This is a genomic window from Pelagimonas sp. KU-00592-HH (genome assembly GCF_040369695.1).
Taxonomy (GTDB): Bacteria; Pseudomonadota; Alphaproteobacteria; order Rhodobacterales; family Rhodobacteraceae; genus Shimia.
In genome coordinates this window covers 511,883-565,628 of the sequence record NZ_BAABWM010000002.1, presented here as the reverse complement: position 1 = coordinate 565,628, position 53,746 = coordinate 511,883, and the positions used below count along the sequence as shown (strand labels likewise).

At 61.5% G+C, this 53,746-nt stretch carries 58 protein-coding genes (2 of these 58 cut by a window edge); 35 read left to right on the top strand and 23 right to left on the bottom strand.

All coding sequences use genetic code 11. The features are described from left to right. A protein-coding gene (locus tag ABWV42_RS09830; RefSeq protein WP_255103545.1) for a VOC family protein crosses the window boundary here: on the top strand, nucleotides 1-369 show its 3' portion. The gene continues 9 nt to the left of window position 1, outside the view; 369 of the gene's 378 nt are visible here — the last part of the coding sequence; its start codon lies beyond the left edge, outside the window; its stop codon occupies nucleotides 367-369. 90 nt (nucleotides 370-459) lie between these two features. After that, entirely contained in the window at nucleotides 460-696 is a 237-nt protein-coding gene (locus ABWV42_RS09825; RefSeq protein WP_353339957.1) for a hypothetical protein, read from the top strand. A gap of 45 nt (nucleotides 697-741) precedes the next feature. Here ABWV42_RS09825 and ABWV42_RS09820 read toward each other — a convergent pair whose 3' ends face one another. Beyond that, on the bottom strand, nucleotides 742-1,314 hold the full coding sequence (locus ABWV42_RS09820) for a TlpA family protein disulfide reductase (protein WP_502930960.1): 573 nt from the start codon (nucleotides 1,312-1,314) through the stop codon (nucleotides 742-744). Between the two features lie 49 nt (nucleotides 1,315-1,363). Here ABWV42_RS09820 and argH point away from each other — a divergent pair, with 49 nt between their 5' ends. The 5 genes from argH (at nucleotide 1,364) to ABWV42_RS09795 (ending at nucleotide 7,128) form a co-directional block, all read left to right on the top strand. Next, the gene (gene argH, locus ABWV42_RS09815) at nucleotides 1,364-2,752 is read left to right on the top strand and encodes an argininosuccinate lyase (protein WP_353339956.1); all 1,389 of its coding nucleotides are present in this window, start codon (nucleotides 1,364-1,366) and stop codon (nucleotides 2,750-2,752) included. A 43-nt stretch (nucleotides 2,753-2,795) separates the two neighbouring features. Beyond that, nucleotides 2,796-2,951 carry a hypothetical protein gene (locus tag ABWV42_RS09810; protein WP_353339955.1) on the top strand — a complete coding sequence of 52 codons (156 nt, stop codon included), beginning with the start codon at nucleotides 2,796-2,798 and terminating at the stop codon, nucleotides 2,949-2,951. Nucleotides 2,952-2,984: 33 nt separating this feature from the next. Then, nucleotides 2,985-3,158, top strand: coding sequence for a hypothetical protein (locus ABWV42_RS09805; protein ID WP_353339954.1), 174 nt, complete (start codon nucleotides 2,985-2,987; stop codon nucleotides 3,156-3,158). Nucleotides 3,159-3,270: 112 nt separating this feature from the next. After that, nucleotides 3,271-4,536 carry a diaminopimelate decarboxylase gene (gene lysA, locus ABWV42_RS09800; RefSeq protein ID WP_353339953.1) on the top strand — a complete coding sequence of 422 codons (1,266 nt, stop codon included), beginning with the start codon at nucleotides 3,271-3,273 and terminating at the stop codon, nucleotides 4,534-4,536. Between the two features lie 33 nt (nucleotides 4,537-4,569). After that, nucleotides 4,570-7,128, top strand: coding sequence for a TIGR02302 family protein (locus ABWV42_RS09795; protein WP_353339952.1), 2,559 nt, complete (start codon nucleotides 4,570-4,572; stop codon nucleotides 7,126-7,128). Between the two features lie 59 nt (nucleotides 7,129-7,187). Here ABWV42_RS09795 and ABWV42_RS09790 read toward each other — a convergent pair whose 3' ends face one another. After that, the gene (locus ABWV42_RS09790) at nucleotides 7,188-8,270 is read right to left on the bottom strand and encodes a zinc-ribbon domain-containing protein (protein WP_353339951.1); all 1,083 of its coding nucleotides are present in this window, start codon (nucleotides 8,268-8,270) and stop codon (nucleotides 7,188-7,190) included. A 148-nt stretch (nucleotides 8,271-8,418) separates the two neighbouring features. Between ABWV42_RS09790 and ABWV42_RS09785 the strand changes: the two genes are divergently transcribed. Genes ABWV42_RS09785 through ABWV42_RS09775 form a run of 3 tightly spaced genes read left to right on the top strand, consistent with a single transcriptional unit; the run spans nucleotide 8,419 to nucleotide 10,750 of the window. Beyond that, nucleotides 8,419-9,099, top strand: a complete 681-nt coding sequence (locus tag ABWV42_RS09785; protein WP_255103534.1) for a cell division ATP-binding protein FtsE — start codon at nucleotides 8,419-8,421, stop codon at nucleotides 9,097-9,099. Beyond that, nucleotides 9,096-9,998, top strand: a complete 903-nt coding sequence (locus ABWV42_RS09780; protein ID WP_353339950.1) for a cell division protein FtsX — start codon at nucleotides 9,096-9,098, stop codon at nucleotides 9,996-9,998. Before ABWV42_RS09785 ends, ABWV42_RS09780 begins: the two co-directional genes overlap by 4 nt. Then, entirely contained in the window at nucleotides 9,998-10,750 is a 753-nt protein-coding gene (locus tag ABWV42_RS09775) for a lysophospholipid acyltransferase family protein (RefSeq protein ID WP_255103531.1), read from the top strand. Before ABWV42_RS09780 ends, ABWV42_RS09775 begins: the two co-directional genes overlap by 1 nt. 425 nt (nucleotides 10,751-11,175) lie before the next feature. On the opposite strand, the gene ABWV42_RS09770 is transcribed toward ABWV42_RS09775, so the two are convergent. Next, on the bottom strand, nucleotides 11,176-11,397 hold the full coding sequence (locus tag ABWV42_RS09770; protein WP_353339949.1) for a hypothetical protein: 222 nt from the start codon (nucleotides 11,395-11,397) through the stop codon (nucleotides 11,176-11,178). 305 nt (nucleotides 11,398-11,702) lie between these two features. On the opposite strand from ABWV42_RS09770, the gene ABWV42_RS09765 reads away from it, so the two are divergent. After that, complete coding sequence (locus ABWV42_RS09765) at nucleotides 11,703-13,097, top strand: pyridoxal phosphate-dependent decarboxylase family protein (RefSeq protein ID WP_353339948.1); 1,395 nt, start codon at nucleotides 11,703-11,705, stop codon at nucleotides 13,095-13,097. A gap of 47 nt (nucleotides 13,098-13,144) precedes the next feature. Here ABWV42_RS09765 and ABWV42_RS09760 read toward each other — a convergent pair whose 3' ends face one another. The 11 genes from ABWV42_RS09760 to mdh form a co-directional block, all read right to left on the bottom strand. Further along, nucleotides 13,145-13,663, bottom strand: coding sequence for a PaaI family thioesterase (locus ABWV42_RS09760; RefSeq protein ID WP_353339947.1), 519 nt, complete (start codon nucleotides 13,661-13,663; stop codon nucleotides 13,145-13,147). A 153-nt stretch (nucleotides 13,664-13,816) separates the two neighbouring features. After that, nucleotides 13,817-15,214, bottom strand: a complete 1,398-nt coding sequence (gene lpdA / locus ABWV42_RS09755; protein WP_255103522.1) for a dihydrolipoyl dehydrogenase — start codon at nucleotides 15,212-15,214, stop codon at nucleotides 13,817-13,819. A gap of 70 nt (nucleotides 15,215-15,284) precedes the next feature. Beyond that, nucleotides 15,285-16,151: a sulfotransferase family 2 domain-containing protein gene (locus tag ABWV42_RS09750; protein WP_353339946.1), complete on the bottom strand. Its 867-nt coding sequence runs from the start codon at nucleotides 16,149-16,151 to the stop codon at nucleotides 15,285-15,287. Between the two features lie 103 nt (nucleotides 16,152-16,254). Beyond that, nucleotides 16,255-16,524 (bottom strand): hypothetical protein, encoded by a 270-nt coding sequence (locus ABWV42_RS09745; RefSeq protein ID WP_353339945.1) that lies wholly within the window; start codon nucleotides 16,522-16,524, stop codon nucleotides 16,255-16,257. Between the two features lie 173 nt (nucleotides 16,525-16,697). Then, nucleotides 16,698-18,194 carry a 2-oxoglutarate dehydrogenase complex dihydrolipoyllysine-residue succinyltransferase gene (gene odhB / locus ABWV42_RS09740; RefSeq protein WP_353339944.1) on the bottom strand — a complete coding sequence of 499 codons (1,497 nt, stop codon included), beginning with the start codon at nucleotides 18,192-18,194 and terminating at the stop codon, nucleotides 16,698-16,700. 6 nt (nucleotides 18,195-18,200) lie between these two features. After that, complete coding sequence (locus ABWV42_RS09735; protein ID WP_255103514.1) at nucleotides 18,201-21,158, bottom strand: 2-oxoglutarate dehydrogenase E1 component; 2,958 nt, start codon at nucleotides 21,156-21,158, stop codon at nucleotides 18,201-18,203. Between the two features lie 92 nt (nucleotides 21,159-21,250). Further along, complete coding sequence (gene sucD / locus ABWV42_RS09730) at nucleotides 21,251-22,138, bottom strand: succinate--CoA ligase subunit alpha (RefSeq protein ID WP_353339943.1); 888 nt, start codon at nucleotides 22,136-22,138, stop codon at nucleotides 21,251-21,253. 25 nt (nucleotides 22,139-22,163) lie between these two features. Continuing rightward, the gene (locus ABWV42_RS09725) at nucleotides 22,164-23,198 is read right to left on the bottom strand and encodes a hypothetical protein (protein WP_353339942.1); all 1,035 of its coding nucleotides are present in this window, start codon (nucleotides 23,196-23,198) and stop codon (nucleotides 22,164-22,166) included. 64 nt (nucleotides 23,199-23,262) lie between these two features. Continuing rightward, nucleotides 23,263-24,456: an ADP-forming succinate--CoA ligase subunit beta gene (sucC, locus tag ABWV42_RS09720; RefSeq protein ID WP_255103506.1), complete on the bottom strand. Its 1,194-nt coding sequence runs from the start codon at nucleotides 24,454-24,456 to the stop codon at nucleotides 23,263-23,265. Nucleotides 24,457-24,770: 314 nt separating this feature from the next. Then, nucleotides 24,771-25,673, bottom strand: a complete 903-nt coding sequence (locus ABWV42_RS09715; RefSeq protein WP_353339941.1) for a putative nucleotide-diphospho-sugar transferase — start codon at nucleotides 25,671-25,673, stop codon at nucleotides 24,771-24,773. 113 nt (nucleotides 25,674-25,786) lie between these two features. Continuing rightward, nucleotides 25,787-26,749 carry a malate dehydrogenase gene (gene mdh, locus ABWV42_RS09710; protein WP_255103502.1) on the bottom strand — a complete coding sequence of 321 codons (963 nt, stop codon included), beginning with the start codon at nucleotides 26,747-26,749 and terminating at the stop codon, nucleotides 25,787-25,789. Between the two features lie 169 nt (nucleotides 26,750-26,918). Here mdh and ABWV42_RS09705 point away from each other — a divergent pair, with 169 nt between their 5' ends. Both ABWV42_RS09705 and ABWV42_RS09700 read left to right on the top strand, forming a co-directional pair. Further along, nucleotides 26,919-27,653 (top strand): sulfite exporter TauE/SafE family protein, encoded by a 735-nt coding sequence (locus ABWV42_RS09705; RefSeq protein ID WP_353339940.1) that lies wholly within the window; start codon nucleotides 26,919-26,921, stop codon nucleotides 27,651-27,653. A 110-nt stretch (nucleotides 27,654-27,763) separates the two neighbouring features. Next, complete coding sequence (locus ABWV42_RS09700) at nucleotides 27,764-27,949, top strand: hypothetical protein (RefSeq protein ID WP_255103498.1); 186 nt, start codon at nucleotides 27,764-27,766, stop codon at nucleotides 27,947-27,949. A 51-nt stretch (nucleotides 27,950-28,000) separates the two neighbouring features. Here the strand turns inward: ABWV42_RS09700 and ABWV42_RS09695 are convergent, their stop codons facing one another. Next, nucleotides 28,001-28,312, bottom strand: a complete 312-nt coding sequence (locus ABWV42_RS09695) for a hypothetical protein (RefSeq protein ID WP_353339939.1) — start codon at nucleotides 28,310-28,312, stop codon at nucleotides 28,001-28,003. Nucleotides 28,313-28,497: 185 nt separating this feature from the next. Here ABWV42_RS09695 and ABWV42_RS09690 point away from each other — a divergent pair, with 185 nt between their 5' ends. The 14 genes from ABWV42_RS09690 to ABWV42_RS09625 all read left to right on the top strand — a co-directional run bounded on the left by ABWV42_RS09690 (nucleotide 28,498) and on the right by ABWV42_RS09625 (nucleotide 38,555). Then, the gene (locus ABWV42_RS09690; RefSeq protein ID WP_353339938.1) at nucleotides 28,498-29,352 is read left to right on the top strand and encodes an HpcH/HpaI aldolase/citrate lyase family protein; all 855 of its coding nucleotides are present in this window, start codon (nucleotides 28,498-28,500) and stop codon (nucleotides 29,350-29,352) included. Nucleotides 29,353-29,389: 37 nt separating this feature from the next. Next, nucleotides 29,390-29,938, top strand: a complete 549-nt coding sequence (locus ABWV42_RS09685; protein ID WP_353339937.1) for an NnrU family protein — start codon at nucleotides 29,390-29,392, stop codon at nucleotides 29,936-29,938. Nucleotides 29,939-29,942: 4 nt separating this feature from the next. After that, nucleotides 29,943-30,146, top strand: a complete 204-nt coding sequence (locus tag ABWV42_RS09680; RefSeq protein WP_255103490.1) for a DUF1737 domain-containing protein — start codon at nucleotides 29,943-29,945, stop codon at nucleotides 30,144-30,146. After that, complete coding sequence (locus tag ABWV42_RS09675) at nucleotides 30,147-31,178, top strand: MaoC family dehydratase (protein WP_255103488.1); 1,032 nt, start codon at nucleotides 30,147-30,149, stop codon at nucleotides 31,176-31,178. 325 nt (nucleotides 31,179-31,503) lie between these two features. Then, complete coding sequence (gene sdhC / locus ABWV42_RS09670) at nucleotides 31,504-31,887, top strand: succinate dehydrogenase, cytochrome b556 subunit (RefSeq protein WP_353339936.1); 384 nt, start codon at nucleotides 31,504-31,506, stop codon at nucleotides 31,885-31,887. A 13-nt stretch (nucleotides 31,888-31,900) separates the two neighbouring features. Continuing rightward, entirely contained in the window at nucleotides 31,901-32,272 is a 372-nt protein-coding gene (sdhD, locus tag ABWV42_RS09665) for a succinate dehydrogenase, hydrophobic membrane anchor protein (RefSeq protein WP_255103484.1), read from the top strand. A 16-nt stretch (nucleotides 32,273-32,288) separates the two neighbouring features. After that, a complete protein-coding gene (gene sdhA / locus ABWV42_RS09660) occupies nucleotides 32,289-34,094 on the top strand; it encodes a succinate dehydrogenase flavoprotein subunit (RefSeq protein WP_255103482.1) in 1,806 nt (601 codons plus the stop codon). 26 nt (nucleotides 34,095-34,120) lie between these two features. After that, the gene (locus ABWV42_RS09655) at nucleotides 34,121-34,936 is read left to right on the top strand and encodes a hypothetical protein (RefSeq protein WP_353339935.1); all 816 of its coding nucleotides are present in this window, start codon (nucleotides 34,121-34,123) and stop codon (nucleotides 34,934-34,936) included. Between the two features lie 112 nt (nucleotides 34,937-35,048). Further along, on the top strand, nucleotides 35,049-35,195 hold the full coding sequence (locus ABWV42_RS09650; protein ID WP_353339934.1) for a hypothetical protein: 147 nt from the start codon (nucleotides 35,049-35,051) through the stop codon (nucleotides 35,193-35,195). Next, complete coding sequence (locus ABWV42_RS09645) at nucleotides 35,188-35,967, top strand: succinate dehydrogenase iron-sulfur subunit (protein WP_255103475.1); 780 nt, start codon at nucleotides 35,188-35,190, stop codon at nucleotides 35,965-35,967. The genes ABWV42_RS09650 and ABWV42_RS09645 overlap by 8 nt, the downstream gene beginning before the upstream one ends. 118 nt (nucleotides 35,968-36,085) lie before the next feature. After that, nucleotides 36,086-36,796, top strand: a complete 711-nt coding sequence (locus ABWV42_RS09640; protein ID WP_353339933.1) for a ZIP family metal transporter — start codon at nucleotides 36,086-36,088, stop codon at nucleotides 36,794-36,796. Between the two features lie 76 nt (nucleotides 36,797-36,872). Continuing rightward, on the top strand, nucleotides 36,873-37,085 hold the full coding sequence (locus ABWV42_RS09635; RefSeq protein WP_353339932.1) for a hypothetical protein: 213 nt from the start codon (nucleotides 36,873-36,875) through the stop codon (nucleotides 37,083-37,085). Nucleotides 37,086-37,226: 141 nt separating this feature from the next. Beyond that, nucleotides 37,227-37,661 carry a DUF4399 domain-containing protein gene (locus ABWV42_RS09630; protein ID WP_353339931.1) on the top strand — a complete coding sequence of 145 codons (435 nt, stop codon included), beginning with the start codon at nucleotides 37,227-37,229 and terminating at the stop codon, nucleotides 37,659-37,661. A 39-nt stretch (nucleotides 37,662-37,700) separates the two neighbouring features. Then, on the top strand, nucleotides 37,701-38,555 hold the full coding sequence (locus tag ABWV42_RS09625; protein WP_353339930.1) for an urea carboxylase-associated family protein: 855 nt from the start codon (nucleotides 37,701-37,703) through the stop codon (nucleotides 38,553-38,555). Between the two features lie 164 nt (nucleotides 38,556-38,719). Here the strand turns inward: ABWV42_RS09625 and glyA are convergent, their stop codons facing one another. Then, entirely contained in the window at nucleotides 38,720-40,042 is a 1,323-nt protein-coding gene (gene glyA / locus ABWV42_RS09620) for a serine hydroxymethyltransferase (RefSeq protein ID WP_353339929.1), read from the bottom strand. A 104-nt stretch (nucleotides 40,043-40,146) separates the two neighbouring features. On the opposite strand from glyA, the gene ABWV42_RS09615 reads away from it, so the two are divergent. Beyond that, a complete protein-coding gene (locus ABWV42_RS09615; protein ID WP_353339928.1) occupies nucleotides 40,147-41,013 on the top strand; it encodes a LysR family transcriptional regulator in 867 nt (288 codons plus the stop codon). Here ABWV42_RS09615 and deoD read toward each other — a convergent pair. From deoD to ABWV42_RS09595, 4 genes are all read right to left on the bottom strand, one after another. Further along, a complete protein-coding gene (gene deoD, locus ABWV42_RS09610; protein WP_255103465.1) occupies nucleotides 40,993-41,697 on the bottom strand; it encodes a purine-nucleoside phosphorylase in 705 nt (234 codons plus the stop codon). The genes ABWV42_RS09615 and deoD overlap by 21 nt on opposite strands. Before the next feature lie 98 nt (nucleotides 41,698-41,795). Beyond that, on the bottom strand, nucleotides 41,796-42,398 hold the full coding sequence (locus tag ABWV42_RS09605; protein WP_353339927.1) for an NAD(P)H-dependent oxidoreductase: 603 nt from the start codon (nucleotides 42,396-42,398) through the stop codon (nucleotides 41,796-41,798). Then, nucleotides 42,395-42,781, bottom strand: coding sequence for a nuclear transport factor 2 family protein (locus ABWV42_RS09600; RefSeq protein ID WP_353339926.1), 387 nt, complete (start codon nucleotides 42,779-42,781; stop codon nucleotides 42,395-42,397). The genes ABWV42_RS09605 and ABWV42_RS09600 overlap by 4 nt, the downstream gene beginning before the upstream one ends. A gap of 17 nt (nucleotides 42,782-42,798) precedes the next feature. Next, entirely contained in the window at nucleotides 42,799-43,293 is a 495-nt protein-coding gene (locus ABWV42_RS09595) for a nuclear transport factor 2 family protein (RefSeq protein ID WP_353339925.1), read from the bottom strand. A gap of 122 nt (nucleotides 43,294-43,415) precedes the next feature. Here ABWV42_RS09595 and ABWV42_RS09590 point away from each other — a divergent pair, with 122 nt between their 5' ends. Beyond that, the gene (locus ABWV42_RS09590; RefSeq protein ID WP_353339924.1) at nucleotides 43,416-44,324 is read left to right on the top strand and encodes a LysR family transcriptional regulator; all 909 of its coding nucleotides are present in this window, start codon (nucleotides 43,416-43,418) and stop codon (nucleotides 44,322-44,324) included. Here ABWV42_RS09590 and ABWV42_RS09585 read toward each other — a convergent pair. From ABWV42_RS09585 to ABWV42_RS09575, 3 genes are all read right to left on the bottom strand, one after another. Continuing rightward, complete coding sequence (locus tag ABWV42_RS09585) at nucleotides 44,311-44,586, bottom strand: acylphosphatase (protein WP_353339923.1); 276 nt, start codon at nucleotides 44,584-44,586, stop codon at nucleotides 44,311-44,313. The two genes, ABWV42_RS09590 and ABWV42_RS09585, sit on opposite strands and share 14 nt — an antisense overlap. 113 nt (nucleotides 44,587-44,699) lie before the next feature. Then, a complete protein-coding gene (locus ABWV42_RS09580) occupies nucleotides 44,700-46,667 on the bottom strand; it encodes an ethylmalonyl-CoA mutase (protein ID WP_255103459.1) in 1,968 nt (655 codons plus the stop codon). A gap of 96 nt (nucleotides 46,668-46,763) precedes the next feature. Further along, complete coding sequence (locus ABWV42_RS09575) at nucleotides 46,764-47,360, bottom strand: GNAT family N-acetyltransferase (protein ID WP_353339922.1); 597 nt, start codon at nucleotides 47,358-47,360, stop codon at nucleotides 46,764-46,766. Nucleotides 47,361-47,431: 71 nt separating this feature from the next. Between ABWV42_RS09575 and ABWV42_RS09570 the strand changes: the two genes are divergently transcribed. The 6 genes from ABWV42_RS09570 to ABWV42_RS09545 form a co-directional block, all read left to right on the top strand. Continuing rightward, on the top strand, nucleotides 47,432-48,790 hold the full coding sequence (locus ABWV42_RS09570) for a 1-acyl-sn-glycerol-3-phosphate acyltransferase (RefSeq protein WP_353339921.1): 1,359 nt from the start codon (nucleotides 47,432-47,434) through the stop codon (nucleotides 48,788-48,790). A 153-nt stretch (nucleotides 48,791-48,943) separates the two neighbouring features. Further along, nucleotides 48,944-50,233, top strand: coding sequence for a crotonyl-CoA carboxylase/reductase (gene ccrA, locus ABWV42_RS09565; protein WP_255103453.1), 1,290 nt, complete (start codon nucleotides 48,944-48,946; stop codon nucleotides 50,231-50,233). A 388-nt stretch (nucleotides 50,234-50,621) separates the two neighbouring features. Continuing rightward, nucleotides 50,622-51,341, top strand: a complete 720-nt coding sequence (locus tag ABWV42_RS09560) for a helix-turn-helix transcriptional regulator (RefSeq protein ID WP_255103451.1) — start codon at nucleotides 50,622-50,624, stop codon at nucleotides 51,339-51,341. Between the two features lie 77 nt (nucleotides 51,342-51,418). Further along, on the top strand, nucleotides 51,419-52,057 hold the full coding sequence (locus tag ABWV42_RS09555; RefSeq protein WP_353339920.1) for an acyl-homoserine-lactone synthase: 639 nt from the start codon (nucleotides 51,419-51,421) through the stop codon (nucleotides 52,055-52,057). 42 nt (nucleotides 52,058-52,099) lie between these two features. After that, entirely contained in the window at nucleotides 52,100-53,632 is a 1,533-nt protein-coding gene (locus tag ABWV42_RS09550) for an ATP-dependent DNA helicase (protein WP_353339919.1), read from the top strand. Next, a protein-coding gene (locus tag ABWV42_RS09545; protein WP_353339918.1) for an SDR family oxidoreductase crosses the window boundary here: on the top strand, nucleotides 53,629-53,746 show its beginning. The gene runs 593 nt beyond the window's last position; 118 of the gene's 711 nt are visible here — the first part of the coding sequence; it begins with the start codon at nucleotides 53,629-53,631; its stop codon lies beyond the right edge, outside the window. The genes ABWV42_RS09550 and ABWV42_RS09545 overlap by 4 nt, the downstream gene beginning before the upstream one ends.

Here is a 53,746-nt window from a genome sequence, read left to right as displayed (position 1 = left end):
ATTTCTTTGCAAGACACGATTACCATCGCCATGTCGGTGAAGGACCGCCATGCCAGCGCCAAGTGGTATGCCGACATGCTGGGGTTCGAGACGCTGTATCACGCGGATGAGGCGGGCTGGTCGGAGATTGCCACCCGCACGGCGGGGGTGACCATCGGCTTTGGTGAACAGATTGAACCTGCCCCGGGCAACTGTGTGCCGGTTTTCGGAATCGCCGACATCGACGCGGCGCGCAGCACGCTGGAAGGTGCGGGTGTGGGGTTTGACGGGCCGACCGAGGTGATTGAAGGCATGGTCAAGACAGCCACCTTCTATGACCCGGACGGCAACGCGCTGATGCTGGCGCAGGACCTGACCGACCAGTCGTGACGCCATCGTGACTTTCGGGGGCGGTCGGGTGAAGATGGCCCGTGATTTTCGAAATCATTTCATGTGATTTCAAAGTTTTGCCAAATTCTTGTGAAACCTAAGGTTGTGGTCGAGTGCCACGGTTCTACGGATGAGTTTGGTGTGATGCGGGTATTGTTCGGGGTTTTGTTGGCCGGTTTTCTGCTGGGCCTGTTCGCCGTTGGCTGGAGCGCTTTGAAGGTGCTGGAAAGGCGGATGGACGTGTCGGTTGAGGCTGGGGAGCAGGCCGAGCTGGCACGGGAGGATCGCAGGGGGCCTGTGAACCGGTTGCCGCAGGCGACGAACTGAGGCGGTTGCTGCGCCCCCAATAGAGGCGGCGCAGGGGGGGGTAGATTACTTGGAGGTTTCGATCACGCGGGCGAGGATGGCCTTGGCGTTGTCGCTGTTCCATTCGGCATCACCGATGAGGCGGCCTATTTCCTGACCGTCGCGGTTGAGCAGGACCGTCACTGGCAGGCCGTGGACAGCCATTTCACGGGCCAGGTTGGCCTTGGGGTCGCGGTGCATGGGTAGGTTGTCGACGTTGATGCTGTCGAAGAATTTCTTGATGGCGGGCAGGGGGCCGCGGCCGGTGGAGAGGGTCACGACCTCGAAGTCATCGCCGCCCAGTTCGCTTTGCAGTTCCGACAGCATCGGCATTTCGTGGCGGCAGGGGGCGCACCATGTGGCCCAGAAGTTCAAGAGCACGATTTTGCCCTGATAATCGGCAAGGGTCATGGCATTGCCATTGGCATCTTCGAAGGCCTTGGACGAGACCGGACGTGGTTCCTTGTGGACGATCAGCTTGCGCATGTCGCCCTCGCGCATCTCGGTGATTTCGCTCATGTCGGCGGCAGATGCGCCGGGAGCGGTATTCACGATGAAAACTAAGGCAATCGCCGCAATTGCACAGAGGGCCTTGCCCATGTAAACCAGCGCGGACTTCGACATTCCATTTCCCTCCGAAGGGCAGACCATGACCAAAGATACCTCGAACCAGATGTGGGGCGGCCGTTTCGCCGCCGGACCGGACGCAATCATGGAGGCGATCAACGCCTCGATCGGGTTCGACCAGCGGATGGCGGCGCAGGACATTGCAGGCTCGCGGGCCCATGCGGCGATGTTGGCCGCGACAGGCATCGTGACAGATAGCGACGCCGAGGCGATGAGGGAAGGGCTTCTCACGGTCTTGTCAGAGATCGAGACCGGCAAGTTCGAATTCTCGACCGCGCTGGAAGACATCCACATGAACGTGGAAGCGCGTCTGAAAGAGATCATCGGCGAGCCGGCGGGACGTCTGCACACCGGACGGTCGCGCAACGACCAGGTGGCGACCGACTTCAAACTGTGGGTGCGCGACCAGATCGACGCGGCGATTTCCGGTGTCGAGGCGCTGATCCGGGCACTTCTGGCGCAGGCCGAAGCCGGTGCGGACTGGGTCATGCCGGGCTTTACCCACCTGCAGACCGCGCAACCGGTGACCTGGGGACATCACATGATGGCCTATGTCGAGATGTTCGGCCGTGACAAGAGCCGCTTTGAAGACGCCCGCAAGCGGATGAACGAATCGCCCCTGGGTGCGGCGGCGCTGGCGGGGACGTCTTTCCCGATCGACCGTCACATGACTGCCGAGGCGCTGGGCTTTGACCGTCCGGCGGCGAACTCGCTGGATGCGGTATCGGACCGTGACTTTGCGCTGGAGTTCCTGGCGGCGGCGTCGATCTGTGCGATGCACCTGAGCCGGTTTGCCGAAGAACTGGTGATCTGGTCCTCGGCCCAGTTCCGTTTCGTGACCCTGTCGGACCGGTTCTCGACCGGATCGTCGATCATGCCGCAGAAGAAGAATCCCGATGCGGCCGAGTTGATCCGGGCCAAGATCGGTCGGATTTTCGGCGCCAATACCGCGCTGTTGATGGTGATGAAGGGGCTGCCGCTGGCCTATTCCAAGGACATGCAGGAAGACAAGGAACAGGTCTTTGATGCCGCCGACAACCTGATGCTGGCGCTGGCGGCGATGGAAGGCATGGTCAAGGACATGTCCGCCAACCGCGAGTCGCTCGAGGCGGCGGCGGGCAGCGGGTTCTCGACCGCGACCGATCTGGCGGACTGGCTGGTGCGGGCTCTGAACATGCCGTTCCGCGATGCGCACCACGTGACCGGAACCCTTGTGGCGATGGCCGAATCGCGCGGCTGTGACCTGCCTGATCTTTCTCTGGAGGATATGACCTCGGTTCACGAGGCGATCACCGAGGATGTCTTTGGCGTTCTGGGCGTGCACAATTCGGTGGCTTCGCGCACCTCTTATGGCGGCACGTCGCCGGTGCGGGTTCTGGAGCAGGTGGCCCGCTGGAAGGAAGCTCTGTGATGCGCGCGGCGCTGCTTCTAGCGCTGGTCTTGGGCGTTGCCGCGTGCAGCGCCCCGCCGCTTGCCCCTTCGGCGACACCACCCGCGCCGAAACCGGAGACCGGTGTTACCGTGAGCGGACAGGCGCGGGTCGGGGTGACATTCTGAACTTTGGGCGTCAGGCCGCGCATGGCTTTGCGGCCGGGCGCGGGGCGCTGTAGACTCTGGGTAGCTCGATGAAAGGGAATCATGTGATGCGCGTTCTTGTGGCCTTGGGTGTGATGGTGCTGGTTGCGGCCTGTGGTGTGGACGGTGAACCTGTGCCGCCGACCATGAACACGACAATCGGAATCGGCACCAACGGGGTGCATGGTGGCGTGAGCGTCAATTCCGGTCCGGTGACCGTCTCGGTTGGCAACTGGTTCTGAGCAGGGTCCGCCTCCGGCGGGAGTATTTTCAGTACATTGAAGACTGATTGATTGATTGCCCTCGGCCTGCTGGCTATGAGGGGCGAAGGATTTCGCGTGGAAGGACGGGCTGATGGATCATTTTCTCTATCGTGACGGGGCGCTGTTTGCCGAAGACGTGCCGGTGGCCGAGATTGCCGCCGCGGTGGGCACGCCGTTCTATTGTTATTCCACGGCGACGCTGGAGCGCCATTTCCGCCTGTTTGACGAGGCGCTGGAGGGGATGGACCACCTTGTCTGTTACGCGATGAAGGCGGCGAGCAACCAGGCGATCCTGAAGACCCTTGCCGAATTGGGCGCGGGTATGGATGTGGTGTCGGGCGGCGAATATGCCCGCGCGATTGCCGCAGGTGTGCCGGGGGAGCGGATCGTGTTTTCCGGTGTTGGCAAGACAGCAGAAGAAATTCGTGCGGCGCTGAGCGGGGGCATTCGCCAGTTCAACGTGGAATCCGAGCCGGAGATGGAAGTGATCAACGCCGTGGCGCTTGAGCTGGGCGTGGTGGCACCGATCACCGTGCGGGTGAACCCGGATGTGGATGCCAAGACCCATGCCAAGATCGCGACCGGCAAGAGCGAGAACAAGTTCGGCATCCCGATCAGCCGCGCGCGCGAGGTTTATGCCCATGCCGCCAGCCTGTCCGGTCTCAAGGTGGTCGGGATCGACGTGCATATCGGCAGCCAGCTGACCCAGCTGGAGCCTTTCAAGCTGGCTTATGAGAAGGTTGCGGCGCTGACCGAAGAGTTGCGGGCGGACGGGCACGAGATTATCCGGCTCGATCTGGGGGGCGGTCTGGGCATTCCCTATACCCGTTCCAACGATGCCCCGCCGCTGCCGGTGGAATACGGGGCGCTGATCCAGGAGACGCTGGGCCATCTTGGTTGCGAGATCGAAATCGAGCCGGGTCGCCTGATTGCGGGTAATGCCGGGATCATGGTGTCTAAGGTGATCTATGTGAAAGAGGGCGAGGATCGCGAGTTCATGATCGTGGATGGCGCGATGAACGACCTGATCCGCCCGGCGATGTACGAGGCGCATCATGATATCGTGCCAGTGATCGAGGCCGAGGCGGGTGTGGACAAGCACACCTATGACATCGTGGGTCCGGTCTGTGAAACCGGCGATACCTTTGCCAAGGAGCGGGTGATGGAACCGGTGGCTGCCGGTGACCTGATCGCCTTCCGCAGTGCGGGGGCCTATGGGGCGGTGATGGCGAGCGAGTACAACTCGCGGCCGCTCATTCCGGAGGTTCTGGTCAAGGGGGATCAATTTGCGGTTATCCGCCGACGCCCGACCTTTGACGAAATGATAAATCGCGATACCATTCCTGAATGGCTCTAGGACACTTATGTCCTGGGTCATTCGAGGAATCGTATGACCAACGCGAACAAGACGCCTGACAAAGTGATGAAACGGCTGGGCCGGGTTCTGGCCGTGACCCGTGTCGGTATGCTGGCCGAACGGGTGACGCGCGGGTTCTGGCCGCTGTGGTCCTTGTGTTTCGTTGTGCTGGCCGCGTTGATGATGGGGCTGCACGAGCAGCTTTCCCTGGAATTCTTGTGGACCGCGGGTCTCGTGGTGGTGGCGGCCGGGCTGTGGTTCCTGTGGCGCGGTGCGCGTGGGTTTGCCGTGCCGAGCCGGGACGAGGCGATGGCGCGGCTGGATGCGACGCTGCCGGCGCGGCCTTTGCAGGCGCTGAATGACACACCCGCCGTCGGGGCGGATGACCCGGCATCGCAGGCGGTGTGGCGCGCGCATCAGGCGCGGATGCTGAAGACGCTGGACGGGGTCGAGGCGGCGGAGCCGGATCTGAAGGTGTCGCGGCTTGATCCTTTTGGTCTGCGGTATGTGGCGGTTCTGGCCTTGTCGGTGGCCTTCCTGTTCGGCTCGTTTGCGCAGGTGCGCACGGTGGGCGAGATGGCGCAGGGCGGTGCGGCGGTTCTGACCGGGCCGTCGTGGGAGGGTTGGATCGAGCCGCCTGCCTATACCGGGCGGCCTTCGCTTTATCTTGCCGATCAGCCGGAAGGGGATTTGGAGGTGCCGGAGGGCAGCCGCGTGATCCTGCGGTTTTATGGCGAGGTCGGGGCGCTGACGCTGGCGGAAAGCGTGTCGGCGCGGGTCGAGGATGTGCCGAGTGCCGCCGACCCCGAGCAGGATTTCACCGTGGCGCGGTCTGGGCAGCTGGCGGTTGAGGGCGAAGGCGGGCGCGGCTGGGATGTTGTCATGCACGCGGATGGAGCGCCGCAGGTGGCGGTTGCCGGCGCGGCGGATGTGTCGGCGCGGGGCGAGATGAGCCTGCCGTTCGAGGCGGTGGATGATTACGAGATCGTGGCGGGGTCGGCGCGGATATCGCTTGATCTCGAGGCGGTCGTGCGGCGCTATGGGTTGGCGTTTGCGCCAGAGAGCATGGTGCCGATCGAGGTGGAGCTGCCGCTGCCGGTTGCCGGTGGGCGGGACAGTTTCAAGGAGGTGCTGATCGAGGATTTCTCGAAGCACCCCTGGGCGCATTTGCCGGTTCGGATTGCCCTAAGTGTTGAGGATGCGGCGGGGCAGGTGGGGGCCTCGGAGGATCTGCGGACCGATCTGCCGGCGCGGCGGTTCTTTGATCCGATGGCGGCGGCGGTGATCGAGTTGCGGCGCGACCTGTTGTGGTCGCGTGACAATGGCCCGCGCATTGCCCAGCTTTTGCGCGCGATTTCGCATCGGCCGGAAGAGGGTATTTTCCAGGACGAGACCAGTTATCTGCGGTTGCGGACAATCCTGCGGCGTCTGGAGAATGCCTTGCCCTATGGATTGGCGGATGCGCAGGTTGCGGAACTGTCGGAAGCCATGTGGGAATTGGCGATCCTTCTGGAGGATGGCGATCTGGATGACGCGCTGGACCGGATGCAGCGGGCGCGGGACCGGTTGGCCGAGGCGATGAAGAACGGGGCCAGCGAGGAGGAAATCGCCCGTCTGATGCAGGAGCTGCGCGAGGCGACGCAGGATTACCTTAGGCAGTTGGCGCAGCAGCAGAACCGCGAGATGGAAGACCTTGATCCGTCGGAACGGGAGTTTGCCGAGAATTCCACGACGCTTGATCAGGATGATCTGCAGCGGATGATGGACCGCATTCAGGAGCTGATGGAACAGGGGCGGATGGCCGAGGCCATGCAGGCGCTCGAGGAGTTCCAGCAGATGATGGAGAACATGCAGGTCACGCAGGGGCAGGGACAGGGGCAGCAGGGCGAGGGCGAGCAGGCGATGGAAGGTCTTGCCGAGACCCTGCGCGAACAGCAGGGGCTGTCGGATCAGGCGTTCCGCGAGTTGCAGGAACAGTTCAACCCCGGTGCCAATACGGGCCAGAGCCAGGGCAACGAAGGCTATAGCGGGGGCGAAGGGCGCGGACAGGCGCATGACGGCACCGGTGAAGGCTCGGGCGAGGGTCAGGAAGGCGAAAGCGGTACGCCCGGCGCGTTGGCCGATCGGCAGCGGGCTTTGAGAGATCAGCTTGATGCGCTTCGCAACGGGATGCCGGGGCAGGGGACGCCCGAGGGCGATGCCACCGCCGAGGCGCTGGGACGTGCGGGTGAGGCGATGGACAACGCGGAAGATGCCTTGCGGGGCAATGATCTGGGCGAGGCCATCGACCAGCAGGCGCAGGCGATGGAAGCGTTGCGCGAAGGTATGCGCAATCTGGGTGAACAGATGGCCAACCAGAACCAGGGGCAGGGTCAGGAAGGACGGCAGGAGGCGCAGAGCGGCTTGCAGGATCCGCTGGGGCGCAGCCGCAACGGGCGCAATGGTCAGGTCAACGGCGATGCGTTGTTGCAGGATGAGGATGTCTATCGGCAGGCGCGTAAGCTTTTGGATGAAATCCGCCGTCGCGCCGGAGAGGCCGAACGCAGCGAGGAAGAACGCGGGTATCTGCGTCGGCTGCTGGATCGGTTCTAGGGGATTTCAGGCGTTAGTGGCCAAAGAAACCGCCCGGCCATGATGCCGGGCGTTTATCGTTAGTTGACTTCGCCGCCGGCAGAGGCGGCTTTCTCGTCGAGCCACAACATGCCCTCGGTGACCATGGTGTCGAGCCACAGACGCGCGGCGTTGACCTTGTCCATGAAGATCATGACATAGGGTTCGCCCGCCGGCCATGCGGCAACAATCTCGCGGTTGTAGACATAGGCGAGGATGATCATGGCAGCGATCAGCATGGTGAAGCCGAAACCAAGGCGGAAGCCCGAGTTGCGGCGACGGCGGGAAGGCGCTGCGGCGGCTGCGGTCTCGCCGATGCCGCGTTCGTCGGCTGAACGCAGGGTCGAGTTGATTTCCTCGATGTCGGGCAGGAGTTCGCGGCGTGAATGGTGTTCTTCGGCTTCTGCGACGTTTTCCTGCGGTTCGGCCTCTTCGGGCAGGCCGCGGATACGGCGCATGCGGGCGCGGGCACCGGCGGCCATGTCATCCTTGTCGTCCAGACCAAGGTCGGGCTGGGATTCGAGATCGGCGAGGCTTTCTTCTGCGCGTGCGGAGGCTTCGTGTTCGGCTTCCTGCCGCAGGATGTCGGCCACGTTCGGATCGATCTTGCGGCGCTCGCGACGCTGGACCGGCGCTTTGCTGGTGTCTTCTGCTTCCGGGATGTCCTCGGGGTCGGGGACCGGTTCGAAGGCGCTTTCTTCCTCTGCCGGTGCCTCTTCAGCGTGGCGGGCGGCGGCATCGGCGATCATGTCGGCAATCGCCGAGACGGTGTCCTCGCTCAGTTCAGCCTCGGCCGGTTCAGCTTCGGGTTCCGGGTCTGGTGTCGGTTCGGTGTCGAAGGTGAAATCGGGCGGCTGCACTTCCGGTTCCTGAACCTCGGGTTCCGGTGCAGGTTCGGGGGCAGCAGCAACTTCTGGCGTGGGTTCGGGAGCGGGCGCATCCTCGGCCCAGCTTTCGTCGGGGGTGGAGGTGCCAAGCTCGGCTGCCATCTCCACGTCCTGATCCGGGTGCATCTGGAACCACGTATGTCCGCAGTTCGAACATTGCACATCGCGCCCGGATTCCGGGATGACCTCGGTGGGCACTTCGTATTGTGCACCGCAATTCGGGCAGCTTAGCCGCATATTGTCCCTCTGGATGTCCCCAACCACTTATTCTTGTGGCAGCATATGGCCTAAGTGGCCTTTGGAAAAGAGCAAAGCCGCTCGGGACGGATTGAAACCAAGCTGTGGCTCAGGCACAACGGGACCTGAGTAAACGAGGGCGCGTCTTGTGATAGAACTTGAGAACATTGCCTATAGCTATGGTGGTGGAGAGCTTCTGAGTGACGTGTCGCTCAAGCTTTCGCCGGGATCGTTCCATTTCCTGACCGGCCCGTCCGGCTCGGGGAAGACCACGTTCCTCAAGCTGTGCTATGGCGCGCTGGTGCCGACGGCGGGGCGTGCCGAGCTGTTTGGCAAAGAGGTGCGCGAGATGGACCGCGACGATCACGCCATGGCGCGGCGTCGGATCGGGGTGGTGCATCAGGACTGTCAGTTTCTTGATCACCTGCCGGTCGCCGACAACGTGGCGCTGCCGCTGACGGTGGCGGGGCGCGATGATCTCGAGCAGGTGTCGAACCTCAAGGAGTTGATGCACTGGGTCGGGCTTGGCAACAAGGCCAGCGCCCTGCCGCCCGAGCTTTCGGGCGGGGAACGCCAGCGTGCGGCGCTGGCGCGGGCGGTGATCATGTCGCCGGATGTGGTGCTTGCCGATGAGCCGACTGGCAACGTGGACTGGGATATGTCGCAGCGCCTGTTGCGGCTGCTGATCGAGCTGAACCGGATGGGCAAGACCATCATGATCGCCACCCACGACCTGAACCTGATCCGCGCGGCGAAGGCGCAGAAGGTGCAGGCGCGGGTGCTGCGGATTGCAAACCGCAAGGTGCAACTGGCGGGGGCGGACCTGTGAGCGTGGGGCAGAGCATCAAGTTGTTCATCGTCGGGGACGTCTATCGCGATCGCGTGGTGCCGCCGTCGGGGATCACGGCGCGGCTGACCGGATTTGCCGCGGCGGCGATGGCGTTTCTTGCGGTCTTTGCATTGGCATTGTCGCTGGCGTCGGGGCGGTTGGCGGCCCGCTGGGGGGACGAACTGGCACGCAGTTCGACGCTGCGCATCTCGGCCCCGGCGGGGCAGATGGCCGACCAGACCGCGGCGGCGATCCGGGTGTTGGAGACCACGCCCGGCGTGGCGGATGCGCGGGCCCTGTCGTCGGATGAACAGCGGGCCTTGCTTGAGCCGTGGTTCGGGCCGGAACTGCCGGTCGAGAGCCTGCCCATTCCGCAGTTGATCGAGATACTGGAGACCGAAGAGGGCTATGACGCCGCCGGATTGCGGTTGCGGTTGCAGGCCGAGGTGCCGGGGGCGGTGCTGGATGACCATACGCGCTGGCGCAAGCCGCTTGAGCAGGCTGCGGCGCGGCTGCGGCTCTTGGGGATTGTAGCAGTGTTGCTGATCGGGGCAACGACGGCTGCGATGATCACCCTTGCGGCGCAGGCAGCGCTGGCGGCGAACGCGCAGGTGATCTCGGTTCTGCGGCTGATCGGGGCGCAGGACAGCTATATCGCGCAGGCTTTTGTGCGCCGCTTTACCCTGCGGGCGCTGGCGGGGGCCCTGGTGGGCACGGTCGCGGGCGGGGCGGCGGTTCTCCTGTTGCCGTCGGCGCAGGAAGAGGGCGGGTTCCTGACCGGGCTTGGCTTTCAGGGCGCGGCGTGGTTGTTGCCCTTGTTGATCGTGCCTCTTGCTGGCATGGTCGCCTTCTTTGCAACCCGCGCGGCGGCGCGCAGAACGTTGAGAGGTCTGGATTGATGCGCAAGGCGGTACAGTGGGTTCTGTCCATTTTCTACGTGGTTCAGAACGCGGTCATGATGCTGGCGATGGGCATCGTGTTTTTCCCCTGGGCGCTGGTGTCGCCGAAGGGGGCGATGACCGCCTGCAAGGCCTATGCAACCTGGGCGCTCTGGAGCGCGCGATGGATCGTGGGCATCCGTTCCGAGGTGCGCGGCGAGGTGCCGACGGGCGCGGTTCTGGTTCCGGCCAAGCACCAGTCGTTCCTCGACATCATGATGATCTTCAAGGCGGTGCCGCAACCGCGCTTTATCATGAAGTACGAGTTGCTGTTCACGCCGATCATCGGGGTCTACGCGTGGCGCCTGGGATGTGTGCCGGTGCGCCGGGGCAAGCGGGGTGCGGCGATCAAGGCGATGCTGGCGGATGTTGAAAGCGGCCGCGTGCCGCCGGGCCAGCTGGTGATCTATCCGCAGGGCACGCGGGTGCCGGTGGGCGAGTATCGCCCTTACAAGGTGGGGCCTTATGTTCTCTACAAGGAGACCGGGCAGGATGCGGTGCCGGTGGCGACAAATGCCGGGATGTTCTGGCCCAAGGGCACCATGCTACGCACGCCGGGGCTGGCGGTGGTCGAGTTTCTTGATCCGATTGCCTCGGGCAAGGCGCAGGATGCCTTCATGGCCGAGCTGGAAGACGAGGTGGAGACCCATTCCAACGCCTTGATGCGCGAGGCGGGGTTTGAGGCTGAACAGGAAGTGAAGGCGGTGTCCTGACCCGTCTTGCCTTTGCGATGACGTGAACGCCCGCCGGCCGGTGGGCGTTTTTCTTTGTGTCCTGTTCGAAAAAGATCGTGGGCGGTGCGACGGAAATGGCTGGCTGTTGCGTATGACGCTGTACTCGTTGGTTTTGCGAGACGCACCCACTCACGGAGCGTATGTGCGGTAATCCGTGCGAACGACAGCCTTGGTCCCCCCGAGGCTGTCGTTTTTCAGGTGTGGGATCGGGGTCTCGCAAATTCGCCCGCCATCCATGCCTTTGTCATCGCGGTTTCCTGAAGCTTTACCTCGGGGTCGAGGCGCAGGGGGGAATTCGGTTTCCACCAGTCCCGCGATCATGTTGGCAAGCGCGTTACCCTGATCCCGGGTCAGGCCGGTCTTGCGGTCATGGAATTGTATGGAACAGCTGCGATGGTCGAATTTCAGAAAGGTTTCGGACAGGGGGCGATCCAGAGAAGGTTGCCGTCTTTGGGAACGTATGAAACGAGGCCAAGCGCATCGAGTGCAGGCAGCTGAGCGCCGCGATGCTGGGGAAGGCAAACTTCGGCAAAGAGAGAATAGATGCGATCCACGCGCGTCGGGTTCTGCTGCCACATCTTCTGGCCCACCAGGCCGATTGCGAAGCCAACGATGATGACAGACAAAAGAATACGTTTTTACATGAAAGGCCGGACTGAAAAGGGGAGTTGGTTGAAAGGGATTGGCGGTAGTTCTGGTGATGCTGTTCAGGTGGGGCCGTGAGCAATGCTCTGGTGGCTGGTTTGAGGCCTTTTTGACCAATGCTGCGCTCCACACATATTTAAGCGATGCGCGAAAAGCCGCCATTGATCCGGATCAGTATCAGGTTCGTGAGCGTTGCAATGGTGCTAGGCGAAAACCGCATGTTTCGGGTCGATTGAAAAATTCGAGATTGGTATTTTTTACTCGAAAGTAACCACAGGATCTCCCTATGCACGGACGCGATGCACTCTTCCCAAACCTTGACCAACTGACGGACGCAGAAAACGCGTTGACCGAGCGGCTCAACCAGGCTCGCCGTGACTACGCCAGTCGCAATGCGACCTCGGCGGAGTTAACGCCTGATTGGTTAGAGGCGTTGAAATCCAAGCGGTTTGAACAGTCGGAAGACCTTGAACCGCTGATGGACTGGGTGATTGATGCGCTCGATACTGGCAGTGTGCAGATGACTCATCCCGGATATCTTGGCCTGTTCAATCCGGCACCTACCTTTGCCGCAGAATGTGCGGATCGGATCGCGTCGATGTTCAATCCGCAAATCTGTGTGTATTCCCATGCGCCTGCTGCCGTCGAAATCGAACAGCATGTCATCGACGAGGTTGCTCGACGCGCAGGACTTCCCAAGGGGTCCGGAGGGCATTTTACCAGTGGCGGTGCCGAGGCCAATTCGACGGCTGTTTTATGTGCCTTGCAGGCGAAATGCCCGGAGTACAGCGACAAGGGCCTCTATGAGTTCGGCGGTCAGCCGACGATTTACGTCTCGAAGGAGAGCCACCTTGCATGGTTGAAGATGGCGCATTCGGCGGGCATCGGACGCAACGCCGTTCGATTGATCGCAACCGATGGCCAAGGTCAGATGGATGTGGATTGTCTTGCGACTGCTATTGATGAGGATTTGAAAAGCGGCTGTGTCCCGGTCCTCATCGTGGCCACGGCTGGCACCACGAATGCAGGAATGATCGACCCTCTCAAACCTTGCGCTGCTCTGGCCCAGAAACACGACATGTGGTTCCACGTTGACGCGGCTTGGGGCGGCGCAATGATTGCCAGCACGGCAAAGCGGTCCGTGCTGGATGGCATTGAAAAGGCGGATTCGATCACGATTGACGCCCATAAATGGTTCGCCACCACAATGGGGGCCGGCATGTTCCTGACCTCACGCCCCGACATACCGGCACAGGTTTTCCGGATCTCGGCCAGCTACATGCCAGAAAGCGAGGCGGCCAAGGATTTCTATGTGAATTCGAACCAATGGTCGCGCCGCTTTGTGGGATTGCGCCTGTTCCTCTCCCTTGGGGCCGCCGGATGGGACGGCTACGCAGACCATGTGGAACGCTCAATTCGACTGACGAACCGGTTTACGGACAACCTGAAGAAGGCGGGTTGGTCACAGGCCAACCGATCTCTCATGGGGGTGAGTTGCATGGTCCCGCCGGAAGGGCACGACGCCGTGCAACGCTATGTCGATGCAGTTCACGCAGATGGCCGGTTCTGGATTTCCAAGGCACTGTTCGAGGGCAAACCTGTTTTGCGGGCCTGCGTCACCAACGGACGCACGAACGAAGCGACCATTGACCAACTCACTGAATTCCTGACATCGGCTTAAGACAAAAAGGCACCCGTCATACGAATGGCGGGTACTCTCGAAGCTCTTCAACCTGCGCGCAAGTGGGTGGTTGTCATATCGATCAACAGACGACCCGTTTCTCCGCGAACTTCGGTGCGAATGACAATGAGTTTGCCACCGCGTTTGACCGTGGTGGATGTTGCGATCAGATCGCCCGTCCTTTCATTACCCGACAAGACTGTGTGAAGATCAACGGCGAGTGGAAAACCGGACCCGTCTTCACCAATGCTTTCCAAATCGCCGATTGCACAAAGGGTCGCTGCGATGTCGGCAAACCAGATCAAGGCCCCAGCATGCATTGTCCCGAACGGGTTCTTTGCAGCTTCGGTCACCGGCATTCTGGCAACCACGCGTTCAGGCTCGCGGCTTTCAATAGTGAAGCCGATTTCGCCCTTCCATTCGTTCGCAGACAGCTTTTCTCTGATGTTCATCTCAATACCCTCGATTTTTTTGGTGACGAGAGCAGGCTTGCATCTGTGGCAAGTGAATTCGACCCAGAACTTGCGCAATCGAATAATCGAAGCAGGCTGCAGAAAGTGCCACAACCAGACATCTAAAAATTCACCATGAAAGTCTGGAAAGTCCGAATAGCCGCCGTTTCAAATTGAGAAACCCTCGCAGACGTCTGCGAGGGTTTCGGTGTTTTAAGCCTGTCGTGCCGTGCGGTGGGCGCAGGGCAGCGCACGGGGTTCGTACGATCAGCTGTGGATCGGGCCGTCGCCGCAGGCCAGGGCGGCTTCGCGCACGGCTTCCGAGTAGGTCGGGTGGGCGTGGCAGGTCAGGGCGATGTCCTGGGCCGAGGCACCGAATTCCATCGCAACACAGATCTCGTGGATCATGTCACCTGCCGAGGGGCCGATGATCGCGGCACCCAGCACGCGGTCGGTTTCGGCATCGACGATGATCTTGGCAAAGGCACCTTCGGCCTGGCCAACGGCCTTGGCGCGGGCGTTGCCCATGAACATGAACTTGCCGACCTTGACCTTGCGGCCTTCGGCCTTGAGCGAGGCTTCGGTGGCACCAACGGTGGCCACTTCGGGGGTGGTGTAGACGACGCCCGGGATCACGCCATAGTTCACGTGGCCGTGCTTGCCTGCCATCACCTCGGCGACGGCCATGCCTTCGTCTTCGGCCTTGTGGGCCAGCATCGGGCCTTCGATCACGTCGCCGATGGCGTAGATGCCCGGCACGTTGGTGCGCCATTGGCCGTCAACGGCAACCTGGCCGCGCTCGGTCAGGGCAACGCCGACGGTGTCGAGGCCGAGGCCTTCGTAGTAGGGCTTGCGGCCGGTGGCGACCAGCACGACATCCGCGTCGAGCACTTCCTCGTCGCCGCCCTTCTTGGGCTGGTACTTGACCTTGGCCTTGGTCTTGGTGGTGTCGACACCCTGAACGGCGGCGCCCATGATGAACTTGAGGCCCTGCTTTTCGAGGATCCGCTTGAAGCTGCGCTGTACGTCGGCGTCCATGCCGGGGCAGACGGCGTCCATGTATTCCACGACGGTGACTTCGGCGCCGAGGCGGGCGTAGACGGAGCCGAGTTCGAGACCGATGACACCGGCACCGATGACAACCATCTTCTTGGGCACTTTCGGCAGGTCGAGCGCACCGGTGGAGTCCACGACGATACCCTTGTCGTTGTCGACCTCGACACCCGGCAGCGAGGCGGGCACCGAACCGGAGGCGATCACGATGTTCTTGGTCTCATAGGTGGTGTCGCCGACCTTGACTTTGCCTGCGGCTTCGATTGTGCCGTAGCCCTTGATCCAGTCGATCTTGTTCTTCTTGAACAGGAATTCGATGCCGCCGGTGTTCTGGCCGACGACGTCGGATTTGTAGGATTTCATCTGGTCCCAGTCGACCGAGGGGCTTTTGCCCTTGAGGCCGAGGTTGGCAAAGTTGTGTTCCGCTTCGTGCAGCAGGTGGGTGGCGTGCAGAAGCGCCTTGGAAGGGATGCAGCCGACGTTGAGGCAGGTGCCGCCAAGGGTTTCGCGGCCTTCGACCACGGCGGTTTTCAGGCCCAGCTGGGCGCAGCGGATGGCGGACACATAGCCGCCGGGGCCTGCACCGATGATGATGACGTCATATTGGGACATGGGTGTCTCCTAGTTTCGTTGGGGGAGCCTCAAGGCGACGATCCTGAGGGTACCGACAAGGGCTGGGGGGTTAAAGGTCATATCCGAAGGCCTCGAAATCCTTGGCGTAGAGGTCGCGGATGCGGTTGCGGGTGCCCGGGTCGGCGACATAGTCCTGTGTCGCGTCCCGGCCTTGATAGGTGCCGACGTTGCGGGGCTTTTCCGCGAAGGCAGCCGCGTGGTCGTGCGGCAGGTCGAAGCGGTCGGCCAGCTGTCGGAAAAAGCTTTCGAAGTCCTCGCATTTGCCGATGAGCGTGGGGGCGAGGATGTCGGGGCGAATGGTGTTGAACTGCGGGGCCCAGTGGCTTTCGACCAAAAGGCTGGTGTTGTTGGTCAGGCCATAGTCGATGTAGTCGAGAAAGCGTGTGAACCCTTCTGTGGTTCCGGCGTGGGTGTTCCAGTCAAAGCCGGTCAGTGCGCTGAGGCGGACGCGGTCGCCGGCAAACTGCGAGATGCGAAGTTCGTGCGAGCGGCAAAGGTAATTGAAGGCAGAGACGAGGCGCGCCACGGGATGGCGCACAGTGGCCAGGTAGGTGGCCTCGCTCAGATAGCCGGGCAGCCAATTGACGTCCGACCGCTGGTGGACGAAACGGAAAACATTCAGGTTGGTCAACCGGTGCGGCAGGTTGTCTTCGTGAGCGTTGTCGGCTTCGATGAGGGAGGTCGTCAGGGGCACGCCGAATTCCGCCCAGAACAGGAAAGCCAGCGCCGTCGAAGTGCCGGATTTCCCGTTTGATTTGAAGATCCAGCGGCCACTGGGCGGGCTGACGAAATCGTGCAGGTAACGCACCATGTGGTGCTTGTGCGCAAATTGGTCGCCGTAGTGGGCGGCCAGCTTGTCAATCCGCTGCTGGGGCAGGCGGACGGGGCCCGGAATGTCGTGAAACAGCGCAGTCATGGCTCAATCGGCGCCTATCATCGGGACGTCATATTGGGACATGGTTGTGTTTCCTTGCGGACCTCGGTCCTTTTGCGTGTTTGGCCGCGTTGGGCGATCAGGGTTAGGCGGGGGTCAGGAGTTTGACGGAGACGTTGATGACGCCGTCGCGTTCCATGTGCATGGCAAGCTCTTCCGAGCTGAAGAAGGCGCGGGCGCGGTCGAGATCGGTTACGGCAAAGAGGGCAACGGCGTGGTCTGCCTTGTCCGGGTCGCTCCAGACGTGGAGGTCGACAATGCCCGAGGCCTTGCGGTTCTTGGCATCGTCCTTGAAGACCGTGAGCCAGGCGTCGAAGTCAGCGACGTCTGCTTGCCAGAGGATGTGAGTAGCCATGAGTCAGTTCCTTTGTTGTTTCCAACAGGATGCGCCATTCACGGGGGCTGCGCTTTGATTCCACTCAACTTTTGTTCGGGAGTGTAGCGAAGAGTGCGTCTGCCCGACTGTGCCGGGCAGCGAGTGATCCTCTCCACGAGCAGATACCCTGCCGCGGAGAGGATCGGTTTGGATTACAGATCCATCAGCAGGCGACGGGGATCTTCCAGTGCCTCTTTTACGCGGACGAGGAAGGTCACGGCGCCTTTGCCGTCGACGATGCGGTGATCGTAGGACAGGGCCAGGTACATCATCGGGCGGATCTTGATCTCGCCGTTGATGACCATCGGGCGGTCCTGGATCTTGTGCATGCCGAGGATACCCGACTGCGGGGGGTTGAGGATCGGCGAGGACATCAGCGAGCCGTAGACACCACCGTTGGAGATGGTGAAGGTGCCGCCCTGCATCTCGGCCATCGAGAGCTTGCCGTCGCGGGCGCGGCGGCCTTTTTCACCGATGGCTTTCTCGATCTCGGCAAAGGACATCTTGTCGGCGTCGCGGATCACCGGAACCACGAGACCCTGCGGGGTGCCTGCGGCGATGCCCATGTGGACGTAGTTCTTGTAGACGATGTCGGTGCCGTCGATCTCGGCGTTCACTTCCGGCACTTCTTTCAGCGCGTGGCAGCAGGCCTTGGTGAAGAAGGACATGAAGCCCAGGCGGACGCCGTGTTTCTTCTCGAACTCGTCCTTGTACTGTTTGCGCAGCGCCATGGCCTCGGTCATGTCCACCTCGTTGTAGGTGGTCAGGATCGCGGCGGTGTTCTGCGCGTCCTTCAGGCGGCGGGCGATGGTCTGGCGCAGACGGGTCATCTTCACGCGCTCTTCGCGGGCGGAATCCTCGGCAGCCGAGGGTGCGCGCGGTGCGGCGGCCGGGGCAGGCGCCGCGGCAGGGGCCGGTGCGATGGCGGCCTTGAGCACGTCTTCTTTCATGATGCGACCGTCACGGCCGGAGCCCTGTACGTTGGCCGGGTCGATGCCTTTTTCCGCCATCAGCTTGTTGGCCGAGGGGGCGTTTTCGACGTCTTTGCCAGCGGCTGCAGGTGCGGCAGCGGGGGCTGCGGCCGGAGCGGCGGCGGCAACGGCACCCGACGAGGAGATCACGGCCAGCTTGGCGGTGGCGTCCACGGTGGTGCCTTCCGGCGCGGTGATTTCAGCCAGAACACCAGCGGCGGGGGCCGGAACCTCGACCGACACCTTGTCGGTTTCCAGTTCGCACAGCATTTCGTCCTGGGCAACGGTGTCGCCAACGGCCTTGAACCAGGTCGAGACGGTGGCTTCGGTCACCGATTCACCAAGGGTCGGCACCATGACGTCCACGCTGTCGCCGCCAGCGGCTGCGGGAGCAACGGCGGGTGCGGCTTCGGCGGCCGGGGCAGGGGCTGCTGCGGCGCCGTCACCGGCCACGATGGTGGCCAGCAGGGCATCAACGCCCACGGTGTCGCCTTCGGCGGCGATGATTTCGCCCATGACGCCAGCGGCCGGAGCGGGAACCTCGACGGTTACCTTGTCGGTTTCCAGCTCGCAGAGCATTTCGTCAACGGCAACGGCGTCGCCCGGTTTCTTGAACCAGGTGGCCACGGTGGCCTCGGTGACGCTTTCGCCAAGGGTGGGGACGCGAACTTCGGTCATGTGTCGTTATCCTTCGATGGTCAGCGCGGCATTCACCAGCGCCTCTTGTTGGGCTTTGTGTTGGCTTGCGAGGCCAGTTGCGGGCGAGGCCGATGCGGGACGGCCTGCGTAGGTCGGGCGGGTGTGCTTTGCCTTGATACGAGTGAGGGCCCACTCGATGTTCGGCTCAATGAACGACCACGCGCCCTGGTTCTTGGGTTCTTCCTGACACCAGACCATCTCGGCATCCTTGAAGCGGTCGAGCTCCTTGATGAGCGAGTGCGCCGGGAACGGATAGTATTGTTCGATCCGCATCAGGTAGACATCGTCGATGCCACGGGCGTCACGTTCTTCCAGCAGGTCGTAGTAGACCTTGCCCGAGCACATGACGACGCGCTTGATGTCCTTGTCGGCCTTCAGCGCAGTGTCCGAGTTGCCCTGTTGTGCGTCGTCCCAGAGGACGCGGTGGAACGAGGAGCCATCGGTGAACTCGCTGGCTTCCGAGATGCAGAGCTTGTGACGCAGGAGCGATTTCGGCGTCATCAGGATCAGCGGCTTACGGAAGCTGCGGTGGATCTGGCGGCGCAGGATGTGGAAGTAGTTGGCCGGGGTCGAGCAGTTCGCCACGATCCAGTTGTCGCCACCGCACATCTGCAGGAAGCGTTCCAGACGGGCCGAGGAGTGCTCGGGGCCCTGACCTTCGAAACCGTGCGGCAGGAGGACGGTGAGACCCGACATCCGCAGCCATTTCGATTCACCCGACGAGATGAACTGGTCGAACATGATCTGCGCGCCGTTGGCAAAGTCGCCGAACTGGGCTTCCCACAGGGTGAGCGCGTTCGGTTCCGCCAGCGAGTAGCCGTATTCAAAGCCCAGCACCGCGTATTCCGACAGGGCCGAGTCGATGACTTCGTATTGCGCCTGACCTTTGCGGATGTTGTTGAGCGGGTAGTAGCGTTCTTCGGTTTCCTGGTTCACCAGGCCCGAGTGGCGCTGCGAGAAGGTGCCGCGGGTGGCGTCCTGACCCGCGAGGCGCACGTGGTGGCCTTCGGTCAGGAGCGAGCCATAGGCCAGTGCCTCGGCGGTGGCCCAGTCAAAGCCCTTGCCGCTTTCGAACATGGCCTTCTTGGTTTCCAGCAGGCGGCCAACGGTCCGGTGCAGCGGGAAGCCATCGGGCGCGGTGGTCAGGGCCTTGCCCACTTCGGCCAGCGTGTCCTCGGTGATCGAGGTCTTGCCGCGCTGGTAGTCGCCATCTTCACGATCGAGGTGCGACCAGCGGCCATCCAGCCAGTCGGCCTTGTTGGGCTTGTATTCCTTGCCGATTTCGAATTCGTCGTTCAGCTTGGCCTGGAAGGCCGCCTTCATGTCTTCGATTTCGCCTTCAGGGATCAGGCCGTCCTTGACCAGACGCTCGGTGTAGAGCGACAGGGTGGTCTTGTGGCCCTTGATCTTCTTGTACATCACCGGGTTGGTGAACATCGGCTCGTCGCCTTCGTTGTGACCGAAGCGGCGATAGCAGAACATGTCGATGACGACGTCTTTCTGGAACTTCTGGCGGAACTCGGTCGCGACCTTGGCGGCGTGGACCACGGCCTCGGGGTCGTCGCCGTTGACGTGGAAGATCGGGGCTTCCACCACGAGGGCGTTGTCGGTCGGGTAGGGCGAGGAGCGCGAGAAGTGCGGCGCGGTGGTAAAGCCGATCTGGTTGTTCACCACGATGTGCATGGTGCCGCCGGTCTTGTGGCCCTTGAGGCCGGAGAGGGCGAAACATTCGGCCACGACACCCTGACCTGCGAAGGCGGCGTCGCCGTGCAGCAGGATCGGCATGACGGCGGTGCGCTCGTCATCATTAAGCTGGTCCTGCTTGGCGCGGACCTTGCCGAGAACAACCGGGTTCACCGCCTCGAGGTGCGAGGGGTTTGCGGTCAGCGACAGGTGCACGTTGTTGCCGTCGAATTCACGGTCGGAGGAGGCGCCGAGGTGATATTTCACGTCGCCCGAGCCGTCCACGTCTTCGGGCTTGAACGAGCCGCCCTGGAATTCGTTGAAGATCGCGCGGTAGGGTTTCTGCATCACGTTGGCCAGAACCGAGAGGCGGCCACGGTGGGGCATGCCGATCACGATTTCCTTGAGGCCGAGCGAGCCGCCGCGCTTGATGATCTGTTCCATTGCCGGGATCAGCGATTCACCGCCATCCAGACCGAAACGCTTGGTGCCCATGTACTTGACGTGCAGGAATTTCTCGAAGCCCTCGGCCTCGACCATCTTGTTCAGGATGGCCTTGCGGCCTTCGCGGGTGAACTTGATTTCCTTGTCATAGCCCTCGATGCGTTCTTTCAGCCAGGCGGCCTGCTCGGGGTTCGAGATGTGCATGTATTGCAGCGCGAAGGTCCCGCAGTAGGTGCGCTTCACGATGTCGACGATCTGGCGCATGGTGGCGATTTCGAGGCCGAGAACCTTGTCGATAAAGATCGGGCGGTCCATGTCGGCGTCGGTGAAGCCATAGGATTTCGGATCAAGCTCGGGGTGCGGGGTCTGGCTGCGCATGCCCAGCGGATCGAGGTCGGCAACCAGGTGGCCGCGGATACGGTAGGCCCGGATCAGCATCAGGGCGCGGATCGAATCCAGCACCGCCTGACGGACCTGCGCGTCGGAAACCTCGACGCCTTTCTCGGCGGCCTTGGCCTTGATCTTGTTGCCTGCCGCCTTGGCCTCTGAGGGTTCGGCCCATTCGCCGGTGAGGGCGGAGGTCAGCTCGTCCGCGGGTTGCGGCGGCCAGTCGGTGCGCTGCCACGAGGGGCCGTTTGCCTCGGCCTTGACGTCCAGTTCGGCGTCGCCCAGCTGGCGAAAGAAGGCCTGCCATGCCTCGTCAACGGCATTGGGATCGCTCGCGTAGCGGGCATACATCTGTTCGAGGTATTCCGCGTTGTGCCCCTGCATGAAGCTGGAGGCGTGGAAGATGTCGTTGGGGCTTTGGTCGGTCATGGAGGACTCCCGATCCAGATGGTTATTGTTCTGGTTGCTTCTTGAGATGAGGGCCGGGCGTTGATCGCCCGACCCCAGGTCTTGTGTTCGGCTTAGCCGAGTTCGATGGCTTTCAGCATGGCTTCGCCGAGGCCTGCGGGGCTGTCGGCGACCACGATGCCAGCTTCGTTCATGGCTGCGATCTTGTCTTCTGCGCCGCCTTTACCACCGGCAACGATGGCACCGGCGTGGCCCATGCGGCGGCCCGGAGGTGCGGTGCGGCCCGCGATGAAGCCAGCGACCGGCTTCCAGCGGCCTTTCTTGCGCTCGTTGGCGAGGAATTCGGCGGCTTCTTCTTCGGCCGAACCACCGATCTCACCGATCATGATGATCGACTGGGTTTCGTCGTCCGACAGGAACATGTCGAGGACGTCGATGTGCTCGGTGCCCTTGATCGGGTCGCCACCGATGCCGACGGCGGTCGACTGGCCGAGGCCGATGTCTGCGGTCTGTTTAACGGCTTCATAGGTCAGGGTACCCGAGCGCGAGACAACGCCAACCGAGCCACGCTTGTGGATGTGGCCGGGCATGATGCCGATCTTGCAGGCGTCGGGGGTGATGATGCCGGGGCAGTTCGGGCCGATCAGGCGCGACGAGGAGTTCTCAAGCGCGCGCTTTACTTTCATCATGTCCAGCACCGGGATGCCTTCGGTGATGCAGACGATCAGTTCCATCTCGGCGTCGATGGCTTCGAGGATCGAGTCGGCCGCGAAGGGCGGGGGCACGTAGATCACCGAGGCGTTGGCTTCGGTTTTCGCCTTGGCCTCGTGGACCGAGTTGAACACGGGCAGGCCCAGGTGTTCGTTGCCACCTTTGCCGGGGGTGACGCCGCCGACCATCTTGGTGCCATAGGCGATTGCCTGCTCCGAGTGGAAGGTGCCTTGCGAGCCGGTGAAGCCCTGACAGATGACTTTGGTGTTTTCGTCTACGAGTACGGCCATTTTTGTGGTTCCTCAGTTCAGTGAATTACGTGGTTGGTTTGGGCTCGGCGCCATAGTTCAGGCGAAGGGCCAATTCGATTGCGTCGGTGTTCGTCTCTTCCTGGGGTTCGACGAGTTTCTGGTCCGGGCGGCGGGGGAACAGCACCTCGCGCTCGGGGAAGAAGGCGGCGCGCAGTTGTTCGTTGTGTGGGTCCATCGCATTGCGGAGGGCTTCGTACTGATCGCGGGTCAGGCCCTGGCGATCACCACCGATCGACATCTCCATCAGCTTGGTCAGAACACCCGTGCGGCGTGGGTTGTAATCGCCTTCGGGGGTGGCGAAGGGTTCGATCTCGTTCAGGATGCGCAGCACGGTTGTTGCATCCACCGAGAGCGCCTCGTTGGCGCGCGGCGGGGTTTGCAGACCGCTGCGATCAATCTTGAGCAACTGGCAGAGATCATCGACAAGATCGCCGTTCAGCAGATAGTCGGGTTCGAGAAGGGCAGGCAGGATGTTGTCCTTGCCCACGGCCTCGGCCCAGTTGGAGACCATCTTGTTGTAGTCGAGTTTCTTGATCAGCCCGTCGATGTGCTCCTGAAAGGAGATCGTCTGACCGACCTTGATACGCTGCGAGTAGGACGAGGGGATCACGTCTTCCTGGCGGCGCAGGTAGATGACATAGCGCACCTTGTCGGCGAACTGTTTGAAATAGGCGTCGACCTTCTTGATCTTCTCGACCTTCTGGAACCAGACGCTGATCTGTTCGCAGGAGATGACGAGCGTGTCGTCCTTGCCCAGCTTGGCGCGGGCAGCGGCGAATTTCTCTTCGAAGGCGGCCGCGTATTTGCGCAGCGATTCACGGCCGGTGATCTTGGCCATGGTGCGCACGGAGCCTGCGGGCACTTTCATATCGCCGAAATCGCAGGCCGCGATGGCGAATTCTTTCTGGCTCGGTGTGTTGCTGAGCTCGGCCGCATAGTGAATGCCCTGTTCCACCAGAGCTTCCTTGTTCAGATCAAGGAAAGACTGGATCGTGGTGGAGCCCGTCTTGGGGCGGCCGATATGAACGATGATTTCCATCTAGGCGCTCATGCAGAATGACAGGGGGGAGCGGGTGGCCCAAGGCAGGCCACCCGAAGAGGTTTTAGCCCTTGACCGCTTTCACGATCTTTTCGGCGCCGTCGCTGAGGTTGTCGGCGGCGATCACGTTGAGGCCGGAGGTGTTGATGATCTCCTTGCCCTTTTCAACGTTGGTGCCTTCGAGGCGGACAACCAGCGGCACTTCGAGGCCAACTTCTTTCACCGCGGCAACAACGCCCTCGGCGATGACGTCACAGCGCATGATGCCGCCGAAGATGTTCACCAGGATGCCTTTGACGTTCGGGTCTGAGGTGATGATCTTGAAGGCTTCGGTCACTTTCTCCTTGGTGGCACCGCCACCAACGTCGAGGAAGTTGGCCGGTTCCGCGCCATAAAGCTTGATGATGTCCATAGTGGCCATCGCGAGGCCTGCGCCGTTCACCATGCAGCCGATTTCACCGTCCAGAGCGATGTAGTTCAGGTCGTATTTCGACGCTTCCAGCTCTTTCGGGTCTTCTTCGGTCTCGTCGCGCAGAGCGGCAACGTCCTGGTGGCGATAGACAGCGTTGCCGTCAAAACCCAGCTTGGCGTCGAGCACCTTGAGCGAGCCTTCGTCGGTGACGATCAGCGGGTTGATTTCCAGCATCTCCATGTCCTTCTCGATGAAGGCTTTGTAGAGCTGACCCATCAGGGCAACGCATTCCTTGACCTGCTTGCCTTCGAGGCCCAGCGAGAAGGCGATGCGGCGGCCGTGGTAGGCCTGGTATCCGGTGGCCGGATCAACCGAGAACGACAGGATCTTTTCCGGGGTCGATGCGGCGACTTCCTCGATGTCCATGCCGCCTTCGGTCGAGCAGACGAAGGAGACGCGCGAGGTGACGCGGTCAACCAGCAGCGCGAGATAGAGTTCGCGCTCGATGCCGGAGCCGGCTTCGATGTAGATGCGGTTGACTTGCTTGCCGGCGGGGCCGGTCTGGTGGGTCACAAGGGTGCGGCCCAGCATCTTCTTGGCTTCTTCGGCGGCTTCTTCAACCGACTTGGTCAGGCGGACACCGCCCTTTTCACCAGCGTCGGCCTCTTTGAACGAGCCCTTGCCGCGACCACCTGCGTGGATCTGTGCCTTGACCACCCAGAGCGGGCCGTCGAGTTCACCAGCTGCGGTTTTTGCATCTTCGGCCTTGAGAACGACACGGCCCTCGGAAACGGGGGCACCGTAGGTGCGAAGCAGAGCCTTCGCCTGATATTCGTGGATGTTCATTGAACTGTCCCATCTTGCTGCGGTTGCCGAGCGTTTTGGCACAGGACATGGGACTGTCTAAGCGTTTTTTTCCATACTGCGGCGTTTTGGATCGTTTTTTCGCATTTTGTGATCACACTCAAATTTTTAGTGATCACAAAAATAGTTTGACGGTTCATATCCGAAGGAATCAATGCGTTAAGCGATGCTGTGCCGTGCTGAAGACCTTGTAACGCTTTGACGTCATATTAGCTGATATGCAGAGCCGTGAGAAGGATCTGGATGGTTTAGCAATAGATTTGATGGGGGGAACGTGCTCGGCGAACAGCTTGCTCTTAGTCTCGCCCAGGTTCGCGCATTTGGCCTCCCCGCCACTTCTTGCCCTGGTTCTTGTTTTTGCGAAACGTGCGCAACCTCTTTTGGGTGAGTTCCAGTTCTTCTTCGGAATTGATGTAGAGGACCCCACTTTGAAACGTTTTCCCTTGGCCGATATGCTCATCGAATTGAATCAGCTTTGAAACATGATCCCCTCGAATTTGACCAATTTCGGCTCGGAGATCAAATGGATCGAGAGGAGATCCGGGCGGCCTTTTGTGAAGCTCGGTGAGGTGCAAGATGCGCGGTGCGCCGTGAATGGGGCGCCACCTATCGAAGGCGGCGACATCAAAGATGTTGTATTCCTGCGGATACACGCAGAATTTAGCCATGTCTTCGTAGAGCATCTGCCGCAGAATTATCTGATCGTAGGGGGCCTGGGTTTCGTTCAGTCTACGCTCCCATTCCTCTGAGAAGGCCTCCATCTTGGCGGATTTTCGAATGCCAAGGACACCTGAGTTCAGGAACGGAAACGACCGCGGGATCGGGGGATTTGTTTTTGTGACGACCGGACCTCGGTTGAGCGCGCCTGCGGCGGCAAGGTCAAAATCGTGCAACACATCAAAGAGTTCGGAGACATCCATCAAGACAATGATGTCCGCGTCCAGAATGACGGTTCTCTCAAACCTTGTTCTCCGCATAGCTTCGATTTTGGGGCGAAACCATGATCGTTCCAGTTTGAAAACCTTGTTGAAAACCGTATCTTCGACCTGTTGATCCGTGAATAAGTCGACATTTGCATCTGGCATGTGCAGACGAAGTGTCCGCGCGGCGCGCTGGGCGAGTATCGTATATTCGGGTCCGGTTGTTGCGAACACGAAGCCCTGATCATCACAGGCGCTTGCAACTTTTGATTCTGACATTGGCCAAGTACCTTGGATCAGAATAGACGCGTGAAATTGCAGTGCGGGGAAAAGAGCCGCTCTTTTCAGGCGGAATGGTGTGCGCCGAAGTCATGCTCCGGCGCACCAGAATTTTAGGCCAGCGAGCCGTCGATGCCTTTGCAGGCGTCAACCAGACCTTGAACGGCCTTGACCGACACGTCGAACATTTCCTGCTCTTCCTTGTTGAGCTTGATGTTGACGACTTTCTCGACACCGCCAGCGCCGATCACGGTCGGAACGCCAACGTACATGTCTTTCACGCCCAGGTCGCCGTCACAGTAGGCGGCGCAGGGCAGAACGCGTTTCTGGTCTTTCAGGTAGGCTTCTGCCATTTCGATGGCCGATGCGGCCGGCGCGTAGAAGGCCGAACCGGTTTTCAGAAGGCCAACGATCTCGGCGCCACCGTCACGGGTACGCTGAACCATCGCGTCCAGTTTCTCCTGGGTGGTCCAGCCCATTTCGATCAGGTCGGGGAGCGGGATACCGGCAACGGTCGAGTAGCGCACCGAAGGTACCATGGTGTCGCCGTGGCCGCCCAGAACGAAGGCGGTGACGTCGCGCATCGAGACGTTGAATTCTTCGGCGAGGAAGTGACGGAAGCGTGCCGAGTCCAGAACGCCAGCCATGCCGCAGACCTTGTTGGTGGGCAGGCCCGAGAATTTCTGCAGAGCCCAGACCATCGCGTCGAGCGGGTTGGTGATGCAGATCACGAATGCATCCGGTGCGTTGTCGCGGATGCCTTCGCCAACCGATTTCATGACTTTCAGGTTGATGCCCAGCAGGTCATCACGGCTCATGCCGGGTTTACGGGCAACACCCGCGGTCACGATGCAGACGTCGGCGCCAGCGATGGCCGAGTAATCGCTCGAGCCGGACATTGCGGCGTCGATTTTCTCGACGGGGCCGGATTCTGCGATGTCGAGCGCCTTGCCCTGGGGCAGGCCGTCAGCGATGTCGAACAGAACTACGTCGCCCAGTTCTTTGATAGCTGCGAGGTGGGCGAGCGTGCCGCCGATGTTGCCTGCGCCGATAAGGGCAATCTTGGGTCTGGCCATGGGAAATCTCTCCGGTCCGATTAATTTTTCGAGGGTGGCTTAGGGCGTAAAAGCCCGTGACGCAAGGTTTTTGCGCTGCGGCGCAGCGGCGCGGATTGGGCTTGAGATGTCGTAAATCGGTCATAAACTCCGGTTGACAGGGGATTTTTATGGCGCGGGAGCGGTAACATTGGAGATCGGGTTTTTTCTGATCGCGGCGCCCGCGGTGGTGTTTGCAGGCATCTCGAAGGGTGGTTTCGGCTCGGGCGCGGCCTTTGCCAGCGCGGCGATTCTGGCGATTGTCCTGCCGCCGGCGCAGGCGCTTGGGATCATGCTGCCGCTGTTGATGCTGATCGACGTGGCGACGTTGCGACCCTATTGGGGAAAGTGGAGCTGGGGGGATGCGAAGGTGTTGATCCTTGGCGGGGTTCCCGGTGTCGCGCTGGGGGCGGGTTTGTTCACGGTGGCCGATGACGACCTGTTGCGCCTGCTGATCGGGGCCGTGGCGCTTGGGTTTGTTCTGTGGCGGCTTTGGCCCTCGGCGCGGGCGCGTGCTCCGATCCCGGTTTGGGGTGGGCTGGTGGCCGGGGTGGCGGCAGGGTTCACGAGTTTTATCAGCCACGCGGGTGGGCCGCCGGTGGCGGTTTACCTTTTGTCGCGCGGCGTGGGGAAGACGACCTATCAGGCGACCACGGTTCTGATTTTTTGGGTCATCAATATCGCCAAGGCGGTGCCCTATGCGTTTCTCGGGGTGTTCACGCTGGAGACCCTGATGATCGATCTCTGGCTGGCACCCTTTGCCCTGCTTGGGGCGTGGGTCGGGGTCAAGGCACATCACATGGTGCCGGAGCGCCTGTACTTTGCCCTGACCTATGTGCTGCTTGGTCTGACAGGGGGCAAGCTGGTGTGGGATGCGCTCAGTTGACGGCAGGATATTGCCGATCCCTGCGGCCGGCGCGGGGTGTTGTGGTATGATGGGGGTCTACGAGCGGTTGCGGTGGGTTTCATTGGCGACATTCCCAGGGAGGAAAGACAATGAAAAGTCTCGTACTCGTACTCTCGGTTCTTGTGTTCGGTGCATTCGTGACCCCGGCGGCAGCCGACAAGGGGGGAACGCCGAACGAAAATGCAAGTGACAATGCGCGGGGAAGTGAAAACGCGCATGGTAACAACCCCAACAAGGGGCCTGGTAACAATTCCGGTAAGGGTGGCGGAGGTTAATCCGCAAACCCGTTGTTCATCTGGGGTCCGCAAGGAAGGTTGCGGGCCCCTTCAGGCATCGTTGCCTTTCGCGGGCAGGGTTTCGGCCAGCGTTTCGTAAGCCTGACCGGAAGCGACGAGACATGTGGCGCCGTTTGGGAAGGTCACGGTGATTGTCCAACTGCCGGTTTCGGCGGCGAAGACCTCGACAATCGCGTTGTTGGCGCCAAGGCCGATGGCCTGCCGGGTTTCGCCATAGCTGTCGCTCAGGCGCTCAAGCACCACGTCGCGCGGGGCGCAGTTGCCTTGTTGTGCGGCCACCTGATCGGCGGCCAGCACCAGCAGGCCGAAGCCCATTGTCGCTTGGAGAAATACGTCTTTCATTGCTCTGCCTTTCGTTGGGGCGGGTCAGCCCGCCGCTGATTTGGTGCGAAAAGCATGCCGGATGAGGCGAGAAATAAGGGTTAACGCCGCGTCCTGAAGGGTTTCTTCTGCGCTGCGGCATTTTTCATCTTGAACTTATCTGTAAAAAAAGTTCATTTTTGCGCAACTTTGTTTCGGAGAGACTCATGGATCAGCGCGCACGCCCCTATCGTTCGGTACTTTACATCCCCGGTTCGCGAGAGCGTGCCCTCGAAAAGGCCAAGACCCTGCCGGTGGATGCGATCATTTTCGATCTCGAAGATGCCGTGGCGGTCGACGAGAAGGACAATGCCCGCGATATCCTGAAAGCCTCGCTTGCGGCCGGTGGGTATGGGACGCGTATGCGGATCGTCCGTATCAACGGTCTGGATACCCAGTGGGGCGAAGCCGACGCCAAGGCGGCGGCCGAGATGGATTGCGATGCGGTGCTGTTGCCCAAGGTCGAAAGTGCGGCGCAGGTGGACGCGCTGGCGGCACTGGTCGGGGACAAGCCGATCTGGGCGATGATGGAAACCCCGCGCGGTATGCTGAACGCGGCCGAAATCGCGGCGCATCCGCAGCTGACCGGTCTCGTGATGGGCACGAATGACCTTGCCAAGGAACTCCAGTGCCGTTTCCGTGCCGATCGCCTGCCGATGCTGACCTCGCTGTCGCTGTGCCTGCTGGCGGCCAAGGCCGAGGGCATCGTGATCGTGGATGGTGTTTACAACGCGTTCAAGGACACAGACGGTCTGCGCGCCGAATGCGAGCAGGGCCGTGACATGGGTATGGACGGCAAGACGCTGATCCACCCGGCGCAAGTGGATGTGGCCAACGAAGCCTTTGCCCCGACCGAAGCCGAGATCGATCTGGCCCGCCGCCAGATTGCAGCCTTTGAAGAGACCGAAGCCAAGGGCGAGGGCGTGGCGGTTGTGGACGGCAAGATTGTCGAGAACCTGCACGTCGTGACCGCCAAGGAAATTCTTGCCAAGGCAGATGCAATCACGGCGCTGGCGAGTTAAGTCTGTCCCCAAGACCATATAGCTAGCGGAGAGCGAGATGACACTTTTGGTTCTTGGGGTACTTCTGTGGGCGGGAGCCCACTTTTTCAAACGTCTTATGCCGGATGCGCGGGCACGTATGGGCGATGCGGGCAAGGGGATTGTCGCGGTTGCCCTCGTGATAAGCGTGGTGCTGATGGTGATTGGCTATCGCGCGGCCGAGGTGGTTGACCTGTGGTATCCGCCCGCCTGGACGGTGCATGCGAACAACTTTCTTGTTCTGGTCGCCATTTTCATGATGAGCCCAGCCCCCAAGAAGGGCCGTATCCTGAACGGTATGCGCCATCCGCAGCTTGCGGGTTTCCGGGCCTGGGCCTTTGCGCACCTTCTGGTGAATGGCGATCTGGCCTCGGTGATCCTGTTTGGCGGGCTGTTCCTCTGGGCGCTGGCCGAGGTGGTGCTGATCAACAAGGCAGAGCCGGAATGGACCCCGGGCGCGGCGGGCAGCTATGCCAAGGACGGTATGTTCCTGGTGGCGTCGCTCGTGCTGATGGCGGTGATTGGGTACATCCACTATTGGGTCGGCCCCTGGCCTTATCCGGTGTGAGGTCATGAAGCTTTATCGATTTCTCAGCGAAGACGACACATCGGCCTTTTGTCACAAGGTGACGGAGGCCCTTAACAAAGGGTGGGAGCTGCATGGCGACCCCACGTATGCGTTCAACGCCGAAACCGGTGTGATGCGCTGTGGGCAGGCCGTGGTGAAAGAGGTGGATGGCACCTACTCCCCGGACATCAAGTTAGGAGAACAGTAGATGGCCAAGACAAATCCGGGCCGGTTTTTCGAAGACTACACGCTTGGCCAGGTGATCGAGCACGCGGTGCCGCGCACCGTGTCGGGCGGCGAGCGGGCGCTGTATCACGCGCTGTATCCCGCGCGCCACGCGCTTTATTCCTCGGACGAATTCGCGCGGGCCTGTGGCCTGCCGAAGGCGCCGATCGACGATCTCGCAGCGTTCCACGTGGTGTTCGGCAAGACCGTTCCGGATGTGTCCCTGAATGCGGTGGCGAACCTTGGCTATGCCGAGGGGCGCTGGCTCAAGCCGGTTTACGAAGGCGATACCCTGCGCTCGACCTCCGAGGTGATCGGCCTCAAGCAGAACTCGAACGGCAAGACCGGCGTTGTCTATGTGCGGACCCGTGGCATGAACCAGAACGATGAGGTCGTGATGGAATACGTGCGCTGGGTGATGGTGCGCAAACGTGACGTTGACGCGCCAGCGCCCGAAACCGTGGTGCCCGAGCTGGCCAAGGTGATTGATGCCAAGGATCTGGTCATCCCCGAGGGTCTTGATTTCTCGAACTACGATTTCACGCTGGCGGGCGAGCCGCACCGCTGGGGCGACTACGAGATCGGCGAGACCATCGACCACGTGGATGGTGTGACGCTGGAAGAGGCCGAGCACATGATGGCGACGCGCCTGTGGCAGAACACCGCCAAGGTCCACTTTGACGCCACCTTCCGCCCCGACGGGCAGCGCCTGATCTATGGCGGGCACATCATCTCGCTGGCGCGGACCTTGTCGTTCAACGGCCTCGCAAACGCGCAGATGATTGTCGGCCTGAACGGTGGCGCACATGCCAACCCGGCGTTTTCGGGTCTGACCGTCAAGGCGTGGTCCGAGGTTCTTGATAAGGCCGACACCAATGTGCCGGGTGTCGGTGCGATCCGTCTGCGGCTTGTGGCGACCAAGGGGGGCGAGCCCTTTGCCCTGCGTGGTGAGGACGGCAAGTACCAGCCCGAGGTGCTTCTGGATCTCGACTACTGGGCGTTGATGCCGATGTAAGTCGCGCGTACCAAGTGTTGACAGGAGAGAGGGTGCCAGAGATGGTGCCCTTTCTTTTTGTGATCACAATGCCGAGTGACGTTGCGACGTGCAGAAACGTCGGCTTTTGCAGACAGAAGCGGGTAAACCGGTTGAAATTGATTCTTAGGAACCTGACTGATTTCGTTAGATTTGAATATGTGATCACAAGAAATGGGGTGTGATCACGAATTTCTCAAAAATTGCCCTCTTGCGCCAAAAAACCGCGCCTATTCAAAGTCTGAAACCGTGACACGTCGGAAAAATCCGGTAATTAGGTACGCGAGGGAAACCGAAAGGATTCAACATGGCTGATGTGAACCGGGGCAATCGCCCGCTTTCGCCGCATTTGTCGATTTACCGCCCGCAGCTCACGTCTGCGACATCGATTTTTGCACGTATTACTGGCGTAGCCCTACTGGGTGCCGCCGTTCTTGTTGTTTGGTGGTTCCTGGCCGCTGCGGCAGGGCCGGAATATTTTGACTTCGTGAACGGTCTGATGACCTCGTTCGTCGGCGATGTCGTGATGTTCGCGGCGCTCTGGGCTGTCTGCTACCACTTCCTGTCGGGTCTGCGTCACCTTTACTGGGATACGGGCCGCGGTTTCGAAATCGAATTCGCCGAGAAACTTGCCAAGGGCGTGATCGTTGGATCCGTTGTCCTGGCGGTTGTGATCGCGCTGATCGTCTGAGGGAGATCGAACAATGGCATTCCTGACCGACCGTAAACGCGCCGAATTCCGTGGCTCCTCGCGCACGGGGACCGAACACTTCTGGGGCCAAACCATCAGCGCCGTGGGTCTTGCGATCCTGGTTCCGCTGTTTGTCTTCACTTTCGGCTGTGCCCTGGGTGGTACCTATGAAGAAGTGATCGCCTATTACCAGCGTCCTTTCCCGGCCATCATCGCCGGTATGACCATCACCGTTGCAATGATCCACTTCCGCCACGGTATCCAGGTGGTGATCGAGGATTATACCCGCGGTTTGCAGAAGAAGTTCCTTATCATCATCTGCACCTGCATCGCCTATGCCGTCGCCGCCACCGGGCTTTTCGCCCTGGCGAGCATCGCCCTCTAAGTCCAGGAGCTGAGACATGGCTGCTTACGAATACGAAACACATGAATATGACGTGGTCGTTGTCGGTGCCGGTGGCGCCGGTCTGCGCGCCACCCTCGGCATGGCCGAGCAGGGCCTGCGCACCGCTTGCGTGACCAAGGTTTTCCCGACCCGTTCCCACACTGTTGCAGCACAGGGCGGCATCGCCGCCTCGCTTGGCAACATGGGGCCGGATAGCTGGCAATGGCACATGTACGACACCGTGAAGGGGTCGGACTGGCTGGGTGATACCGACGCGATGGAATACCTTGCCCGTGAAGCGCCCAAGGCGGTTTACGAGCTTGAGCACTATGGCGTGCCGTTCTCGCGTACCGAGGAAGGCAAGATCTACCAGCGCCCGTTTGGTGGCCACACCACCGAATTCGGTGAAGGCCCCGCCGTGCAGCGGACCTGTGCTGCGGCCGACCGTACCGGCCACGCGATCCTGCACACGCTCTATGGCCAGTCGGTCAAGAACAACGCGGAATTCTATATCGAATACTTCGCCATCGACCTGATCATGTCGGAAGACGGTCAGTGTCAGGGTGTTGTCTGCTGGAAGCTGGACGACGGCACCATGCACGTCTTCAACGCGAAGATGGTTGTGCTGGCGACCGGTGGTTACGGCCGTGCCTATTTCTCGGCGACGTCGGCACACACCTGTACCGGTGACGGTGGCGGCATGGTGGCCCGTGCGGGCCTCGCGCTGCAGGACATGGAATTCGTGCAGTTCCACCCGACCGGCATCTACGGTTCGGGCTGTCTGATCACCGAGGGTGCCCGCGGTGAAGGCGGCTACCTGACCAACTCGGAAGGCGAGCGTTTCATGGAACGCTATGCGCCGCAGTACAAGGACCTCGCGCCGCGTGACTATGTTTCGCGTTCGATGACCATGGAAATCCGCGAAGGCCGTGGTGTGGGCAAGGATGGCGATCACATCCACCTGAACCTGAACCACCTGCCTGCCGAAGCTCTGGCCGAACGTCTGCCGGGTATCTCGGAATCGGCGAAGATTTTTGCCGGTGTCGACGTGACCAAGGAGCCGATCCCGGTTCTGCCGACCGTTCACTACAACATGGGCGGTATTCCGACCAACTATTGGGGTGAAGTGCTGAACCCGACCGCCGAAGATCCGACTGCCGTCGTGCCGGGCCTGATGGCTGTGGGTGAAGCGGGGTGTGCTTCGGTTCACGGTGCGAACCGTCTGGGTTCGAACTCGCTGATCGACCTCGTGGTCTTTGGCCGTGCCGCCGCGATCCGCGCCGGCAAGGTTGTTGACGCAGATGCGCCGAACCCGGTTCTGAACCAGGCGTCGGTTGACGCGGCCTTTGATCGTTTCGACGGTCTGCGCCATGCAGACGGCAATATCGCGACTGCGGAACTGCGTCTGGAGATGCAGAAAACCATGCAGGCCGACGCGGCCGTGTTCCGGACCGCCAAGACCATGGCGGAAGGCGTCGAGAAGATGACCGCCGTTGCCGCCAAGATGGACGACCTGAAAGTCAGCGATCGCTCGCTGGTCTGGAACTCGGACCTGATGGAAACGCTGGAACTGACCAACCTGATGCCGAACGCGCTGGCCACCATCGTGGGTGCCGAAGCGCGTAAGGAATCGCGCGGCGCGCACGCGCACGAGGACTTCTCGGAGCGTGACGACGAGAACTGGCGGGTTCACACCGTCAGCCGTGTCGAAGGCAACAAGGTTGATCTGACCTATCGTCCGGTGATCGTTGATCCGCTGACCAACGAAGACCAGGGCGGCATCAGCCTCAAGAAGATCGCGCCCAAGGCGCGGACCTTCTAAGCAGGCCTAATCCGGTGGAACGCGGCATGACGCATAGGGTTGAAAAGCGGCTGATCGTCCATTGTGGCGTTCAGAAAACCGCTTCGACCGCGTTCCACCATTTCGTCCAGCGCAATCGTGACGTGCTGGGCGCACATGTGACCATCCTTACCCCCGAAAAAGGCACACCCACCCGCGAGTTGGGGCGGCTGTGCGCACTGTTCAGTCTGGGCAGATGCACCGAGGGGGATCTGGCGGCGGCGCTTGATGCGGTGCGGGCCAAGATCGAGATGGTCAAAACCACCTGTATCGTTTCGCATGAAAACATCCCCGGTGCGATGCCGGGGCGCAGTGGGGTGGTCGAGTTGTTCCCGCGTCTTGATGCGATTTTCGAGATTTTCGAAGACCGTCTTGGCGACCTGGTGCCGGACTATGCGTTCTATACGCGCCAGCAGGATGCCTGGAAGGTGAGTGTTCACAATCAGGCGGTCAAGTCGGACCACTATACCGAGACGCTTGAGACCTTCCTTGCAGATACGGCCAATTGCGATAGCTGGGCGGCGCTGCAAAAGCGGGTCGAGGGGTTTGTCGGGGCCGAGCGGGTGCATTTCCTTGCCCTTGAAGACGAGGAAGATCGGCAGCGCCCGGGATCGCAGCTTCTGCGCCTTGCCGGTGTGCCCGAGGACGTGATTGCCGAGATGTCGGTGTCCAAGAGCCGTAGCAACGAGAGCCTGAACGCAGGCTCGCTGGAGTTCCTGCGGTTGGTGAACCGTCTTGATCTGCCGCGCACTGCGCGTACGGCTGTTGCCAAGCTTATTCAGGGCAACCCGTCGCTGTTCGTGAATGAACGGGGGGCGCTGTGATGCTGGCTGTCTATCGCTCCTATGAAGTGGCCACACTGCGCCAACTTTCGCAGAATGCAGAGATAGTGAAAAAAATCGCTGCACATGCGCCGATTTCCAAGGAGGTGTTCCAGTGACCCTCTTTACCCAGAAAACTGCCAAGCGCATCCTTGTGCCTGGCCCCAGCGATTTCCGGTCTGCACAGCAGATGCCGGTAGAAGAGTTCCGCACCATGCCTTTGGCAGCGCGCGGCGAAGCAAGGAGAGAGACCAATGGTTGAATTCGCACTTCCGAAGAATTCCAAGATCACAACCGGTAAGACTTGGCCCAAGCCCGAAGGCGCGACCAATATCCGTAAATTCCAGATCTATCGCTGGAACCCGGATGATGGTCAGAACCCGCGCGTGGATACCTATTTCCTCGACATGGATGAATGCGGACCGATGGTTCTTGATGCGCTGATCAAGATCAAGAACGAGATCGACCCGACCCTGACCTTCCGTCGCTCCTGCCGTGAAGGTATCTGCGGCTCCTGCGCGATGAACATCGACGGGATCAACACGCTGGCCTGTATCTATGGCATGGACGAGATCAAGGGTGACGTGAAAATCTATCCGCTGCCGCACATGCCGGTGGTGAAAGACCTGATTCCCGATCTGACCCACTTCTATGCGCAGCACGCATCGATCATGCCGTGGCTGGAAACCAAGACCAACCGTCCGGCGAAAGAGTGGAAACAGTCGATTGAGGACCGTAAGAAACTTGACGGTCTGTATGAGTGTGTGATGTGCGCCAGCTGCTCGACCTCCTGCCCGAGCTACTGGTGGAACGGCGATCGCTACCTCGGCCCGGCAGCCCTGCTGCACGCTTACCGCTGGATCATCGACAGCCGTGATGAGGCGACCGGTGAGCGTCTGGACAACCTTGAAGACCCCTTCAAGCTGTACCGCTGCCACACCATCATGAACTGCGCAAAGACCTGCCCGAAAGGGTTGAATCCGGCGAAGGCGATTGCGGAGATCAAGAAGATGATGGTCGAGCGCAATATCTGATCCACGGTCAGAGAGTTAACGGAAAGCCCGCCGATCTGGCGGGCTTTTTGCGTTTAGGGCCGGCTTGACGGCTGGGGTATCCGCTGGGACAGTTTGGGGAAAACACGGAGCAGCTTGCATGAGCGATTTGATGATGGCCTTGGTGTTGGCAACGCTTGCGGGTGCATCGGTGCCATTGGGCGGCGCGCTGACAGGGCTGGAACGATGGCTGCCTGCGGACCAGGATCGCGGGCTTCAGCATTTCGTGATGGCCTTTGGGGGCGGGGCGCTGATTTCCGCGATCGCGCTGGTGCTGGTGCCCGAAGGGGTGGATCGCCTGTCTGAGGTGGCGGCCTTGTTCTGGTTCGTGGCGGGCGGGCTCGTGTTCCTTGTGGTGGATCGCGCACTGGCACGGCGCGGGAGCCATGCAGCGCAGTTCCTTGCGATGCTGCTGGACTATTTCCCTGAGGCGCTTGCGCTGGGAGCGTTGCTTGCTGTCGAGCGTTCGGTTGCTGTGCTGATGGCGGTGCTGATCGCGCTTCAGAACCTGCCGGAAGGGTTCAATGCCTTCCGCGAAATGAGGGATAGTGGCATGGCCGGACGGCGGGTGATGCTTTTGTTTGTCCTCATGGTTCCGGTTGGGCCGCTGGCGGCGATTACGGGCATGTTCGTATTGCAGGACTGGCCGTCGCTGCTTGGGGCGGTGATGATGTTCTCGTCGGGCGGTATTCTATACTTGTTGTTTCAGGACGTCGCGCCGCAGGTGCCGCTGAGGCATAGCTGGACGCCACCACTTGGGGCTGTCATGGGTTTCGCGCTGGGGTTGGCAGGGCATATGCTGACGACGTAAAGGCGCGGGCCGCTGCAATATTTGCATTTTCTGCATAGCCAGAATGCGAAATCGGGCGGTGTCATGCGGGGAAATCATGACTAGGTTCGCGCGCATGGGAGGAGTTCTGACGCTTTCGGAGATGACCATGTCGAACTCATATGATGACAAACCTGAAGATTTCGCTGCACGCGCGCTTGAGCTGCTGGAACAGGCCTATGCCTATTATCAGCCGCCGCTGAAGACCGTCGCAAAAGCGCAGGCGAAAGAGGGCAACGAGACCTATTACGAGTACGTAAAGGCCGCCTGATCTTCGACATTCCGGTTTGCTTGACAAAATGGCGTCCCCTGGGGCGCCATTTGCATTTCGGGCTGGTGACGCGGGCGTTATTTTGAAGTGATCGGGCGGGGCGCTATCCTTTCAGGTAGGGAATCTTGGAGGAGACAGAAAATGCGTAAGGTTTTGAGTGTGTTGGCCCTGCTGGCGGGAACCGCGGCCTGGGCGGGAGAGACGCCATCGAACCCGGGGGCGGAAGTGTATTTCATAGGCCTTGAGAACGGGGCCATGGTTGATGGGCCGGTCACGGTTCGGTTTGGGTTGTCAGGCATGGGGGTTGCGCCTGCGGGGACCGAGCGGGAAGGGACGGGGCATCACCACCTGTTTTTGAACCGTCCGGCCTTGGGCGAAGGGGCCGAGGATGCGGAGCTTCTGGAGATCGGCATTCCCACGGATGACAACCACCGTCACTTTGGCGGCGGGCAGACCGAGGTGACGCTGGACCTTGAGCCTGGCACCCATACGCTACAGCTTGTTCTGGGCGACGAGTTCCACGTGCCGCACAATCCGCCGGTTGTCTCGGATGTGATCACCATCACCGTGAAATAGGGATTGCCAAATCAGCGGTGCGGCGGGCAGGGTTCGCGCATGACACATGCGCCCAACCCTCCCGCTGATGCTGCTGATCGCCGTGCCGTGAAGCCGGTGATCTGTTACCCGAATGAAACCCTGCCCGAGGTGCCGCTGGCGATGTACCAGGCGGCCTTGGAAGGGGCCGAAAAGGTGGGCGAGGTTCTGGTGCCACCGCGCGAGGCGCGCACGTTTCATGTGCCTGCCGGGTCGTTTTTCCGCATCGTTTCCGTCGAAGGGCCGCAGGTTGGCGATTTGAACCTGCACAATGCCAATGACCTGAACGAGCGGTTTTATTCCGGTAAAACAAGGGCTTTGCATGGAACGCACCTGACCACGGGTGAGCGAATGTGGTCGTCTTTTCCCTACCTGCGCCCGATGGCGACCGTCGTCGATGACAGCCTGCATTGGTACGGGATGGATGAGTACGGCGGGTCGGTGCATGACGTGATCGGGACGCGGTGTGACCCCTATACCGGCAACCTTCTGGCCGGGTCGCAGTACCATCATTGTTGCCATTCGAACCTGACTCGCGCCCTTGCCGAGGAGACCGGCAAACCAACCGCCGAGATCGAGGGGATGGTGCATGATGTGCTGAACGTCTTCATGTGCACCGGTTTCACGCGGGACACGGGGCAGTACTTTATGAAGGCAAGCCCGGTGCGCCCCGGGGATCACCTTGATTTCCTTGCCGAAATTGATCTAGTGGGCAACCTGAGCGCCTGTCCGGGCGGGGATTGTTCCAGCGAGCACAGTTCAGATGCGGCGGCGTGCTATCCGCTTTTGGTGGAAATCCTGAAGCCGCAGGATGGCGCGCTGGAGGGGTGGGAAAGCCCTGCGGTGAACGGTTATGACCGCAGCCACGGTTCATAAAGGTTAACGCCGAAATCCCTGTCTGTATTGCGTCGGTATCACGTCGGTATTGCGACGGTATGGATGCCCGCAGGCGAGCCGTGAACGGAGCGCGCGGGTTAAAGACGTGTTGATACTGGCCCCTTGGGCGGCATGGGGTCATGCCGCCCTTTTTGCGGGGCGCTTTAGCCGTGGATGAAGTGCAACCGGTTGAAGCTCTGCCGCCAGTTTGCGACCTCGGGTGCGAGGCTTGCGGGATCGTTGCTGCGCAGGGCGGCGGCGATCAGGCGGGCCAGTTCGGGGGCGTGGTCCGAGGTCATGCCCCAGCGCACGAGTTCGGGGGTACCGATGCGCAAACCGTTCATGTCCCCTTCGACCGGCGCGATGGGCAGGCCAATGCCGCAGGCAAGGAAGCCCGCCTTGCGCAGGGTTTTTGATGCGGCCTGACCCCCGCCAAAGGCTGCGGCCTCGACCGCGAACTGGTGCGAGAGGGTGGGGCCGTGGCGGGTTTCGAAGATCGGCAGGCCTTCGGTTTTCAGCGCGGCGGCGAGAGACTGGGCCATGTCGATCATGGTGGTGGCGTAGGCCTGTCCGAAGTCGCGCCAGTCGAGCATCGAAATCGCGAGGGCCGCGGATTTGGCCACGTCGAAGTTGGCCGTCATGCCGGGGAAGGCGATCTTGTCGAGACGTTCGGCGATGTCCGCCTCGTTGGAGACGATCAGGCCGGAGGCCGGGCCGCCGAGGCTTTTGTAGGTGGACATGGTCATCAGGTGCGCGCCTTCGGCCAGCGGGTTCTTCCACGCCTTGCCGGCGATGATGCCGCATTGATGGGCCGCGTCGAAAAGCACATGCGCCCCGACCTCGTCAGCGATGGCACGGATTTCGGCCACGGGGTGTTCGGCGAGGTTCAGAGAGCCGCCGATGGTGATCAGAGTCGGTTTGACCTCATGGGCGAGCGTGCGCAGGCCATCGAGATCAATGGTGTAGCCGTCGCCATCGACGGGGGCGGGATGCGAGGTCAGGCCATAGAGGCCGGCGCAGCCGTCGGCGTGGTGGGTGACATGGCCCCCGACGCTTGCCGGTGGGGTGATGATGGCATCGCCGGGTTTGGTGAGGGCCATGAAGGCGTAGAGGTTGGCGATGGCACCGGAGGGCACGCGGATTTCGGCGTATTTGGCGTCAAAGACCTCGGCGGCGAGTTCGGCGGCGATGACTTCGATTTCCTCGATGGCTTCGAGGCCCATCTCGTATTTGTCGCCGGGATAGCCAAGGGACGGGCGGGAGCCGAGACCGGAGGCCAGCAGCGCCTCGGCGCGCGGGTTCATGACGTTGGTGGCGGGGTTGAGGTTGAAGCAGTCGGCCTCGTGGATCTGGCGGTTTTGCGCGGTGAGGGCCTCGATGCGGTCGGCAATCGCGTCGCTTGGGGCGTTGGCGGTGTCCCGGGCGATGGTTTGCACGCGGGTTTCGCAGGCGGCGGGCACCCAGGCGCGGGGGGCGAGGTTGGTCATGGTGGTTGTCTCCGATGTCGTTGGGGGCAGCATGGCGCGGGGGTGGGGATTGGTGCAAACCAGAAATCATGGTATCTAGGCCTAGAAAATCTAAGGCTTATGAGATGTCGATCAAACCACCGCGCCCGAAGGGGCCGCCCCTGAATGCCCTGCGTGCCTTTGAAGCGGCGGCGCGGCTTGGCGGGTTTGCGCGGGCGGCGGACGAGTTGTGCGTAACGCCCGGTGCGGTGGCGCAGCAGGTCAAGCAGCTGGAGGACTGGGCCGGGGCCGATCTGTTCGAGCGGCGGGCGCAGGGGGTTGTGCTTTCGCCGGTAGGGCAGCGGGTGTTGCCCGAGATGGAGCTGGCCTTTGACGCGCTGGGCGCGGCTGTGGCGGCGTTGCGCGAGGCGGCGCGGCCCGAGCGGGTGCATGTGGCGGCATTGCCAGCGGTGGCGCAGCTTTGGTTGTCGCCGCGCCTGCCGGAGATACGCGCGGCCCTGCCGGAGATGGAGGTCTCGGTGACCGCGCTTGAGCAGGCACCGAACCTTGCGCGCGAGCCGTTTGACCTGACGGTGTTTTACGGGGCGGGAGAGGGGCTGCGGTTGGCGCGGGACGAGATATTTCCGGTCTGCGCGCCGGAACTGGCAGAGAGGCTTGCGCGGGTCGAGGATCTGGCCGGGGTGCCCTGTCTGTCGGATGCGGTCTGGGGAGAGGACTGGGACCTGTGGCTGGCGGAGACGGGGGCGGGGGTGCGTGTCGCGGGGCCGGTCTATTCGCTTTATGCGCTTGCGGTGGAAGAGGCGGTGAACGGGGCCGGGGTGTTGATGGGGCACGCCGCATTGGTGGCGCGGCACCTTGAAAGCGGCGCGCTGGTGGCGCCGTTTGGGGGGCGGGTTGCCCTGCCGCGGTGGCTTGAGCTGGGGGTGAAGGGCGGCGCGGTGGCCCCGCCCTTGCAGGCCTTGATCGACCTGTTAGGCGAAGGCGGCCTCTAGCGCGATTTCGACCATGTCGCCGAAAGAGCGTTCGCGATCTTCCGAGGGCAGGGCCTCGCCGGTCAGCAGGTGATCGGACACGGTGAGCACGGCAAGGGCGCGGCGGCCATGACGGGCGGCGAGGTTGTAGAGTTCGGCGGCTTCCATCTCGACGCCGAGGATGCCGTGGCGGGTCATCTGTTCGTTGAGGTCGGGGCGTTCATCGTAGAAGACATCGGACGAATAGATGCCGCCCACATGGGTGGCGACGCCCTTGGCGGCAGCGGCATCGGCGGCGGCGCGCAGGAGGCCATAGTCGGCGCAGGGGGCGAAGTTCAGTTCCTTGAAGATGCCGCGTGATGGCGTGGACAGCGATGAGGCGGTCATGGCGAGGATCACGTCGCGGACCTCGACCTTGCGCTGCATGCCGCCGCAGGAGCCGATGCGGATCAGGGTCTGGGCGTTGTAGTCGCGGATCAGCTCGTTGGCATAGATCGAGAGGGAGGGCATGCCCATGCCCGAGCCGTGAATGGTGACACGGTTGCCGCGCCATGTGCCGGTGAAGCCCAGCATGCCGCGCACTTCGTTGATGCAGGTGGCGTCTTCCAGGAAGGTTTCAGCCGCCCATTTGGCGCGATAGGGATCGCCGGGCATCAGGACGGTTTCGGCGATGTCGCCGGGTTTGGCTCCGATATGGATGGTCATCTGGGGTTCCTCGCTGCTTGTCTTTCATAGATGCGGGAAAGCGAGGGGGTAGGGCAAGGGGATTGTGGGCAGGCGGGATGCCTGCCCTTGCGGTAGGATCAGCTGACGGCGGCGGCTTTGGCCGGGTCGTCTTCGATCTCTTTCAGCAGGCGGGCCAGCCGGACTTGGGGGTTCAGTTCCGGGTTGCTGACGTGGCTGAGCATATCGGGCACGCTGGCTTCGATCTGGGTCTCGTCGGCCTGAGCCATGCCGTGGGCAATGAAGGGGCGCAGATAGGTCATGCCGGTCAGGTTGGCGGTTTGCTGGAAGGGTTTCAGCAGTTCGTCCATCGAGAAATTGTTGTAGCCGCCGGCGTGGTAGCTGTCGGCGGGGCCACCGGTCGAGACAAGGATCAGGAACTCGCGGCCTTTCAGTTTGTCGCCGCCGGGGCCATAGGCAAAGCCGAAGCTGAGCACCTGATCCAGCCATGCCTTGAGGATCGGTGGGGCGGAATACCAGTAGAAGGGGAACTGCAGGACGATCCTGTCGTGGGCCAGAAGCAGGGTTTGTTCTGCCTCGACGTCGAACTGCAGGGTCGGGCCGCCGATGGCAGTCAGGTCGCGGGTGGTGACGTTGTCGGCTTCGGACAGCGCATCGAACCATGCGCGGTTGATGCGGGAGGTGTCGAGGTTGGGGTGAGCGGTGAGAACGAGGGTTTTCATGCGGGAAGCTCTTCGAGGAAAGTTGCGGTGTAGTGCGTGATCAGAGGGGTGCCATCGGTGCGCGTCGTGAAGTGCCAGTCTTCGCGGACATTGGCTTCGATAATGGTGCCGTCCTTGGTGCGGGCGCGGAGCCGCACGTTGAAGGTGGCGGTGTTGTCCGTGACGGTAATGTTGCTGAGGTGATGCTCGGTGGGCGGAACCAAAGTGTCGAGCACGGCCGCATACCACGCTTTGAAGCGGGCGTGGCCGTGCAGGTTCGGATTGATGTCCGGCATGTCCCAAACCACGTCGGGGTGGAGATCGGGGAGGAAGGCCTCGACGGGATCAAGGCGATCAAACCTCTGGAACCAATCTACGATGAAGCTGTGAACGGGGCTGGTCATGATGGGGGCAATCCAGGTTACTTGGCGAGGCGGTCCGGCACGGGCGCGAGATCGTAGTTCGACCAGAAGAAGGTATTGGCGGCGTCCTGATCGGCGCTGAGGTTGGTGGCCTCGACGATCTTGCCGTTCTCGATGCGGTAGACGAGCGCCCATGTGGTATCGACGTTGGGTTTGCCCGGAGCGTTGGACCAGCCGCGATGGATGTCGACAACATGTGTGTCATCGGCGCCAAAGTAGATCGGGTCGGCCTTGAAGCCTGCGCTGCCGAGTTGGGCAAAGAAGGCGAGAACCTCGTCGCGGCCGGACTTGGTGCCGGAGAGCGGGTGGCGGCCGGGGATATGCCATTGCACGTTTTCATCCATCACGGCGGCGATGCCGTCGAGATCGTTTGCGCCATAGGCGGCAAAGAAGTCCTGCACCACCTTGATGTTGTCTTCGGGGGAGGCTGCGAGGGCGGAGGTCGCGGTGAGGATTGCTGCGGTGAGGGTCGGGAGGAGAGTGGTGGGTTTCATGAGCGTGTCTTTCGGTTGGGTGTGCCGTTGAACCGAATGTAGGGCTGGGCGGATTGTGAAATAATCCACCACCTTTGCACTTCTTTCATGTATCATTTCGATGAATAAGGGTTGGAGGGATGATGCGACTGCCGCTTGCGATGCTGGAAGTGTTCACCGCGATTGCCAGACACGGCAGTCTTCGCGCGGCGGCCGAGGCCTTGGGGATCAAGCCCTCTACGGTCAGTCACCAGTTGAAGGCGCTGGAAGATCAGATGGGCACCGCGTTGTTCATCCGGACCACGCGGTCCGTGAGCCTGACCGAGGCCGGGCGGGCGTTGATGCGCGGGGCGGGACCGGCATTTGACCAACTGGGGGCGGCGGTTGAAAGCGCGCGTACAACGGGCCACGCGGCGCGCGGGATGTTGAAGATTGCCCTGCCGGAGTTTGCCTATCATCAGTTCGTGGCCAAGGCGCTGCCGTCGTTTCATGCGGCTTATCCGGAGATCGAGCTGGAGCTGTCGCTGACCGATGCGCTGTCGGATCTGCTTGGCGAAGAGTTGCACGCGGGGTTTCGGCTTGGGGACAATATCGCCGAGGATATGGTGGCGGTGCGGATGACACCGCCGCTGCGGCTGGCGGTTCTGGCCAGTCCCGATTATGTCGCTGTGCATGGTGCGCCAGAGACGCCGCGTGATCTGTTGCAGCACAACTGTGTGCGGTACCGGTTCCTGTCAGCGGGACGGATTGCGCCCTGGACCTTTACCGGCGAGGAGGGGGAGTATGCGGCGGAAGTGGGTGGCAGCCTGATCGTGAATTCCCTTCCGGCCTCGGTCGATCTTGCGATGCGCGGTGTGGGGTTGGCTTATACCTTTCGCGACTATTGTGCCGAGGCCTTGGCAGACGGGCGGCTGGTGACGGTTCTGGAGCCGCACCTTGGTAAGACGCCGGGCCTGTTCCTGTATTTCCCGCGAGAATATCGCCAGATGATGCCGCTGCGCCTGTTCATGGACCACCTACGCGGATTTCGCGACGGGCCTAGCGAAGGATGACGAAATCGCGGGCGTTGGTGGGGGCGACGGTGTGGGATTGCACGTCGGTGACGGACGCGGCGCCGGGGCCGGACCAGAGATCGGTCAGCATGGTTTCGATCTTGTCGCGTTCGCCTTCGAAACAGGCAACGACTGCGCCCATCGGATCGTTGCGGACCCAGCCCGTGAGGCCAAGGGCCGAGGCGCGGGAGCGGGTCCAGTTGCGATAGGCAACGCCCTGCACGCGACCCGTGATCCGGGCCTCTTTTGCAATGGTGTTCATGTGGTTTCCTCCGACCCCAGTGTCCCGCAAGGGCCGAGTCGGCGCAAGCGGGGTCGGAAAAAGCAAAAAGCCCCGCACATTGGCAGGGCTTTTCAGAGGAGCGCCGGGAGGCGTTATTCGGCGGCGACGGCCTTGGGATCGACCAGCGCGACCACGTCCATCATGATGGTGTTCAGCTCGAAATCTTTCGGCGTGTAGACGCGGGCGACGCCCATGGCGCGCAGGCGTTCGGCATCGTCGTCGGGGATGATGCCGCCCACGATGACGGGCACATCTGCGAGACCGGCTTCGCGCATACGTTTCATCATGTCTTCGACCAGCGGGATGTGGCTGCCCGAGAGGATCGAGAGGCCAACCACATGCGCCTCGGTTTCGAGGGCCGAGTTGACGATTTCCTCGGGGGTCAAGCGGATGCCGTCATAGGAGATGTCCATGCCGCAATCGCGGGCGCGGAAGGCGATCTGCTCGGAGCCGTTGGAGTGGCCGTCGAGGCCGGGCTTGCCGATCACGAACTTGAGGCGGCGGCCGAGGCGGTCGGAGACGGCGTCAACGGCTTCGCGGATGTCGTCCAGGCCTTCGGTCTTGTTCGAGGGCGAGCCGGAGACGCCGGTCGGGCCGCGGTATTCGCCGTGCACGGTGCGCATCTGGGCGGCCCATTCGCCGGTGGTGACGCCGGCCTTGGCGGCGGCAATCGAGGCGGGCATGACGTTTTCGCCCGACTTGGCCGCGGCGCGCAGATCGGCGAGGGCCTTTTCGACGGCGGCGCTGTCGCGCTGGCTGCGCCATTCGTTGAGGCGTTCGATCTGTTCCTGTTCCACGGCCGGATCAACCACCATGATGCCGCCATCGCCGGTCATCAGCGGCGAGGTTTCGCCTTGCTGGTACTTGTTCACGCCGACAACCACGGTTTCACCCGCTTCGATGCGGTTCAGGCGGTCGGCGTTGGATTCCACGAGGCGCGATTTCATATAGTCGATCGAGCCGATGGCGCCGCCCATGCTTTCGAGGTTGGAGAGCTCGTGGCGGGCACCTTCCTTGAGTTCGGCGACCTTGCGGTCGACGGCGGGGTTGCCGTCGAAGAGATCGTCATATTCCAGAAGGTCGGTTTCAAAGGCCATGATCTGCTGCATACGCATCGACCACTGCTGGTCCCACGGACGCGGCAGGCCGAGGGCCTCGTTCCAGGCGGGCAGTTGCACGGCGCGGGCGCGGGCCTTTTTCGACAGGGTCACGGCCAGCATCTCGATCAGGATGCGGTAGACGTTGTTTTCCGGTTGCTGTTCGGTCAGACCGAGCGAGTTGACCTGAACGCCATAGCGGAAGCGGCGGTGTTTCGGATCGGTCACGCCATAGCGTTCGGCGCAGATTTCATCCCAGAGTTCGACGAAGGCGCGCATCTTGCACATCTCGGTCACGAAGCGGATGCCCGCGTTCACGAAGAAGGAGATGCGGGCGACCATCGGGCCGAAGTCTTCGGCGGGCACACGCGGTTGCAGGGTGTCGAGGACGGCCTGTGCGGTGGCCAGTGCGAAGGCGAGTTCCTGTTCCGGCGTCGCGCCTGCTTCTTGCAGGTGATAGGAACAGACGTTCATCGGGTTCCACTTGGGCACGTTGGTATAGCAATACTCGGCCACGTCCGCGATCATCTTGAGCGAGGGTTTGGGCGGGCAGATATAGGTGCCGCGCGACAGGTATTCCTTGATCAGGTCGTTCTGCACGGTGCCCTGAAGCTTGGAGATGTCGGCGCCCTGTTCCTCGGCCGCCGCGATGTAGAGCGACAGAAGCCACGGTGCGGTGGCGTTGATCGTCATCGAGGTGTTCATCTGTTCAAGCGGGATCTGGTCGAACAGGGTGCGCATGTCACCAAGGTGGCAGACGGGCACGCCCACCTTGCCGACTTCGCCGCGCGACAGGACGTGGTCGCTGTCATAACCGGTTTGGGTGGGCAGGTCGAAGGCCACTGAAAGACCGGTCTGACCCTTGGCAAGGTTCGAGCGATAAAGCGCGTTTGACGCCTTTGCGGTCGAGTGGCCGGCGTAGGTGCGGATTAGCCAGGGGCGATCTTTCTGCGTCTGCGACATGGAACGTCCTCGTGAATCGGTTGGGCAATTTTATTTCGTCTGAGCGTAGATATGCGAAATATCATGTGCAAGTCAATTCGCTGCGTCGCGGCAAGTTTATTTTGCAGATACAGAATAACGCATCGTCGTGCTGGAGGAAAAGCCGAACAGGTGTTTGAGGGGGCCGAGGTGCTGGGTTTCGCCTGGGACAAAGCCCTGTCGTTCATAAAGGGCGCGGGCGCGCGGGTTGGTATTGATGACGTCGAGGCGGACTTCGCGGAGGCCACGTTCGGCGGCCTCCGCCTTGATTGCCTCGAGCAGGGCCGAGCCGATGCCCATGCCGCGGGCCGCCTCGGAGACGAAGATGCCGTCCATCAACAGGCAGTCCGGGGCGAGATCACGTTCCAGAAGCGAAAGCAGGGGCGCGCGCCACAGGGTGCCGAGCCAGCCATAGGCGGCGGCAAGGTCAGGCAGGTCGCCGCCGATCAAGGCGCCCTTGTCGGTTTTGAAGCCCGCCGCGCCGAGGATGTTGCCATCGTGGGAGAGCGCGGAGATTGCGAAGTCGGGGTTCAGGACACGGGTCAGAAAAGCCTGTGCCTTGGCCTCGGGGCGCATCAACGGGCCGAGCTTGGCGGAAAAGGCCTGCCAGTAGAGGCGGGCGATGGTGTCACGGTGGGCCGGATCAAAGCCGGCGCGGATGGAAAACTGCTGCATCTTTATCCGGTTTGCCTAAAATCTGTCGTTTAGATATTTACCCTCTTCCCCGCTCCTGCAAGGGTCAGACCATGACTTCGACCGTCGAACTTCCCATCTGGCTGTTCATCCTGATTGTCCTGTTCGCTGCCGTAACGGCGGCGAGTCACCTGTTGTTCCCCTCGGTGCGCTGGTTTTTCCGGCGGCGGATGGAGAAGGCGGTGGCGCGGCTGAACGAGCGGCTGGAGCGGCCCATCGAGCCGTTCAAGCTGGCGCGGCGGCACGACATGATCCAGCGGCTGATCTATCACCCGGACGTGACGGAAGCGATTGTCGACCACGCGCGCAAGAACAAGATCCCCGAGAACGTGGCCTTTCAGGAGGCCAAGGGATACGCGCGAGAAATCGTGCCGTCGTTCAGTGCTTCTGCCTATTTCGGCTTTGCCATTCGCGTTGCCCGCTTTCTGAGCCAGGCGCTTTACCGGGTGCGGCTTGCCTATTTCGATGAGGCGGGGATTGCCAATATTCCCAAGGATTCGACGGTTGTGTTCGTGATGAACCATCGGTCGAACATGGATTACGTGCTTGTGACCTATCTCGCGGCTGAGCGATCAGCGCTTGCCTATGCGGTGGGGGAATGGGCGCGGGTCTGGCCGCTGAGCCGGTTGATCAAGGCCATGGGCGCCTATTTTATCCGCCGCAAATCGCGCAACGCGCTCTACCGGCAGGTATTGGCGCGGTACGTCAAGCTGGCGACAGATGGCGGTGTGACACAGGCGATGTTCCCGGAAGGGGGGCTTTCGCTTGATGGTGCGCCGCAGGAGCCCAAGCACGGGTTGTTGAAATACATCGTGGACGGGTTTGATCCTGAAGACCGTGACGTAGTCTTCGTGCCTGTTGCGCTGAACTATGACCGGGTGCTGGAGGATCGCATCCTGCTTGGGGCGCTTGAGCAGGGGAACCGCCGGTTCAACGCCAAGATCAGCGTGGTGGGCGGGTTCTTTCTCAAGCAGATGTGGCTGCGGCTGCGCGGGAAGTATCACAAGTTCGGTTACGCGGCGGTGAGCTTTGGTCATCCGCTTTCTCTGAGCAGTTTCGTCAAGGACCGGGAGGGAGAGGTCTCAGAGGCGCTGGCTTATGAGTTGATGGAGCGCATCGAGAACGTGGTGCCCGTGCTACCGGTGCCTTTGGTGGCGAGTATCATTGCGGGGGCCGACCATCCGATGTCGCGGGCGGCGATCGAAGCGGATTTTGTGGCGCGCATCGAGCAGTTGCATGAGGCGCATGTGCACCTGCCGCGCAATGACGTGGCCTATGCCACCGAGGTCGGTTTGCGGATGCTGAGCGAGCGCCGGATGATTCTCAAAGAGAACGGGTGTTACCGGGCAAACCCCGATCAGGACACCGCCCTGGCGTTTTATGGTAACTCGATAAAACATCTTTTCCCCTGATTTTGCAGGTGCAGAAGGAATTTCTGCGTTCGCTCGGTCATAAAATTACAAAATCACACCAAATGTGGTTGCAATATTACAAGGCCGCCGATACTCATCCTTCAGGAACCGCGATTCTGCGCCGCGGCAAGAGAGCAACTTCAGGAGGCTAACATGGCTCTGGACACCGAAACCGGCATTGCACCGTACGACGCACCCGAGAAAGATCTTTACGAAGTGGGTGAAATGCCCCCGCTGGGCTATGTGCCCAAGAAAATGTACGCATGGGCGATCCGTCGCGAACGCCACGGCGAGCCGGACACATCGTTTGAAGTAGAAGTGGTCGACACCTGGGAAGTCGACAGCCACGAGGTTCTTGTTCTCGTGATGGCTGCCGGTGTGAACTACAACGGTGTCTGGGCTGGTCTCGGCAAGCCGATTTCGCCGTTCGACGTGCACGGCCAAGACTACCACATCGCCGGTTCGGATGCTTCGGGCATCGTCTGGAAAGTGGGTTCGGCCGTGAAGAACTGGAAGGTGGGCGACGAGGTCGTGATCCACTGTAACCAGGATGACGGTGACGACGAAGAATGTAACGGTGGTGACCCGATGTTCTCGCCGACCCAGCGCATCTGGGGTTACGAGACCGGTGACGGTTCGTTTGCACAGTTCACCAAGGTTCAGGCCCAGCAGCTGATGCCGCGTCCCAAGCACCTGACCTGGGAAGAGGCTGCCTGCTACACCCTGACCCTGGCCACCGCATACCGCATGCTGTTCGGCCACCACCCGCACGAGCTGCGTCCGGGCCAGAACGTTCTGGTTTGGGGTGCATCGGGTGGTCTGGGCTCCTATGCGATCCAGCTGGCCAACACCGCCGGTGCCAACGCGATCGGCGTGATCTCGGACGAGAGCAAGCGCCAGTTCGTGATGGATCAGGGCGCCAAGGGCGTGATCAACCGCAAGGACTTTAACTGCTGGGGTCAGCTGCCCACCGTGAACTCGCCCGAGTACAACGAGTGGCTGAAGGAAGCACGCAAGTTCGGCAAGGCGATCTGGGAGATCACCGGCAAGGGCAACAACGTGGACATGGTCTTTGAACACCCCGGTGAGGCGACCTTCCCCGTGTCGACCCTGGTTGTGAAAAAAGGCGGTATCGTGGTGATTTGTGCCGGTACCTCGGGCTTCAACACCACCTTCGACGTTCGCTACATGTGGATGCACCAGAAGCGTCTTCAGGGTTCGCACTTTGCCAACCTGAAACAGGCTGCATCGGCCAACCGCCTGATGATCGAGCGCCGTCTTGATCCCTGCATGTCGGAAGTCTTTGCCTGGAACGAGATTCCGGAAGCGCACATGAAGATGCTGCGCAACGAGCACAAGCCGGGCAACATGGCTGTTCTGGTTCAGGCCCCGAAAACCGGCCTGCGCACCGTTGAGGACGTGCTGGAAGCTGGCAAAAAGTAAGATGAGTGCCGCCCGGTCTGGGCGGCCCCGTTTTTCCCTCGCGAATCACCCTCGGATGGCCCTGCCCATTCGGGGGTGATTTACGTTGTGGAAAGGGAATTGTGTGTATTCAGGGCCTTGTCGAAGCTGACCCCGCCATTTTGGGGGAGGGAATTTCGGCGAATACCGGGATTAACGAAGTTCGTGTTAGGGTTGAGTTAATCTTTGATTAACCACTGTTACCGAGAGTTAAAGATGCAGAATGATTGGATACTCGACGTTCTCGCGGATTTGAGAACCTTTGCCGATAACAACGGGTTGGACGCATTGGCCCAGCAGCTGGAGGACACCCGGCAGGTCGCGGCCGCCGAGATCGTTTTGGCAAATGATTTGGTAGGCGTGGTGGCACATGGGGAAGATCGAGCGACGAGATGTCTTGTTGGGAGAGCTGCAACGCGCGCAAGAGCTTGAGGCGCTGAGCGCAGCCATCTTTGACCTCAGAGATCATTTTCGTGTCGATCACATGGTCTATCACTGGGTGAATGCCGAGGGGGATCAATACGGCTGTTACACCTACTCGGAAGACTGGGTTCAGCGATACAACGAACAGGACTACGTGCGGATCGATCCGGTGATCCTTGGCTGTTTCCAGCGGTTTCACCCGGTTGACTGGAAACGGCTGGATTGGTCCGGCAAGGTGGCGCGGGACTTCATGGCCGAAGCAATGACCCATGGGGTTGGCAACCAGGGATTTTCGGTGCCGATCCGCGGGCCGAACGGACAGTTTGCCCTGTTCACCGTGAACCACACATGCAGCGACGACGAATGGTGCCGTTTCACGCAGGAAAACCGCCGAGATCTGATTTTGATTGCTCATGAGTTCAACGAAAGGGCGCTGGCGATCAACCCGGATGCAGACCCCAAGCCAATGCGGCCGCTGAGCCCGCGGGAAGTGGATGCGATGACCTTTCTGGCGCTGGGCTACAGCCGGGCGCAGGTTGCCGAGATGCTGGCGATCTCGGAACACACGCTGCGGGTTTACATCGAAAGTGCACGTGCCAAGCTCGGTGCGCTGAACACCACGCACGCGGTGGCCCGCGCGCTGAGCCATGGGTTGATCGTGGTCTGACGGGCGTGGGGTTAGGGGGGTATTAACCTTAATGTTCTAGGTCTGTTCCTGCGCTTTTATGCGGGAGGGACGCAAGAATGCTCCGTTATCTCTATGCCGATCAATTGCAGGGCCGCCCCGGGCTGGCGCATGCGATGTACGTCGACCGTGCCGATCAGTTCAAGACGCGGCTGGGCTGGGATGTGACGGTGAATGCGAACGGCGAAGAGCGCGATGAATACGATGCGTTGAAACCGCTTTATATCCTCTGGGAAAAGGCGGATGGCGGGCATGGCGGCTCAATGCGGCTGTTGCCAACGACCGGCCCCTGCATGATCAACGATCACTTTTCCGAGCTGACGGATGGTGTGCGGATCGAAAGCCCGCTGATCTGGGAATGCACGCGGTTCTGCCTCGCGCGGGACGCCGAGCCGAAAACGGCGGGCGCCCTGATGCTGGCGGGCAGCGAGGTTCTGCGCGGCTTCGGGATCGAACATCTTGTGGGCGTGTTTGATGCGCGCATGGTGCGAATTTACCGGATGATCGGCTCATCGCCCGAGGTGATCGGGACAAAGGGCAGGGGGCGCGACCGGATCAGTGTCGGGCTCTGGTCGTTTGGCGAGGATACCCATCGCACCATGGCCGAGCGTGCGGGCATTCCGGTTGCAACGTCGAAACTGTGGTTCGAACAGGCCTTTGGTGGCACGCATCCCGCCGATCTTGCGGCGAGTGCGTAATGGCGGCTGGTGCTTGGCAAGGGGCGGTTGTAGGGTCGCCCCATGACGAGCGCGCTGACCCTTTCCCACGACCAGGCCGAGGCCTTTGACTCCATTACCGAGCTGCTGCGCGGCGCGGGGATCGACCTTGATGACAGCCTGCTGACGCCGCCGCGCGACGGCAAGAGCGCCGTGGCCGCGGTGATCGGTAAGGCGGGGTCGGGCAAGACGCTTTTGCTGGCGGAACTGGTGAAGGCGCTCGAGGCGGCGGGGGTGGATATTGTATCAGGCGACTACGAGGGCAAGAAACGCCCGGACCGGCGGACGCTGGCCATTCTGGCGCCGACCAACAAGGCCGCGAGCGTGTTGCGGATGCGCGGTGTGCCCGCGACAACCATTCACCGGATCATCTATACTCCTGTCTATGACCCCGAATACGAGAAGATCGCCGAGTGGCTGTCGGGCGAGGGCGAAAAGCCCGAGATCGAAGGGTTGACGGAAGAGGCGCTGGAGCGGGCCTTTGCCTTTTACCAGTTGCACAAGTCGATCCCCGGCGCACTGGCCGCGGCGGGGTTGCGCGGATCGGATTTCATCACCGGCTGGAAACGGCGCGACGAGCCGCTGGATATCGGGTTCATTGATGAATCCTCGATGCTGGATGACAAGCAGTTCGAGGACCTGAAAGAGATTTTCCCGACGCTGGTTCTGTTTGGCGATCCGGCCCAGCTTGCGCCGGTGAACAAGGGCGGCGGTGGCATGGTGTTCGAAACCCTGCCGCCGAAATCGCGCTTTGAACTCAGCCGCGTGCACCGGCAGCAGGCGGACAACCCGATCCTGGACCTGGCCCATGCGCTGGCCGATCCGGCGATGGGGTTCGAGGATTTCGAGAGGCTGGTTGAAGAAACCGCGAAACGCGATGACCGGGTGGTCTGGAGCCAGCGGGTCGAGGTGGACCTGATGGCGCGCTCGCCGGTGCTGGTGTGGCGCAACGCGACGCGCATCCGGCTGATCAATGCGTTCCGGCAGGTGCATGGCGCGCCAGAGGATGCATTGCTGGAAGGCGAGCCGCTGGTTTGTGACGGGATCGAACTGCCGCTCAAGCACCGCAAGAAACGGTTGGATCTTGAGGCGCGGGGGCTGATCAAGGGGGCGCAGGTGATTTATCTCGGTCCCGGCCGCAAACCGGGGTTTTCGCGTCTGCACGTGATGGGCGCGGAAGATCCGCAGGTGTCGGCGGCGTCAATCGTGAAGATCGAGAAACCGGACGAGGAAGAGCCGTTTATTCCCTATGCGGCGCGGATGGGGGCGACCTTTCTGCACGGGGCGGCGGTGACCATACACAAGGCGCAAGGCTCGCAATGGGAAAACGTTCAGGTGTTCGCGCCGGATATCTACGCGGCGGCGCGGATGGGGCGGTCGGAAGCGGGCCAGCCCCTGTGGAAGCGGCTGGCCTATGTGGCGGTGACGCGGGCCTCGGAGCGGCTGTACTGGGTTGTGCGCAACCGGCTGGCCCGCCCGTCGGATTCGTTGCGCACGGATGATTTGCGAGTGGCGCCAGCGCCGCTCAAGCTGGAACAGGCGGAGGGTGAGACATGAAAAGCGTGATCGTGACCGGGGCGAGCTCGGGCATTGGGCGGGCGACGGCCGAGGAATTCCTGAAAGCGGGCTGGCGTGTGGGTGTCGTGGCCCGGCGCGAAGACAGGCTGCGCG

Excerpts from the sequence above, each read along its gene's own strand:
- ABWV42_RS09820 (WP_502930960.1), bottom strand. The coding sequence starts at position 1,314 with ATGGGCAAGGCCCTCTGTGCAATTGCGGCGATTGCCTTAGTTTTCATC.
- argH (WP_353339956.1), top strand. The coding sequence starts at position 1,364 with ATGACCAAAGATACCTCGAACCAGATGTGGGGCGGCCGTTTCGCCGCC.
- ABWV42_RS09805 (WP_353339954.1), top strand. The coding sequence starts at position 2,985 with ATGCGCGTTCTTGTGGCCTTGGGTGTGATGGTGCTGGTTGCGGCCTGT.
- lysA (WP_353339953.1), top strand. The coding sequence starts at position 3,271 with ATGGATCATTTTCTCTATCGTGACGGGGCGCTGTTTGCCGAAGACGTG.
- ABWV42_RS09795 (WP_353339952.1), top strand. The coding sequence starts at position 4,570 with ATGACCAACGCGAACAAGACGCCTGACAAAGTGATGAAACGGCTGGGC.
- ABWV42_RS09790 (WP_353339951.1), bottom strand. The coding sequence starts at position 8,270 with ATGCGGCTAAGCTGCCCGAATTGCGGTGCACAATACGAAGTGCCCACC.
- ABWV42_RS09775 (WP_255103531.1), top strand. The coding sequence starts at position 9,998 with ATGCGCAAGGCGGTACAGTGGGTTCTGTCCATTTTCTACGTGGTTCAG.
- ABWV42_RS09765 (WP_353339948.1), top strand. The coding sequence starts at position 11,703 with ATGCACGGACGCGATGCACTCTTCCCAAACCTTGACCAACTGACGGAC.
- lpdA (WP_255103522.1), bottom strand. The coding sequence starts at position 15,214 with ATGTCCCAATATGACGTCATCATCATCGGTGCAGGCCCCGGCGGCTAT.
- ABWV42_RS09750 (WP_353339946.1), bottom strand. The coding sequence starts at position 16,151 with ATGACTGCGCTGTTTCACGACATTCCGGGCCCCGTCCGCCTGCCCCAG.
- ABWV42_RS09745 (WP_353339945.1), bottom strand. The coding sequence starts at position 16,524 with ATGGCTACTCACATCCTCTGGCAAGCAGACGTCGCTGACTTCGACGCC.
- odhB (WP_353339944.1), bottom strand. The coding sequence starts at position 18,194 with ATGACCGAAGTTCGCGTCCCCACCCTTGGCGAAAGCGTCACCGAGGCC.
- ABWV42_RS09735 (WP_255103514.1), bottom strand. The coding sequence starts at position 21,158 with ATGACCGACCAAAGCCCCAACGACATCTTCCACGCCTCCAGCTTCATG.
- sucD (WP_353339943.1), bottom strand. The coding sequence starts at position 22,138 with ATGGCCGTACTCGTAGACGAAAACACCAAAGTCATCTGTCAGGGCTTC.
- ABWV42_RS09725 (WP_353339942.1), bottom strand. The coding sequence starts at position 23,198 with ATGGAAATCATCGTTCATATCGGCCGCCCCAAGACGGGCTCCACCACG.
- sucC (WP_255103506.1), bottom strand. The coding sequence starts at position 24,456 with ATGAACATCCACGAATATCAGGCGAAGGCTCTGCTTCGCACCTACGGT.
- ABWV42_RS09715 (WP_353339941.1), bottom strand. The coding sequence starts at position 25,673 with ATGTCAGAATCAAAAGTTGCAAGCGCCTGTGATGATCAGGGCTTCGTG.
- mdh (WP_255103502.1), bottom strand. The coding sequence starts at position 26,749 with ATGGCCAGACCCAAGATTGCCCTTATCGGCGCAGGCAACATCGGCGGC.
- ABWV42_RS09700 (WP_255103498.1), top strand. The coding sequence starts at position 27,764 with ATGAAAAGTCTCGTACTCGTACTCTCGGTTCTTGTGTTCGGTGCATTC.
- ABWV42_RS09695 (WP_353339939.1), bottom strand. The coding sequence starts at position 28,312 with ATGAAAGACGTATTTCTCCAAGCGACAATGGGCTTCGGCCTGCTGGTG.
- ABWV42_RS09690 (WP_353339938.1), top strand. The coding sequence starts at position 28,498 with ATGGATCAGCGCGCACGCCCCTATCGTTCGGTACTTTACATCCCCGGT.
- ABWV42_RS09685 (WP_353339937.1), top strand. The coding sequence starts at position 29,390 with ATGACACTTTTGGTTCTTGGGGTACTTCTGTGGGCGGGAGCCCACTTT.
- ABWV42_RS09680 (WP_255103490.1), top strand. The coding sequence starts at position 29,943 with ATGAAGCTTTATCGATTTCTCAGCGAAGACGACACATCGGCCTTTTGT.
- ABWV42_RS09675 (WP_255103488.1), top strand. The coding sequence starts at position 30,147 with ATGGCCAAGACAAATCCGGGCCGGTTTTTCGAAGACTACACGCTTGGC.
- sdhC (WP_353339936.1), top strand. The coding sequence starts at position 31,504 with ATGGCTGATGTGAACCGGGGCAATCGCCCGCTTTCGCCGCATTTGTCG.
- sdhD (WP_255103484.1), top strand. The coding sequence starts at position 31,901 with ATGGCATTCCTGACCGACCGTAAACGCGCCGAATTCCGTGGCTCCTCG.
- sdhA (WP_255103482.1), top strand. The coding sequence starts at position 32,289 with ATGGCTGCTTACGAATACGAAACACATGAATATGACGTGGTCGTTGTC.
- ABWV42_RS09655 (WP_353339935.1), top strand. The coding sequence starts at position 34,121 with ATGACGCATAGGGTTGAAAAGCGGCTGATCGTCCATTGTGGCGTTCAG.
- ABWV42_RS09645 (WP_255103475.1), top strand. The coding sequence starts at position 35,188 with ATGGTTGAATTCGCACTTCCGAAGAATTCCAAGATCACAACCGGTAAG.
- ABWV42_RS09640 (WP_353339933.1), top strand. The coding sequence starts at position 36,086 with ATGAGCGATTTGATGATGGCCTTGGTGTTGGCAACGCTTGCGGGTGCA.
- ABWV42_RS09635 (WP_353339932.1), top strand. The coding sequence starts at position 36,873 with ATGACTAGGTTCGCGCGCATGGGAGGAGTTCTGACGCTTTCGGAGATG.
- ABWV42_RS09630 (WP_353339931.1), top strand. The coding sequence starts at position 37,227 with ATGCGTAAGGTTTTGAGTGTGTTGGCCCTGCTGGCGGGAACCGCGGCC.
- ABWV42_RS09625 (WP_353339930.1), top strand. The coding sequence starts at position 37,701 with ATGACACATGCGCCCAACCCTCCCGCTGATGCTGCTGATCGCCGTGCC.
- glyA (WP_353339929.1), bottom strand. The coding sequence starts at position 40,042 with ATGACCAACCTCGCCCCCCGCGCCTGGGTGCCCGCCGCCTGCGAAACC.
- ABWV42_RS09615 (WP_353339928.1), top strand. The coding sequence starts at position 40,147 with ATGTCGATCAAACCACCGCGCCCGAAGGGGCCGCCCCTGAATGCCCTG.
- deoD (WP_255103465.1), bottom strand. The coding sequence starts at position 41,697 with ATGACCATCCATATCGGAGCCAAACCCGGCGACATCGCCGAAACCGTC.
- ABWV42_RS09605 (WP_353339927.1), bottom strand. The coding sequence starts at position 42,398 with ATGAAAACCCTCGTTCTCACCGCTCACCCCAACCTCGACACCTCCCGC.
- ABWV42_RS09600 (WP_353339926.1), bottom strand. The coding sequence starts at position 42,781 with ATGACCAGCCCCGTTCACAGCTTCATCGTAGATTGGTTCCAGAGGTTT.
- ABWV42_RS09595 (WP_353339925.1), bottom strand. The coding sequence starts at position 43,293 with ATGAAACCCACCACTCTCCTCCCGACCCTCACCGCAGCAATCCTCACC.
- ABWV42_RS09590 (WP_353339924.1), top strand. The coding sequence starts at position 43,416 with ATGCGACTGCCGCTTGCGATGCTGGAAGTGTTCACCGCGATTGCCAGA.
- ABWV42_RS09585 (WP_353339923.1), bottom strand. The coding sequence starts at position 44,586 with ATGAACACCATTGCAAAAGAGGCCCGGATCACGGGTCGCGTGCAGGGC.
- ABWV42_RS09580 (WP_255103459.1), bottom strand. The coding sequence starts at position 46,667 with ATGTCGCAGACGCAGAAAGATCGCCCCTGGCTAATCCGCACCTACGCC.
- ABWV42_RS09575 (WP_353339922.1), bottom strand. The coding sequence starts at position 47,360 with ATGCAGCAGTTTTCCATCCGCGCCGGCTTTGATCCGGCCCACCGTGAC.
- ABWV42_RS09570 (WP_353339921.1), top strand. The coding sequence starts at position 47,432 with ATGACTTCGACCGTCGAACTTCCCATCTGGCTGTTCATCCTGATTGTC.
- ccrA (WP_255103453.1), top strand. The coding sequence starts at position 48,944 with ATGGCTCTGGACACCGAAACCGGCATTGCACCGTACGACGCACCCGAG.
- ABWV42_RS09560 (WP_255103451.1), top strand. The coding sequence starts at position 50,622 with ATGGGGAAGATCGAGCGACGAGATGTCTTGTTGGGAGAGCTGCAACGC.
- ABWV42_RS09555 (WP_353339920.1), top strand. The coding sequence starts at position 51,419 with ATGCTCCGTTATCTCTATGCCGATCAATTGCAGGGCCGCCCCGGGCTG.
- ABWV42_RS09550 (WP_353339919.1), top strand. The coding sequence starts at position 52,100 with ATGACGAGCGCGCTGACCCTTTCCCACGACCAGGCCGAGGCCTTTGAC.